The organism is Streptomyces sp. WMMC940 (assembly GCF_027460265.1).
In the GTDB taxonomy this organism is placed as follows: domain Bacteria; phylum Actinomycetota; class Actinomycetes; order Streptomycetales; family Streptomycetaceae; genus Streptomyces.
Genome location: NZ_JAPZBC010000001.1, coordinates 227499 through 285169 on the forward strand (window position 1 = coordinate 227499; position 57671 = coordinate 285169).

Here is a 57671-nt window from a genome sequence, read left to right on the forward strand (position 1 = left end):
CCTCTTCCTGACCATCGGCCCACCGTTTCCGCCGCGTTGAGCTCCGCCGCCGCACGCGCGCCTGCGTGCGGGCTCGCCCCGGTGGCCCGCAGGAACAGCCGGCAGCCGGCCGAGCAGGCGGGCCGGCGATCGTGTGCCATCGAGGATTGACCGATCACGAAGCCCCAAGCCAGGGGGCAGTTCGCGATGAATGGCGCATCGACGAAGTACGGCACCGGCCGGAGCTCGTGACCGACCCCGGGAACTCATCCGGTCAGTTCGGACCGCCACGGCCGCGGCCACTCCCCCGACGGCGGCGGATCTCCCGCGATGCCGAGGTCACGCCGCGCGCGCTCGTAGAAGGCATCACGCGCCGCACTCGCCAACCCATGGGCCCTGGCCCACATCTCGGCGTCGACCTGCCCCTCCCGTACGAGCAGCTCAATGCTCCAGACCGTCTCGTGCCAGCGCCGCGCCGCCGCGATCGTCGCCGCGTCCCCGACGAGCAGGACGGACTCCCACTCGGTCGCACGCCGGGACTCCGCCTCGGCGAGGAGGGGCAGACCGTCGGCCGGCCGCAGCGGATCTGTCACCTCCGCGAATCCGAGGGCGGCACCGATGCGCTGGGCGACCCGAAGCTGCGCCTTGAGAGCATTGGCGTAGCGGCCGTACGTCTCGAAGCGTTTCTCGTCCCACCGCTCTTCCCGCTGCCGCTTCCACCGTCGACGTTCGGTCAGGCTCTGCACGGCATACGAGCCGAGCGAACCCACCACCACGCCTATCAGAGCGGGCAGTTGATCCAAGAGCGCCACAGTCCCTCCCGACCGGTTCCCTGATGCCGCACGCTCAACGCCCCACGACCGGGAACCCATACCCACCTTCGCCGGAGACCACCTCTTCTCGGTGGGACATCGGATGTCCCTGCCGATGGCGGCAGGCCGATCGCCCCCGCCGGCAGGCGCTTTGTGCGGTGCAGCGCAGGGCCGGCGCTCGGCCGGCGTTACTGTGCCAGCACGCCTCGAAGGCCCCGGCGGGGAGCAATTCCCGCCGGACCGACCCGTGTTCGACCCCCGCTGCACGGTGCTGCCGGTACGTCAGACGGCCCGCGTGCGAGCCGCGTGTCCGACGGCTTCACTCAGCCCACTTTCGTAACAGAGCGTGCCATCGCCGAGGCGGAACGTGGCCGAGGGCCTAGTCTGGTCGCTGCCGGGTCGACGAGTGAGGAATTTCTCGGCGGATCGACGGCGGCAAGACCATCTGGTTCGAATGCGGGGTGGAGACCCGCAGGCAATGGGGGGTTACACATGGCCATGGACTGGCTGAACGATGTCCCGGAGCTGGCGGCGTTCTGCGGCACCACGGTGCTCGCGGCGGCGCTGAACCACGGCTACGACGCCGGCGTGCTCCGGTTCACCCGGCTTCTCGGCCGCGGCGACACCGAGCGGCAGAGCGAGGTCGAGGCGAGCTGGGAGGAGACCGTCTCCGCACTGGGCGCGGCCCCGGACGATGACGAGCTGCAGCGGGTACGAGCGGAGCACACGCGAAGGTGGACGGCGGAGTTCGCGGAGATGCTGGAGAGCATGGAACCCGCCGAGCGGGGTCGGGTGGCCGCCGAAGCGCGGGCGCTGGCGCACGAGTTCGCGACCGACGACGGATCCGGAGGGGCGGGCGTGGTCAACAACTTCCACGGTGGTTCCCCCGTGGTCCTGAACGGCGCGCGCAGCCGTGCGGTGGTCAACTTCGGGACGGCCGGGTGATCAACAACTTCTTCAGGCCCGCGGTCGTCCTGAACGGCCATGACAGTCACGCAGAGATCCACCACACGACCGTCACGATCAGCGAGAGCGAGCTGGACCGGTCCGCCAACCAGCTGGCCGACGCCGTGGGCAGACACTGGCACGCGGAGGCGGACAGCCGGGGACTGCTCAAGAGCCAGGTGCCCGTGCACTGGCGGGTGAGCGGACACCGTCTCACGACCAGGATCGCCGCCGCCATGGCCGAGCGGGGCCCGCGGAAGTTCCCGCCGCTGCCCGGGGTCGCCCCGCTGACCGAGAAGAGCCTGCGGGCCGGCGGCGACCTGACCGATCTGCACCGGGTGTACGGCGGCCTGGCCTCGGGGTGCCTGATGATCGTCGGGCCCGCAGCGGCCGGCAAGACATCGGCCGCGGTGATGCTGCTCCGCGCTGCGCTGCACCACCGGGCGGACCCGGCGAGGGCGCCGTACAAGTCGGCGATCCCGGTGCCGGTGCTGATGACGCTGGACGGCTGGGCACCGGACGACGAGAGGAGGGACGTGGTCGACTGGGCGGTCGAGCGGCTGTCCCGTATGCACAAGGGACACAGGCATCTCCGCCGGTTGCTGGAGACGGGCCGGATCGCGTTGTTCCTCGACGGTTTCGACGAGGTCGACGAGGAGGTGCGGGCCCTGGCGGTGGCCGCGTTGGAGTCCGCGCCGTTCCGTGTCGTCCTGATCTCCCGCACCGAGGAGGCCGCGGACACGGCCGAGCGGGAGCTGCTGGCCGGTGCCGTCGCCCTGGAGCTCAAACCGGTGCGGCCCGCCGACGCCGCCGAGTACCTGCTCGACTCGCTGGGCGACCCGGCTCCCGCGGCCTGGCAGAAGCTCGTCCATCAGCTCCTGGAGGAGCCGGACAGCGCGGTGGCCCGGGCCCTGGCCGATCCCCTGACGGTGAGTCTCCTGGCGGAGGTCTACGCGCCCGACGGGCCGGTCGAGGAGCTGTTCGGGCTGGCCGGTCCCGACGCCGTCCGGGACCACCTGCTCGATCACGCGGTCGCCGCGGCCTACACAAGGAAGCCGCGGCCCCATGGATGCCGCCCCTACTCCCCCGAGACGGCCGAACGGACGCTGCGGTACCTCGCCGCTCGGCTCACCGAGGAGGACACCGGGGGACTGCGCTGGTGGCGGATTCCGTCCTGGCCGGGTCGGCGTTCAAGGGCGTGGATCACGGGGACCGCCGTCACCGTGGTGTACGTGACGGTCGTCGTCCTCGCCCTCGCGCCGTGGATCGGAACGCTCTGGGCCGCGGGCGCCGCGCTGATGGGGTGGACCCTGGGCACTCTCGATGCCGGCATCCGCATGTCCCGGCTCCATCATCAGGAGCGGCTGACCAGCGCCGGCTGGCGGGACGTCCTGCCCCTCCTCGCGATCGCGGGGGGTCTGTCCGACTGGATCACGGTGACCGGTCTGACCTGGCTCGCGCTGCGTTTCGCCGGGCATCCGCAGAGCCTGCTGCAGTGCTGCCTGCTGGGGCTGCCGTACGGATTCGGCGGCCTACTGCTGCGGGGACGTGCCGCCGACCTTGTGGCCAGAACCATCGTGGCACCCCTTCCGTTGGCCCGCTTCGCCCGCGACATGATCCCGGAGCTGGAGACCGAGACGAGGGTCCTCGGTCCCAGGGACATCTGGCGTCATCACACGCGAATGCTGTTCCCCCTCGGGATGCTGGCCGGCGGCGCCGTGGGCCTGTACGCCGGGGGGCTGGCGGCGATGTCGAACGGAGCGGGATTCGGTCTCGCCCTCGGCGTGGCCATGGGCAGTGGCCACGCCCTCATGGCCGGCGTTCTCAGCAACGCAGCCGTCGCCACCGCCCTCACCGCCGTACAACTCTCCGTCCGCGAGGGCACGCCCCTACGCCTCATGGCCTTCCTGGACGACGCGCACCGGCGCGGTCTACTGCGGGCGAGCGGGCCCACGTACGAGTTCCGGCATGTCCGGCTCCAGGAGCGGCTGGCCCGTCGGCCGTAGCGATCAGCCGGAAGCCTCGTCCACCACCGGCTCCCGGCCGGTCTCGGCCGCCGCCCGGTGCGCGGGCCCGGTCGGCGACGCGGGCTGTGGGCGGCCCCGGGGCGCCGCCGCGGCCACGGTGTGGCCTTCGTCGAGCAGGTGCCCCGCCGGCCTGCGCGCGGCGTGCCCCGGCAGCTCACTCTCCCCGGTGTGGTACGGCGGGTCGCTCGGCCTCATTTCCTCCGGGAACTGCTGCACGGGCTCGCCCTCCGGGACGTCGGGCCGTTCGCGCGGCGCGGGATCCGGGCCCGATCGCGCCTGTCGCCTCGTCACGGACCTGGGGCGCAAGCGTCCGCCTCCGCGTGCTGTCCAGGCCACCACCGTCCTCCCCACCCGCCTTCGCTCCCCGCACACCGACGTCGCCCCTCACCCTGCCGTGCCATCGCCTCGGAACTCCACTTCCCGCGTGGGCTCGGCCTGCTCCACCTCGAACCGGAGCTGCTCCCCCGTCCCCTCGTCCTGCGCCGCCCCGCCGCAGCTCGCCGAGCGCCTCAGCCGGCGAAACCCCGTGCCCGTGCTCCCCCGCCTCACACCAGACCTACGACTGAGCTCACCGGTCCCTTCCAACCGCCTCACCCTGCGCAGCCGTTCAGCGCACGCAGCCGCGCCTCTGGTTGGTGCCTGTCACGGGTCGGGCTGACGGTCAGGCGTTCGACTCCGGGCGTGATCGGTGGTCGCGCGTACTGATCACCGGAGCCTGCGCAGACGGGGCGGCGAGACGGTACCCGACTCCGCGGACCACCTCGATGAGGGCGGACGTCCGCAGTTTGGAACGCAGTGAAGCCACATGTACCTCGAGAGTGCGCTCCGCGCCCTCCCAACGGCTCTCCCACACCTCGCTGATGATCTGCTCCCTACGGAAGACGACGCCGGGCCGCTGTGCCAGCAGAGCCAGGAGGTCGAACTCCTTGCGGGTCAGATGCACCGCTGTACCGGCCACGCTCACCCGGCGGGCGGTCAGCTCTATTCGTACGGTGCCGAAGCGCAGATCGCTCCTCTTCCTCGCCTCACCGTCACTCGGTGGGGCGGTCCTCCGACTGACGGCATGGATACGTGCGATGAGTTCCCTGGTGTTGTACGGCTTCACGACGTAGTCGTCGGCTCCGCGGTTGAGGCCGTGTATCCGGGACCGAACGTCGGAGCGTGCCGTGACCATGATCACCGGAGTGCTGGACCATCTTCGGATCCTGCCGCACACCTCGTAGCCGTCCTGGTCGGGCAGACCCAGGTCGAGCAGGATGACGTCGAAGGGGGCGACGTCGTTCGACAGCAGTGTCCGCATGGCCTTTTCGCCGGTGGAGGCGTGGACCACCTCGAATCCGTGATGGGTGAGGATCGCGGACACTGCGGTGGCGACATGGTGGTCGTCCTCGACAAGCAGCAGTCTCATCCCGGCTCCCTGGCATTTGTCAGTCGTTCGGCGATGCAGTGGGGCGAATTCACTCCGACTTCGCGTGCCGCGTCAAGGCGTCATCCGAATCGCGGACACTTCTACTGACTGGCCAACAGTTCCGTTCCCATCTACCGAAGGGTAGTTGTCGTGGCCCGGCCGGATGGATGCCGATGGGTCGGCTGACGGTCCTCAAATCCGGCTCAGGTCCATGACGTCGCCCCCGTGGCGTCACCACAGAGATCGAGGGTCGCGTGCGACTCGTTGCGGTCAGGGGTAGTTCTCGAGCGGTGGAGGCTCTCTGTACGAGGAACCCGACCGGCCCAGGGTCGCGAGAAAAGCCTCCTTGATGTCGCCGTTGTCGCGATGGACTTCGAGCGCGTCGTTCACGGCATCCCTCAGAGCCTGGTCACCCTTCTTCATGCCGATCCCGTAGGGTTCCTTCGTGAACGGCGCACCCACGACCCGAATCTTCAGCAGATGCTGAGCGGCATAACCCAAGAGAATCGCATCATCCGTGGTGACCGCATCGACCTTCTCGTCAAGCAGTTGACGCACACACTCGGGATAACTCTGGAGTTCGACCGCCGTGGCACCATAGTTCGGCTTCTTGATCTCCTGGAGGGAAGTGGACCCGCTCACCGAGCAGACCTTCTTGCCCTGGACAGCCTGGGGGCCGTCGATCTGCATCTCCGTCATCCGGACCAGCAGATCCGCGCCTGCCATGTGGTACGGACCCGCGAAGTCCACCTTCTTCATGCGCTCGGCGCTCATGGTGTACGTGCCGACGTAGAGGTCGACGTCGCCTCGGGCGATGGCGCGCTCCCGGGCGTCGGAGCGGACCGTCCTGAACTCGATCTGGTCGGCAGAGAACCCAAGATCGGCTGCAACCATCCTGGCGACCTCGATATCGAATCCGGATCGATTTCCGTCTGCATCCACAGAGGCAAGAAACGGCTGGTCGTCCTTGGAGCCGATGACAATCTTGCCCGCCCTCTTGGCGCGTTCGAAAACGGGAGAATCAATCGTCACTTCCGGAGTGACCGGGTATGCGGGCAGCCCTGACGCATGGCTGCCGGTATCGCCATCAAATCCACACGAAGAGGTAGTCGGCAAGATGCAAAGAATTCCCACAGCAACTGATTTACGATACCGCATATGTACACCCTTCGACCGATTGCTGGACGAGAACGTGCGACCGGGATCGCGTCATCGGCGCTCCCGGTACGGTTATGGCATGGCGTTCGCAGGGGCATTGCCTGCACCGCCCCTCTTCGGATTCTTCTGGGCCATGCGGTGCCGGCCCGGCTTCCCCCCTCGACTCGTTGATGCGGCCTCATGCGTGCAGCACACCCACTTGGCCGGGGAAACGGAATCCCTGCACGTCCGCGGTGGTAGCCGCACGATACTGACGCGAGGCGCAGCACCTCGCACATCTGAGGGAAACTTGAGGATCTCGTCCGCTGCGGTGGTGCAGCTGATCATTGGGCATTTCCAGCGCGGCCGGATCGGGCGCCGCAGGCAACGCAGGTGGGTGGCACGCGCGAACTTCCGTGTGGGTGAAGGAGGAGCCCGGTCCCAACCCGTCGGCATAGGTTCCCGGTCGGGGCCCTGTCGCGCCGCGCTCGCCCCGGAGCATGACCAGGCCGAGTGGGTGACGATGCCCGTCGTCGCTCCGGAAGGGTGCGCCGGGGCGGAGACTTCCGCCCTACTGCGTGCGTTGCTCGCGCGGATGCGACTGCGCACCGCGGTGCCCGGTGTCCGCCTCACCGGGCTGCCGGGCGCCCGCCCCCGGTCGGGTGGCGAGGGGACTTGGACGGGTCCGCGTGTCGAGGTCGCCCTGGGGAACTCCCTTGGGGCTCGGTACCTCCGTCATCCTGCGTCGGACAGTGGTTGTTCGGCCCAGATGACCTTGCCATCGGAGGTGTAGCGGGTCCCCCAGCGCTCCGCGAACTGGGCCACGAGGAACAGCCCGCGGCCGCCCTCGTCCATGGTCGCCGCATGGCGCAGGTGCGGTGCGGTGCTGCTGGAGTCGGCCACCTCGCAGATCAGCGTACGGTCCCGGACGAGCCGCAGTCTGATGGGCCCGGAGGTGTAGCGGATGGCGTTGGTGATGAGCTCGCTGAGGATCAGCTCGGTGGTGAAGACCAGGTCGTCCAATCCCCACGCCCCCAGCTTCTCCGTCACGGCCTCCCGCATCGAGGAGACGGCCGCGGGATCTTCGGGCACGTCCCAGTCGGCGACCCGTTCCCGGTCCAGCACTCTGGTGCGGGCCACGAGCAGTGCTATGTCGTCGCTCGGCCGATCGGGAAGCAGCGCGTCCAGTACCACGCCGCAGGTCCCCTCCGGGGTGGGCGGGGCGGCGGCCAGCGCCTCGCGCAGCATCCTCAGTCCCTCATCGATGTCCCGTTCGCGGTTCTCGATGAGGCCGTCGGTGAACAGCACCAGCCGGCTGCCCTCGGGCAGCAGCCGTTCCGCGGTCTCGAAGGGCAGCCCTCCCAGCCCGAGCGGTGGCGCCGCGGGCAGCTCGGGGAACTCGATACTGCCGTCAGGCTGGACGAGGGCGGGCTCGAGGTGCCCGGCGCGTGCCATCACACATCCCCGGGAGATGGGGTCGTAGATCATGTAGAGGCAGGTGGCACCCGTGATGGCCGGTCGCCCGCTGTCGCCGGACTCCTCGTGGTCGATCCGGGTGACCAGCTCGTCCAGATGCCACAGCAGCTCGTCCGGTGACAGATCGAGGGCGGCGAAGTTGTGGACCGCGGTGCGCAGCCGGCCCATCGTCGCGGCCGCGTGCAGACCATGTCCGACGACATCGCCGACGATCATGGCGACCCGGGCCCCCGAGAGCTGGATGACGTCGAACCAGTCACCGCCGACGCCGCCCATGCCCGCGTGGGCGGGCAGATAGCGGTGGGCGACCTCGACGGCCGAGTGTCCGGGCAGCACGCTGGGCAACAGACTGCGCTGGAGCGTGACGGCCATGGTGTGCTCGCGCGTGTAGCGCCTGGCGTTGTCGATGGCCAGCGCGGCGCGGGCGACGAGCTCCTCGGCGAGGGACACGTCTCCGTCGTCGAACGACTTGGGCTTCCCGGATCGCCAGAACGTGACCACGCCGAGGACCTCGCCCCTGGCCAGCAGCGGGACGCTGATCATGGAATGCAGTCCGTAGTGCACCATCTTGCGGGCTCGCGCCGGATCCTGCTCCTGCCAGCCCGCGAAGGTCGTCATATCGGCCTCGAGGATCGCCCGACCGCTGCGGAAGCCCGTGGCCTGGGGAGTGGCGGGGACGAAATCGATCAAGGAGTCCAGCGGGTAGATCGGGGGATTGCTCCGAACGCCGGAGACGGCGATGCGTCGCATCGGATAGCCGTCCGCACCGGCCCTGACCGGGGCCTCGCCGCGCAGGACCTGGTCCAGCAGGTCCACTGTCGCGAAGTCGGCGAACTGCGGCACCGCGAAGTCCGTCAGCTCCTCGGCGGTCCGTACCACGTCGAGGGTGCTGCCGATCCTCAGGCCGGCGTCGTAGAGGAGCCTGAGGCGCGAGTGCGCCATGTCGGCCCTACCGGAGAGCTCCTGCAGCTCGGTCGTGTCGCGAAGCGTCGCCACGCTGCCGAGCGTCCAGCCGTCCCGGCTCGTCGAGCGCTGGTTGACCGCCAGCATCCGGTCACCGGCCAGGTGCACCTCGTCGGTGGCCGTCCGCCCCGACCTCAGCAGTTCGTCCATGCTGAGCGTGATTCCGAGGTCGGACACCGGCCGTCCCTCGGCGTCCGGGGGCAGGCCCAGCAGCCGGCGCGCCTCGTCATTGGCGAGTACCAGCCGGCGGTTGCCGTCGACGACGATCACCCCTTCGCGCACGGCGTGCAGAACGGCGTCGTGGTGGTCGTACATCCGGGACAGCTCGGTCGGTCCCAGGCCGTGCGTCTGCCGTCGCAGCCGCCTGCTGATCAGGGCCGTGCCGCCGGTGGCGAGGACGAGGGCGGATCCGGCCGCGCCGAGCACCACGGGCAGCTGCTGGTTCGCCGTGCCGCTGACGTTCTCGACGGTGACCCCGGAGGTGACGGTACCGATGACGGTGCCGTCGGTGTCGACGACCGGCACGATCGCCTGCACCAGGGGCCCGATGGTGCCGGTGATCCACTCGATGACCACCGCCCCACCGAGAGCGGGCTGGATGTTGCCGACGAAGCGGTTGCCTATGCGGTCGGGAAGCGGGTGGGTGTAGCGGATCGCGTCCGTGTTCGTCACGACGACGAAGTCGACACCGGTGGCCTTGCGCACGGCCTCCGCACGTGGCTGCAGCAACTCGGTCGGGTCGGGGCTCTTCAGGGCCTGCCGAGTGCCGGGCGACTGAGCAAACGTTTCAGCAACCGCGAGGGACCTGTCACGTGCCGCCGCTTCCGCGTCGCTGCGTGACTGAAGCAGCAGGGCCACGACGGCCGCCACGACGAGAAGCACCACGACGGCTATCTGAAGAACGAACACCTGGCTGGCTACGGTGCGCATGCGTGGAGTGCTGAGCAGCCGTCCACGGGAAGCGCCGACCGCGAGACTCTCGGGCCGGTCGCGATGACCAAACATGTCTTCACCAGCCACTCCCTCATTCTCCACTGATATCGCGCTCAATAGCGAGATACGCGGAAAATCAGGACCGGAGCGTGGCCGGGCACGGCCACTGCCGGGGCTCCAGGGCACGTCTGAAGTGCGGAAACGGGCCTTGCCCTCCCCTGTGCCGCCGTGCCCCGGTCGATCACCGGCCACGCGCTCCGGGCGGCGGCTCCCGGTGCCCCGGCGGCACGGGTCCGGCCGCGCCAGGCGGCCGGGCCGGGTCCGCGATGCCGACTGCACGGTCGTCCAGGCCGCCCGCACCCCGCTTCTGTCCTTCTCGACGGTGATGGGCACCTTCCGTTGTCGACGCACGAGGTGGTCGAGGCTCCACTGCCGAAGTGAAGGTGCCGCGGGCATCGACGAGACCCGGCGGGGCAAGACGACGTGGGAACAGGACCACAAGTCCGGCAAGCGGCACCCGCCCCGGGATCGACGGCGCATCGTACTCGTCGACGCGCTGGGCTACGGCGGACTGCTCGGCCCTTCCCTGCCGTCCAGCTCGCCGACAAGTCGCGCTCCACGGCGAGGCGCCGCGCCACCGCCGAGATCCGCGGCCGACGTGGACGCGCCAGTGGCCCGGAGTGGAAGAAGAGGCGCGCCTGCTGCGCGACCGCGAGGACCTCGCCGACAAGCAGTTCGCGGGCCTGAACAGGTGGCGGAGCGGCCGGCGAGCCGGACAGCGCGGGTCTCGCGACACGACGGATGTTCCGGGGCCGACGGTTGCCGGCCCCGGAACACCGCTGCTCAGCGCCCGGCGGAACCGCCGAGGCGCTTGATCTTCTCGAATGGGTAGGCCCCTACGCTCACCACGACCAGCCCGTAGACCGCGAAGGCCACGAGTCCCCAGGTGGAGACCGACTTGCCACCCCCGCTCAGGATGACGCTGCCGATCGGCACCAGCGCAGCGAAGCTCAGCGCGGCGGCCCCGGTGCACCAGAACGCCACCAAGCCGTCAGCCCGCTTCCGCAGGGCGGGATCGGACTTCACCGCTGCAGGGACCTCGTACCCGTCAGCCCTGTCGCAGACCCTGCCCCGATAACCGACTCGGGCAGCCAGCAGACTGACCACGCCCAGCAGGAGAAAGCAGCCGAAGATGAAGATGTAGGCCATGCCCGCCCCATTCGTCGTGTCCCTAGCGGATGTACTTGATGATGAAGGCGATCGTCATGTTGATGGCCTTGTTCTTGACCCAGCCCGGCAGGAACTTCCAGACGACACCGCCGATCTCACCGCCCAGGCAGCCGATGACGGCGTTCCGGACGTAGGTCTTCTTGCTGGACGCCTTGCCCGCCGCGATGTCGCTGAGCACCGACGTCGGGATACTGGCGAGAGTCCCCTTCGCACACCATGCCGCAGCGCCGATGGCGGCTGCGGCGATCGGGAAGGCGAAGCCCTTGGTCTTCATGCCCTTCTCGATCTCGGCGAGAGCCTCGGGGCCCATCTCCTTCTCGATGAACTCGCGCTGCTCCTGCGTGAGCGCCGGAGCCTTCGAGTCGGACCCGACAGTCACGGCGCCGGCCGTCCCCCGGGCGCCGTCGGCCGCCGTGGCGGCGGGAGCCACCGTGACGAGCAGAGCGCCACTGGTCACAGCCGCGATCCCGGCCAGCGATATACGGCGCATCGTGGTCTTGCGCATCGTTGAATCAATTCCCCATTGGTCGACACCCCGTCCCCAGGTCAAGGAGACGGGCCCGTGACCATCCCCCTCACAGGGAAGATGATCACGAAGCCCGACCCTGACATCCTGCAATGGAACAGTAAAGAACGATCTTGCATGACAAGACTCACGGCTCCCCTCCGGAACCCCCCGGCCTGATTCGGCGTCAGCTCCCCACGGGACACGAGCGAGAAGAGTGGTACCGCCGTCCTCCCCCGGGCACCTCCGGGCAAAGCCGTCGAAGGCGGCGGTTGGCCGGCGCCGGTGGCACGCGGCGGCTGTGGTGGGCTGCGCGAGCGGCCCGGACTCGACCTCGAACAGAGCCTTCGGCGGGGCGGCCCCAGCCGCCGGCGCAGGTACCGTAGTGATCTCTCTTCGGTCCGCATCCGTACGGCCGACTGAGGCCGACGGTGGGCTCGTTCCAGAAACATGGGTGGCCGAGGGCTGGGAACGGCAGGGCCGAGACGAAGTACACCCCGACCCAACGGAGGCCGGTGGCCCACTCCGTGTGCACGACGCGGGGCAGGACCGCCGTCAGGGTGTGGCCACGGCGGCGCTCGCGGCGGCGGGGTTCCGCGGGAAGCACTGACGCACCGCGGCTCAGAGCAGGGCGGTGGCCTCCTCGAGCCCCAGAACGCCGCCCTCGGCGCGCGCCGCCTCGAACGCCGTGTCCCCGAGCACGGCGCGTGCGGACTCCTCCGCCAGCCGCCGGTTCTCCCGCTCGAAGGAACTGAGGAAGTGGCCGGGCGGCAGCAGTCCCTCGTACGCGCCGACCAGCCGGGCCGCGCGTAGCGCCCGGTCCTCGCCGCCGAGCCCGATCAGCGCCCGCGCCGCGGTGAGCAGCTGGGAGGCCGAGAGCTGCGGGCTGACCATCATGGACAGTGGGGTGCAACCGAGCTGCAACGCGCGGCGGCAGCGGGCCAGGGCGTCCTCGAACTCGCCGTCGAGCACGTCCACACAGCCCAGGACACCGTGGGCCAGCCCCTCGAACACGGCGAGCGTCTCGGTGCGGAAGTCGTCCAGCAGCGCATTGAGATGGCCGCGTGCCTCGGCGGTGCGACCGGTCCTGGCCAGCCGGAGCGCCAGGATCAGACGGGCGGCGATCACACCCTCGTAGCCGCTCTCGGGACCCGCGGCGAGCACCTCGCGCAGGATCGTCTCGGCTTCGGCCCCGCGGCCCGTCTCGTCGAGCACGGCGGCGAGCCGCGCCTGCAGCAGCGAGACCTGGCTCTGCGCACCGAGGACGGCCGCACGGTCGATTGCCCGGCGGAAGTCCTCCGCGGCCGCTTCGTAGGCCCCGCTGCGCTCATGGGCCTCGCCGCGGGCGGACAGCGCCTCGGCCGCACCCCAGGCATCGCCGAGCCGTTCGAAGATCTTCAGACTGCGGTCCGCGTCGCGGCGTGCGTCGCCCGCCCACAGGGTGCGGTTGGCCAACGCGTTGGCCCGCACCTGGAGCGCTGCCGCCAACTCCCAGTCGCAGCCCGTCTCCTCCGCCGTGCGGACGGTCGTGTCGAGGACCTCCAGCACGCGTTCGCCGTCACCGGCGATGAGGACGGCGAAGAACCACAGCGAGGCGGGGAAGCGACATGCCTGCGGCAGACCGGGGTGGTAGGCCTCGGTCACGCGATCCAGCCAGCGGCGGCGCTCCGGCGTCATCCACTCCTCGATCGCGTGGTCCATGTTGACCATCCGCACCAGCCGGACCTGTCTGCGCGCCTCCGTGAGCAGCTCCGGCCGCAGCGGCGGAGGGGTGTCCGTGCAGCGCTCCGTCAGCGGCGGGGCGGGGACGACGGGATGCGCGAACGGGTCGGGCCCCAGGGCGGAGACGGCGTCCGTCCAGTGGCGGGCCTCGCCGCGCAGATCCCTCAGCTGCCAGTACCAGGCGAGTGAGAGCACCAGGCTGAGCCCCTCGTGCTCGTCCCGGGCGGCGACCGCGTGCCGCAGCGCGGTCCGCAGGTTCTCGTGTTCCAGCTGCAGCCGGGCAAGAGCGGCGCGCTGACCCGCCCCGCGCAGCCGGGGCTCGAGGTTCCGGGCCAGCTCCCGGTAGTGCACCAGATGTCGGCGCTCGGCGGCTTCCCGCTCCGCGGCATCGTCGAGCCGCTCTCCCGCGTACTCGGCGACGGTCTCCAGCAGCCGGTACCGCATTCCGCCGTCCGCGCCGGGCACGGCGACGACCAGCGACTTGTCCACCAGCGCCCCCAGAAGGGTGGCGACATCCGGTTCCGTGTGACGCTCGCTGGTGGGGTCGGCCGGGTCGGCGCAGACCGATTCCGCCGCGGTGAGGTCGCACTCGCCGGCGAAGACCGAGAGGCGGCGCAGAACGGCGCGTTCCGGGAGGTCGAGGAGGTCCCAGGACCAGTCGACGACCGCGCGAAGGGTCTGCTGGCGCGGCAGCACGGTCCGCGCGCCGGTGTTGAGCAGACGGAACCGGTCGTCGAGGCGGTCGGCGATCTGGGGGGCCGTGAGCATCCGCAGCCGCGCGGCCGCGAGTTCGACGGCGAGCGGAAGCCCGTCGAGACGGCGGCAGATCTCCGCGCATGCCGACGCGGTCGCCTCGTCGGCGTCGATGCGGAAGTCGGGGCGCGCGGCCGCGCCCCGGTCGGCGAGCAGGCGCAGCGCCACCGGGATGGGTAGCGGTCCCACGGGCCGCACCAACTCCCCCGGCACGCCGAGCGGCTCCCGGCTGGTCGCCAGAACCGTGAGCCCGGGGCAGCGCTCCAGCAGCCGCTCGGCGAGTGCGGCCGCCGCCTCCACGACGTGCTCGCAGTTGTCCAGGAGCAGCAGCATGCGCCGCCGCGCGCAGTGCTCGACGAGCCGCACGAAGGCGTCGCCGCTCTGCCGCTCGCCGCCCGCCCGGAGCTCCTCCGCGCCTGCGCCCCGCAGCACGGTCTCGCGTCCTCCGAGCGCGTTGAGCACCGCCTCCGGGACGGACCCCGGGTCCTCCACGGGTGCGAGTTCGGCGAGCCAGACGCCGTCAGGCCAGGGCCGGTCGGGGTCCGCCGCGGCCCGCTCGGCCGCCTCCTGCGACAGCCGCGTCTTGCCGGAGCCGCCCGCTCCCACGAGCGTGACGAGGCGGAACCGGGCCAGATCGTCACGGATGGCCCGCAGATCGGGCTCGCGCCCCACGAAGCTGTTGAGCCTGGCGCGCAGGTTCCCGGGCGGCGGAGTGCCGGGTGATGTGTCGGCCGCCGGGGAGGCCGACGGGGAGGCCGACGGGGAAGTGCCGCCCGCCTCGTACGGGTACGGGCGCAGCAGTTCCTCGTGCAGCGCGCGCAGGCCCGGCCCCGGGTCCGTGCCCAGGCGGTCGGCGAGAACACGGCGCACCTCCTCGTACGCGGCGAGCGCCTGCGCGGTGCGGCCGGCGTCCCGCAGCGCGGTGATCCGCAGCTCCTGGAGCCGTTCGTCGAGCGGATGCGCGGCGCACGACTCCGCGAGCTCCGCGAGGGCCTCCTCCGCCCTGCCGCCGATCGCGAGCACTGCGGTCAGCCGGGTGCGTTGGGCATCGAGCCGTCGCGTCTCCCAGCGGGCGGCCTCCGCGAGGCGCCCCGGCAAATCCGCCAGAACCGGGCCGCGCCACAGCGCGAGCGCCTCGTCGAGGAGCGCTGCCGCCCTGAGGGCGTCGCCGTCGGCCATTGCCCTCGTCCCCTCCCCCGCGAGCCGGTCGAACCTGTGCAGATCCACTTCGTCGCGCTGCGCGCGCAGCTGGTACCCGCGGCCGTCCCCGGCAGCCACCGCGGCCGGCCCCAGGGCCTTGCGCAGCCGTCCGACCAGCGCCTGTACCGCGCCGACCGCGTCCGCGGGTGGGTCACCGTCCCAGATGTCGCCGACCAGGACGCCCACCGGGACCGTGCGCCCGGCCCGCAGCGCCAGCGCCGTCAGCAGCGCCCGCAGCCGGGCGCCGCCGAGCGCGACGGGCGTACCGTCGTCGTGGAATGCCTGAGTCGGGCCGAGTACGCGATATTGCACCCGGCCATTGTGTCCGCCGACCGGCCGTGGGCGCGCGCGGGTATCCGATGCGCCCCGGCGCGGGCGGTCGCCGTGTGCGGCACGGCCGGTACCGTCCGCAGATCGACCGTCGGGGTTGGGGCGGTTCAGCCGGCGGAAGGCGTCGAGACGGGCCTCGCGTACGCCGGACGGCCGAGGACGGCGGCGCGTCCTCGACGCGCCCCGCGGGTACCGGCGCGTCGTTCGGCGCCTTCCGTGGCGAGCTGCGCTTCCCACCACTCCTCCCCGTGCTCGTGGCCGAGGCCAGGATGCAACCGACCGCGTGGCAGCGTCACCGTCGGCCGCCTCGTGGATCCGTGTAGGTGAGGGTGGCGAGCAGGCCCGGTTCCTCCCCGGGGTAGGGGGTCCGCCAGTGCGGGATGGCGTTCCCGGCGAACGCGCGCACACTGCCGTCGGCGGGCGGGGGCTCCAACCGTTCGAAGCCGGCGCATTCGGGCCAGAACCCCTTGTCGGCGACCACCTTGGTCAGGTCGTCGGGCGTTGCGCCGCGCAGCGACGGGGCCCACCACATCGGCGGCATGCGTTCGGTCAGGGCGATACCCACGGTCACGGTCGCCTTGGCCGTGTCGGTGTGCAGGCCTTGGAAGTCGCCGTGGTGGTGGACGACCACCGAGCCGCCCTGCGGCACCAGTTCGGGTATTCCTGTCGCCTCCCGCAGTGCCGTCAGCAACTGCTCGTCGAAGGCGAGTTGTTGGAGCAGTGGCCCGGCCGGCAGGAGGCTGAAGTGTGCCGGGGAGGCGAATGAGCCGTCCCGGTGGCAGCTGACGTCGTCCCGTTCGTAGGTGCTTGCCTTGCCGATCTGCTCGTGCGCCTCGGTGGCCATCGCCTTCACCCGCTCGACGTCCAGGACGCCGGACAGCAGGACACAGCCGTTCCGCTCCCAATCGGCGCGGGCGCTCCTGCGGTCGACTCGCGGGATGGTACGCGCTGCCCCCTGCTTCCTCGATCCGGGTGCCTTCGCGGCGTTCCGCGGGTGTGTGCGGAGGGCGCCGACCATGGCGTCGATGTCGGTGAAGCCGTGGTCGCGCAGCACCGCCGGAATGTCACTCGGCTGCTGGACGCCCCAGCGGAGGAGCACCGACCGGCACACATCGCGCAGGACGGTGGGTTCGTTGACCGGAGGTCCGGTCTCGGCACGTGCGTCGGCGAGTGCCGCGAGCGCCCGGTGGTAGGCGGGGCTCGCCTGCAGACGCTCGATGAGTGGCGTTCTCCGGTCGACCCGGGGGTCACCGAGCCAGAGCCGGACGGCGAGGAGGGGGCCCGCCGTGGGCCACGGCTGGTCACGCTCGGTTTCTCGGAGCAGGGTGAGAGCGTCTCCGGCCTCGCTCGGGGACGACGGCAGGCCGAGGTCCGGGAGGCGGGGGCCCAGGGCCAGGGCCAGGGGCTCCCAGTCCAGGTGGGTCGAGTCGTGATCGGAGACGTCCACGATGCTGCTCAGTGTGCGCCGTTGCTCGGCCACTGAGGCGTCGCTCGACTGCGGCAGGGTCTGCAGCAGCAGGCACTCGGCCGCCGCGCTGCGCTGGAAGGCGGGGTATTCGGGCCAGTCCAGCGCAAGCCGGGTCAGGACCTCGTCGTCCCGCGGCCGCCCCTGTGCCGGCCCTGCGGCTTCGCGCTCGCGGTCCACAGCCGCGGACGGCGTCGGGGTTGGGGTTGGGGTTGGGGTCCAACGACGGAGATGAGTGGTCGTCGCGAGCCGTACCGGGGTTCCCCGGTATCGCAGGCCGGCGGATCGTGTGGAGCAGTGGGCACGTGTGCCGGACGTTGGCGCTTCGGCGGCGGCGAGGGCGAGCACGGTGACGGCGTCGCGATGCTTGACACCGGCGCCCGGGCCCTGTGCCGCGCAGTACGCGCGGAAGGCATCCAGTGCGGGCGCCCGGCAGCCCCGCTGCCGTGCCGCATCGAGAATGGTGAAGTCGTCGCGAGCGGTGAAGGGAAGGCTCTTGGCCGCCTCGACGATGGTGCGGGCGGTCCTCTCGTCGACGGCTCCGTCCCGGGCGGCTCTGCCCGCCGCGTCCCGCAGGTCCACCAGGGCCCAACTCGTCGGCCGGTAGGCGGCCTCGGCGTCGGCATGGGTCAGCGCCACTTCGTCGTCGCCGACCAGGACGCCGTCGCGGTAGCTGCGGAACACCTCCACCACGCCCCGCATGCCGAACGCCTCGAGTTCCGCCGCGCGTAGTGCTCCCATGCTGGAGGCGCCGTACACGGTCACTCCCCGGTCGAGAAGGGCGAGCAGTTCCTTGTGACGGACGGCGCGTGACTGCAGGAAGACTCCGTCGATCACGACCAGGGTGTCCCCGGCGTTCCACTCCCACCGCAGCACCTGGTCCGCGGCGACCGGACCGCGGACCTCTGCCTCAGGCAGCACGCCGCGCACTTCTTCCCTGCTGATGGTGGGCCCGGCGGTGACGACGAGCCTCGATGCGTGCTTCATGCCCATGCTCCAGTGTCGAAGGTGAGTCCCGGCGCGACGACATGCACCACGGGGATGCCGTAGGCGGGTACGGTGAGATCGGCCCGTAGCACGGTGATGCCGTGGTGCGCCGCGACGTCCAGAAGGTTCGCCAGGTCGGCGTCGAGGTCGCGCGGACCGGTCGACGCCGTGCCGTGGGTCCGTGTCAGATCCGCCACCCGGCACACCGCCGCGCCACCGTCCCCCGGCCGCGGAGCAGAGGTCCCGGCCGTGTCGGCGAAGTCGTAGTGGAACACACCGATGTCGTCCCGGGCTCCCGCCACCGCGGTCAGTCGCGACTGTGCGGCCTCGGTGAGAGCCCTGGACAGCGCCACATCGGCGTCGGGGTGAGTGCCGGAACCGGAGAACCACCAGGGCACCGACGGCGACCACACGCGGGCCGCGAAGGTGGGCACCCGCAGGTCGCAGGTGACATCGGCGATCTCGACGACTGCTCCGGCCCAAAGGAGCCGTTCCAGCACCGCGGACGCCGTCCCCGAGCCGTCCGGCTCGGCCCGTACGGCCGACTTCCAGGGGCCACCCGAACGTGCGGTGACGGCCAGGGAGTGCCGCTCCACGACCTCCAGCAGCCCGTGCAGCGTCGCCTCGGTGAGGTTGTTGCCTCCGGCCAGCCCGTTGCTGCTGGTCTGAACGGTCGGCGGTGCCCAGGATGAGCGCATGCGGAGGTCGACGGCGACCGATTCCAGCGGAGCCCAGGTGCCGGTGCGCGCCGTCAGATCCTCGACGGGGCACCAACGGATACGCGTGCCGGAGCGCAGCGCATGCCCTCCGAGCAGCGGCAGTTCGGCCCAGTCGTAAGTGAGCTCCGTGGCCAGCCGGGCCGGGCTGGCCACTGCGGTCTCCAGGGCGGGCTCCTCCGCGCAGTGCAACTCGAAGGATTCCATGGCCGCGGAGACACGGGCCAGTTCATGCGTGACGCCCTTGCCCTGCGAGACCGAAAGGCTCATCGCGTTCGGCCGAATCGCCTGCCAGACCGGCAGGCCGATGTCGTCCAGGAGCGTGACATCCGCGACCCTGGTGATCCCCACCGTGCCCAGCAACGGCTGCAGGCGCTGCCAGGTCTCCTCCGGCGGGACGGTCCGATGGGTGCCTTGCCACACCGCGCTCCAACGGTGCGGTGGCGCGGCGAAGTCGAGCACGGCGGTCATGGTCTCCCTCCTCGGGATGCCTGGACGGCGATGGTGCCGCGGGACAGTCCTGAGCCCGTCCCGCAGCACCGTCAACCCGTCACTCGGCGGAGCAGGCAACGAACGTGCCGGAACCGAGTGCCTTGGCAACGGCCGCATCCAGTTCGTCGAACATGGCGAAGACCTCGTTGTGGTTCATGCTCTCGTCCTTTCTGTGTGTGCGGTGAGCGGGAGGACGTCCCTCCGCCCTGGTGTCCACGTTGCCGCGCGGACGAGGACGGTGTGCTCCCCCAGGAGACGCAAGCACCGGTGGAGGACGGTGTCCGCCGACCGGTGGATGTGGTCCCGGGGCGATGCCCACGCATGCCTGCGTCTCGGGTCCCACCACCGGATCCGTTACGTGCGAAGGCAAAGGGACCGGCGCCGCGGGCCGGGCCCGGCGCGATAGCAGCCCACCCCGATCCATTGCGCCGGCTGCGCCCCGTCCGTCCGGTCGTCTCGCCCCGGTCGAGTCGGGGGCAGGTGTCGAACCGCCGGTGGCGGCCGGAGCGGCTGATCGCCGACTGTGTCTTTCGGTCCGGCGGCCGGCACGGCTGGGGACGCATGACGACCAGAGCGCAACGGGCGCGGGACGCAGACTCCAGGGCCAACCGGCGCGGAAGGCGTCCAACGCCGAGGGCGGCGGCGCAGTCCCCGTCGCGGGCTTGCGACACGGGTCCTGGAAACCCGTTGTGAGCCGGATCGGCGACGGACGGGCGGATCCTCCACCGCGATGAGTGGACACCGGCCATCAGCCGTCGAGGGGGTCGATCGGCCGACAGGGGCAGCCCGCGGCAGTCGGTAGCGTCATCACTGCGGAAGCGACACCACCACTCGCGAATGCGGCCGCCACCCGCACTTCGACGGCGGTTCGCGCCAACCAGCCGGTCGTCAGGGCACGCCCCGCCCCCACCCGCGAGGCGGCGTCGGACCCGGCCGGGTTCCCGCTCCCCCACCCACCCGAACCGGACGTCCGCATACGAAGGCGGTGCCCGTCACCGGACACCCGCCGAGGCAGACACCGCACTCCGCCGCAGGCACCCGGACCCGCCCGAAGGCCACATCATGTCCTCCACCACACTCTCCCGTCCGCAGCACGAGTTCGATGTCCGCCCCGCCGTGGACGCGGTCCCGGCCGCCCGGCGCCTGGTCCGCGCGCTCGCCCGTACGCTCTGCCTGTCACTGGGCGACGGCTCGCTGTCCACGATCGAGTTGCTCACCGGTGAGCTCGTCGCGAACGCCGTAGAGCACACGCACGAGCCGTGCGGGGTCTGCGTGCGTCGGACCGGCGGAGGCCTGCGCGTGGAGATCACGGACACCGCGGACTCGGGCATCCGAGTGCGGCCGGGGACACCTCCCCTGGACGCGGAGAGCGGACGGGGACTCTTTCTCGTCGCGGCGCTGGCCACCGCTTGGGGAACGGACCCGCAGGAACGTGGCAAGAAGATCTGGTTCGAGATCGGCGCCCACACGTCGCGTGAGTGCTGCCGTCCCTGAGGGCTGTGGGGTACGGCCACGTCCCTCGCGGTCCCACGTCCGGGTGGTCGGGAGCCGACCGGGCCCGCCCCGAGTACCGGCGGGGTCGGCCCGACGGAAGCGCGTGCAGGCGACCGCACGACCGGTCGGGAGGTGGTGCCGTCAGTCGCCCCCGGAACGCACGACCGGCTCGAGCGGAATCTCCACGACCACCGCGGTCCCGCTCGGATCACGCGGTTCCAGCCGGAAGCGTCCCCCCACCGTCTCCACCCGGACACGCAGCGATGCGAGGCCGATATGGCCGCTGCGCACGCTCTCGTCCGGTGCCCGCGGCGGCAGCCCCCGCCCGTCGTCGGCCACCAGCAGGCGCAGGAATCCCTCCCGGGCCTCCAGACGGACCTCCACCTCCCTCGCCTCCGCGTGCTTCACCACGTTGACGAGGAGTTCCCGTGCCGCGGCAAACGCGATGGACTCGAAGGGGGAGGGCGGTACGGGGGTGCGGTGGACCCGGACGTCGAACCCGCCGCGCTGCGCGGCGCTCTCGGCGAGGCTCTGCACCGCTTCGGACAGGCCCAGATGCTCGAGGACTGCCGGGTGCAGTTCCCTGACGACCGAGCGCATCCTGCGCGCCGCTTCCCCGAGTGCCCGGTCGGCGCGTTCCAGCGCTTCCCGGCGGTCGGCCCCACGGGCCTCGTCCAGGTCCTGGCGTGCGGCGAGCACGTCCTGCAGGGCTTCGTCATGCAGCGCCTCGGCCAGGTTGCGGCGCTCGCGCTCCTCGGCGTTCATCGCCTGCCCCAGCAGTTCGCGGCTCCGCTCCAGGAGCACCCCCACGCTGCTCACCCGGTCCCGCTGGACCCGGGTGAGTGCGGTGCAGACGGCTCCGAGCAGCAGCAGGCTCAGGACGAGCAGGGCGGTCCGCCCCCATCCGGCACCCGTCCCGACTCCCTGTACGGCGAGCAGGTACGCCAGGGCGGAGGCGCCGGTCATCGCGGCCGTCACCCATGGCGAAGTCTGAAAGGCGGCGAGTACGGGGATGAGGAAGAAGGCGTCGTCGACCAGGGGCCTGATCCCCGGTGGGGTGGCGAATCCCCCCGCCATCGCCAGCATGGCACCGAGGACGAGCAGATCGAACAGCAGAAGGCGCCAGGGCTGCGGCAGCGGACGGCTGCCACCCCAGGCCGCCCACGTCAGGACCACCGCCCACAGCGCGTAGCCCGCGACCAGCGCTCTGCATGCGCCCTCGTTCTCGAGTGGGGGGAACAGCACGAGTTGCACGACCAGCAGAGCGACGATCAGCAGGCGCACGAGACTCTGGGACCGTGCCGCGTCGAGATCCTGCGCGGCCTCCACGGCCCGGGCCGTGGAGGCCGCGCGTTCGTGCGGCCGACGGGACGGGGCACCTGTCGGAACGCTCCGGTTCCCGTGGTCCGCCGAGGGGCCACGGTCACTCCAAGAGGCCACGTCGCATCGCCTCGGCCACCGCGGCGGCCCTGTCACCGACGTCCAGCTTCTCGTAGAGCCGTTGGGTGTGGGTCTTGACGGTGCTGGGGGCCAGGAACAGTTCCTCGGCGATCTGGGGGACACTCTTGCCCTCGGCGAAGCCCTGCAGCACCTGCTGCTCGCGCTCGCTGAGGAGCACCCGGTCCTCGCCGGCGGCGGCCCGGAGCCGGACCTGCTCCATCAGGCCACTGGTGAGGTCCGGCGGAAGCGCCGTCCCACCCCTGGCGACCTTCAGCACGGCGTCGACGATCTCGCGTCGCGTGGCGTCCTTGGCGAGATAGCCCGCGGCGCCCTCCTCGACGGCCCGGAACACCACGGAGTCCTCCGTGTAGGCGGAGAGGACGATCACGCGCACCGGCAGGGCGTCCCGTGCAACGGCATGGACGACGGCGAGGCCGTCCAACTTCGGCAGCTTGTAGTCCACGAGCGCGACGTCGGGCTGGTGGGCCCGGATCTGTTCCAGGGCCTGAGCACCGTCCCCGGCCTCGGCCACGACCTCGATCGTTCCGCTCTGTCCGAGCGCGCGGATGATTCCCTCGCGGTATATCGGGTGGTCGTCGGCGACGACGACACGTACGCGGGTCTCGTGTGTACGCATGCGGCACACCGTCCTGTCCGCCCGTGGCCCGCTCGGAATCACGGGCCTGAGCTCATTGTCCTGCCGCCCCCGGACCGTGGTCCACACCGGGCTGCGGTCGCCCCGGCCCTCCCGGCCGCCGACCGGCCGACCCGTCGTCGACGTGGGGATACGGGGCGGCAGCGGAGGCAGGTGCTCCTGGCCGCTGCCGGTCACCGGGAGTGACCCCGGCGCTTTCCCCACCCGGTATCCGGGTCCTCACCGCCGTGGTTCGGCGAGTGCCGCCGCGTCCTCCCGTCGGCTTCGCCGGTGACGACCGCGACCGCAGCCCACATCCCCGCCGCCACCGGGCCGGGACATCAACCCCAATCGGTCACGGGACGGTACTCGGCCCAGGTCTTCGGGGTCTTCGACACGCGCACGGCGCTGAGTTCGGGGATGCGTGGCGACCACGTCTCGTGAACCCACATCGCTATCTGTTCCGCGGACGGGTTCCGGCCCGGGACGCAGTCGTTCAGATGGCGATGGTCCAGGGCCGAGTCGATCCAGTCCTTGAACTCGGCCAAGTCCCGGTAGTCGCGTACGAATCCGGCATCCGTCAGCTCATCCGGAGCCGACGACAGTTCGATGACGAGGACGTAGTCGTGTCCGTGCATCCGGGCACACGGATGTCCCTCCGGCAGCCGGTCGAGCTGATGGCTCGCGGAGAAGTGGAATTCCTTGGATATGGTCAGCACGGTGTGAACTCCTGCCTGGTACTTGGCGGATCATGGTTCGGGAGCGAAGTACTCCTACGCCGCTCCGCTCCTCGGGGTCGGGGCCGATCCCTTCAGCGCGCGCCGACGGCGGACGAAGACCGCGAGAAGGAAGAGTGCGGTTGCGAGGACGGCCAGACCGAGCGCCGTGAACGTCGTCCGGTAACCCTCGTGCAGGGCCTGGGCCTCGGAGGCGAGAGGGTCGGCCCGGGCGGTCCTGGAAGCGGCCAGGCCGGTCAGCAGCGCAAGGCCGAACACGCCTCCGATCATTCTGGCGGTGGTCACCAGGCCGCTGGCCGGCCCCGAGTCCTGATGCGGTACGCCCGCCGTGGCAGCCTGTGTGAGCTGCACGAACGCGATACCCAGCCCGGCGCCGATCAGGAGTGACGGCGCCATGGCCTCCTGGAGGAAAGTCCCCTCCCCCGGCACTCCTCCGAGCCACAACAGCCCCGCGGCCAGCGCGGCCAGTCCCGTGCCCAGGGCCGTACGCGGACCAGCGCGTCGCGCGAGCCGGGGCGCCAGCGTGCAACCCAGGACGGCGGCCACCGAGAGGGGGATCTGCCACAGAGCGGCGGCCCGGGGGCCGTCGCCGAGGATCTGCTGCTGGTACAGGGAGAGGAAGAAGAACATTCCCGTGATCACCATTCCCAGGACGGTCATGGCGATGTTGGCGGGACCCACGAGTCCTGTGGAGAACACGCGGAAGGGCAGCAGCGGACGGTCCCTGCGCTTCTCGGAAGCGGCGAACGTCGTGAGCAGTACGGTGCCGACGCCCAGGGGCACCAGTACGGCGGGGCGAGTCCAGCCGGAGCGTCCGGCCTCGGTCATCCCGTAGGCGAGGGCGAGCAGCCCGACCAGCATCAGGGCGGCTGCCCTCAGATCGCGGCGGGACGGCCTGCGGCCGTTCCCGGCGTCGGCCGGTACACCCACCGCACATGCCAGGGCGAGGAGCAGAGCGAGGGCGGACGTCGCGCAGAAGATGCCCCGCCAGCCCACGGCCTCGGTGAGCAGCCCGCCCAGCAGCACTCCCGTCGCGCCGCCGAGCGCGGCACCCGCCCCCAGGATTCCGAGGGCCTGGTTCCTGCGAGGCGCGGGGACGAGGGCCATGAGGAGGCAGAGCACCGCGGGCTCCGCCAGAGCGACCCCGGCTCCCTGCAGCGCCCGCGCCGTGATCAGCGTTCCCGCAGCGCCCGCCAGGCCGGCCATGGCGGACGAGGCGCAGAGCACGGCCAGCCCGGTCAGGAGAAGCCTGCGCCGGCCGGTGATGTCCATGGCCGCTCCGGCGGGGAGGAGCAGGGCGGCGATGGCCAGCACGTACACGGTGACGAACCAGGACAGGTCCACGGGCAGCAGGTCCATGGCCTCGCCGATGGCCGGGAGGACGATGTTGATGTTCGACGCACTGAACATCAACAGGAACTGCGCGGCGGTCAGTATCGCCAGCGGCGACGGCAGCGACTTCGGCCCGGACGACGGCGCCCGTCCTCGCCCGGGCCTACGGGCGGGTGGGGCCGTGGGCACGGGGAAGGAGCGGGTGGGCCGATCCATCTGATATCTCCTCGGATTCCGGTACGTGTCGGGGAGCCTCCGGTCGGGACACCGGCTCCATCGGCAGGGGCCGTCGGGGTCCGGCACCTCGTCCCGATCGGCCGGCACACACCCGGGACGTCCGGACCACTGCGCGGCCGCCGGGCGGTCGGACCGAGCGACGGAAGCCGGTGTGTGTCAGCCGTTCACCACGGCGAGGGCGTCGTGGCTGTGGATGCTCTCCAGGTTCCTCACCGTGACCCGGTGGGCGAGGTCGCGGCTGCGGCAGGCGGCGGACACCTCTCGGGCCATGTCCTCGACGAAGACCGGGGGTCGTAGGCCTGCATCGTCAGCACGCGCTCGTCGGGGCGCTTCACCAGCGGGACGACGGGCGCCGAGGAGCAGGCGGTGGCGAGGCCGACGAGCTCGCGTGTCCCTTCGTGGGGTCTGGGCGAGGTGCCGGAACCGGACTGCCGTTCCCCCTCATGCCCAGAGGCTTTGGGTGGGTGCCACTCCAGGCTCACGCTCGGCGCCCGTCCGGCATACCGTCGATCGGCCGCCCCGCCGCCGGAGACGGCCTTCCCCCGGCCGGAGGACACCGGAGCCGCAGGAGCAGGACTCCCACCGGTCCGGGTGGGCCACGGACAGTCCGCGACGGCAGGTCCCGGCGTCACCCCCGCGACCGAGGCCGGCGGGGCGGGAGGCGACGGCGGACGCACAGCCCTGTACATCACACCCTGGAAGTGCTGTCATGCACGCGACACGACCGTGGCACACCGATGCCCCGCTCGACGTGCACCCGGACCCGAGGAGGACGGACATGATCCGGAGATCAGCACACTTACGCCTGCCGATGGCAGGGGCTGCGGCTCTGGCGCTCACGTGCCTGGCCATGAGCCCCGCATCGGCCGCCGGCACCTCCCTCGACATGGCCTGCCAGGCCAGCCCGCCGATCGGCTCCGCACAGACGTTCGACCTCTCCGCCGGTGTCGACGCCAGCGCGCCGGACACCGTCGCGCCCGGCGGTTCCCTCTCCGTCACGCTGGCCCCCGAACAGATGACCGTCCCCGGCTCGGTGAGCGGCTACACGGTCAAATCGATCAAGAACATCACTCTCAAGGCCCCTGTCCCGACCAATGCGACACTGACCGGCACCCGCCTCACCGGCGGTTCCGGAATCGGTTCGGGAACCCCCACCGTCAGCGTCAGCGGCGGGGAGGTCATCATGTCGGTGCCCGGACCGATCGGCGGTGGGCGATCCTTCACCCTGCCGGCGCTGACCATGGACCTGACGGCCGGAACATCCGGCGGTGCCATCGAGACACGACTCGCCGGCTCCAGCTACAGCAGTCCCGGTCTCACGTTCACCGCCGGCGTCCCGATCCTCTTCGTCACCGTCAGCGTGCCGACGTCCTGCTATCCCTCTCCCAACCCGGTGCTCACCTCCACGACCATCGGCTGACCCGGCAGGCCAACGGGAGGCCGAGAGGGTGCCACGGGCCCGGCGGTCACTCCGTGGCTGCTGGCTCCTGGCTCCTGGCCCCTGGCAGGTCAAGCGGCGAGGGGGGGGCCGTTCAGCGGGCCGAGGACCGGCCGTGCCATCGGCGACCCCGGCGCGGGCGGCGGCGACCTTGCCGGCGCCGACCGCACCGGGGGCTGGTCTGCGACGAACCTCTCCACCTCGGCATGGCCCCGCCGGTGGAACGCCTCGCCCAGGACCACGGTCTCGCTCTGAACGACGGCTGCGTCACCGTCCGACTGGACCGGGCGGTCCGCGCACGGCACGGCGTCGGCGGGCTCGAACGACACATCCCCCGGTGTCCCCTCGTGACGCGCCACCGCGGTGGCGATGCAGGACCGGACGGCGCCTGTCGCCGGAGGGCGTCAGGTGGTCTTCCGGCGGGAGCCGGGGAGTCCCGGCCACACGGGAGTGAGCCGGGACAGCGGCGGCAGCTTCCGCATCAGGTGTTCCGTCCCCTTGGCGTAGCCGATACCGAAGAGGAGGGCGGCGACGAGCGACAGGGGCTCGGAGACGTCGTCGAGGATCGGATAGATCTGCCAGTGCGTCAGATAGATGGAGAGCGAACTGGCGGCGAGGAGTCCCGCCACCTGGTTGACACGAGGGTTGCTCGGCAGAGTGGGGAACCACACCAGCAGGACGAAGCCGAAGACGACGAACGCCTCGCGCCAGGGCTCGCCCGGGAAGAAGCCGGGGACCGTGGTGAGCGCGGCGAGGGTGACGAGCAGCCGATGGGGCGTCGCGCGGGCTTTCGCGGCCGCCCATCCGAGGGCGAACAACCAGAAGACGGTGACCGCGTCGGTGATCTGGGAACGGTCGGGGAGGCCGACCAGTTCGTAGCGGGTGAGCAGGCCGATCGCGACGAGGGCGAGGGGCAGCCCGTACGGGAAGCGTCGCTCCGCCCGGTCGACGGCGGGCAGGGCCAGCAGCGCGAGGGTCGCCAGCAGGATGTAGACGAGTGCTTCGACGAACCACAGGTGGATGCCCGGTCCCATGTCCTGCGGGAAGAGCGCGTTGTGCAGCAACAGGACGTTGCTCAGGTCGTAGTCTGCGCCGATCAGCAGCGCGAAGGCGGTCCAGGCCATGCACGGCAGCGCGATGCGCGCGATGCTCCGCCTCGTACGGCGGACGCGTTCGCGACGCTCTGCGGAGGTGAGCAGGAAACGGGCGAAGTTGAACCCGGCCACCGCGAGCAGCAGATGCGCGCCACCCCGGATCTCGAAGAGCCGGATGTGCGAGCCGACGATGCACACGATCGCCACCGCGCGCAGAGCGACGCTGGTCTCCAGGGCCCGGATTCGTGAGGGTGGCTTGGGTTCGGGTGAGCGGAGGGCGCGTATCGGTGTGGTGTGCCAGCTCGCCGGCAGATGGCCGAGGCACTGCTCGAGGCGGAGCGACATCTCGACGTACGACAGGGAGTCGCCGCCGAGCCCGACGAAGGTGCTGTCCGGCGTCACGTCCGGACGGTCCAGGATCCTTGCGTACAGGGCACACAGGTCCTCGCCGTCCGCCTCGTCGACCAGGGTCCGGTCGGCCGTCCGGTCGAGGGAACGGACGGCCTCGTAGTCGGGTTTCCCCGAGGGCAGGCGAGGGAGGTCCGGCAGCGGGTGGACACGGACCGCGCGGGCGGGAAGCCCGCATTCGTCCACCACGCGTCTTCGGATCCGCCGCACGTCCCACTCGGGCCTGACGACGACGGCGAGCACCAGCCGGTCGTCGTCGCCCGCGCAGAGCGCGCTCAACCCGTGCCGTTCGAGCATCGCCTCGACCTGCTGGGGGTCGATCCGCAGGCCGAGGATCTTCAGGAACCGACTGCGCCGGCCGACGATTTCGTACAGGCCCTCCTCGGTGCGCCGTGCCAGGTCGCCGGTGCGCAGGGTGTCCACGGTGCGGCCGAGGGCGAGGTCGTCCGGGGTGGACGCGTAGCCCAGCATGACGTTCGGCCCGTCGTAGACGAGTTCCCCGACACCTTCTTCGGCTGCCTCCTCGACGGGTTCCAGGGAGAAGGAGCCCCCGGGGACCGGCACGCCGATGGCTTCCGGATGTGCGGCGGCGAGCTCCGGCGGCAGGTAGGCCATGCGGGCGGTCGCCTCGGTCTGGCCGTACATGACGACGAGGTCCCAGCCGCGCCGCTGCCCCAGCCCGGCGTAGTGGGCGACCCGTTCGGGGGCGAGACGGCCGCCGGCCTGCGTGACGTACCGCAGATGCGGCAGGTCCATACCGGCGAAGCCGATCCGGTCCAGCAGGTCGAAGGTGTACGGGACGCCCGCGAAGGTCGTGCCACGGGCGGCGCGGAACAGGTCCCAGAAGCAGGTGTCCGCGACCGAGAGTTCGGTGAGGACGAGCCCGGCGCCGCGCAAGAGGTGGCTGTGCACGACGGACAGGCCGTAGCAGTAGTGCATCGGCAGGGTCGTGGCGGCCCGGTCGGTGTCGCGGATCTGGAGGTAGGTGGCGATCGACTCGGCGTTCGCCTGGAGGTTCTCGTACGAGAGGCGGACGAGTTTCGGCGATCCGGTCGAGCCGGACGTACTGAGCAGCATGGCCAGGTCCGGGTGCAGCACATGGGCGGAGCCGGTCCGCCGCTCCTCGATCCGCCACCCGGCGGGGTCCGGACGGACCACGACGTCGGGGTCGTAGGCGACGGTCAGCGCCTCCACGGCTTCCGGATGGTCCCCGGGCACGAGGAGCACGGGATGTCCCGCCGCCAAGGCGGCGAGGAGCACGACGAGCGCTTCGACGGTGTTGGCCCCGGGCAGCAGCACGAGCCGCCGCCCGGTTCCGAGGCGCAGCGCGGTGTCCGCCACTCGCACGGCCAGCTGACCGTAGGAGATCTCACCGTTCGAGGTGATGAGGGCGGTCCTGTCGCCGTGGGCCGCGAGGCCGCGGGCGAGGGGAAGCGTCTTGCCGCTGATGAGCGGTGCTGGGTGGAGCGTCACGGGCGCATCGTAGGTAAGGCTCTCCTTATCGGGAAGGGGGTCTACTCGCGGGGAGCGCGACGGCGGTGCCCCGCTGCCGGCTCAACAGGCATAGGAGGCAGGTGAGTTGGGCGCGAGGAAGCACGGCGGGGAAATGGCGTACCCTGCTCGGCGGGCTCATCTGCGACCAAGCCGTTATACAGCGCACTTGACCCTTAGGTAAGCATTACCTTATTAATGCCTTGTTCAGATTCTCCCCTCGGCACCGTTTTCGCCGCTCGCGGTGGCGCCTCCCCCTGAGCCCTCCGGGTGCCGGGGGCCGCCGGCGCGGTGACGACGTTGAGCACGGCAGGAAGGCATTACCCGTCATGCGACGCCCCTTGGCCCGCAGTCTCACCGCGCTCGCCGCGGCAACCCTGGTCCTCCCCGCCCTCACGAGCTGCAGCGACGAGCCGGCCGGGCTCGTCATCTACTCCGGCCGTAACGAGAACCTCGTCGGGCCGCTCATCGAGAAGCTGGAGAAGCACCTCGGCACCAGCGTCGACGTCCGCTACGGCGACAGCGCCGAACTCTCCGCCCAGCTCCTGGAAGAGGGCGACAAGACCGAGGCCGGGCTCTTCCTGTCCCAGGACGCAGGCGCGCTCGGTGCGCTCTCCAAGGAGGGCCGGCTCGCGCCGCTGCCCCCGAGGACGCTCGACCGGGTCGCACCGACCTACCGCAGCGCCGCAGGGGACTGGGTCGGCGTCAGCGGACGCGTCCGGGTCCTCGCGTACAACCCGGACAAGGCACCCACACCCCCGGACAGCGTCCACGAGCTGGTCAAGCCGGAATGGAAGGGCAAGATCGGCTTCGCCCCGGCCAACGCCTCGTTCCAGGCGTTCGTCACCGGCATGCGCGTCCTCGAGGGCGACGAGGCCGCACGTGCCTGGCTCAAGGGCCTCAAGGCCAACAAGCCGAAGGCGTACGAGAACAACCTCAACGTCCTCGACGCCGTCGACTCCGGCGAGGTGTCCCTCGGCCTGCTCAACCACTACTACTGGTACGAGCAGGCGGCCGAGAAGGGCGCCGACAAGCTCAAGGCCAAGGTGCACTACCTGCCCAAGGGCGACCCGGGCGGCCTTGTCAACGTCGCCGGGGTGGGTCGGATGAAGGGTGCCGACAAACAGCAGAGCGCCTACGCCCAAAAGGCCGCCGACTTCCTGCTGTCCACCGAGTCGCAGCGCTACTTCGCCACGGAGACCAAGGAGTACCCGCTGGCCGCGGGCGTCGAGCAGGCCGAAGGCGTACCGCCGCTGGAGAGCCTCCAGCCGCCGAGGATCGACCTCGGCAGGCTCGACTCGCTCAAGGAGACGCTGGCCATGCTCCAGGAAGCCGGACTGGTCTGACGTGATCTCACCGGATTCCCCCGTCCGGACGCCTCACGACACCCGCCCGGCGAGCGCCCCCGCGCCCGCCGGGCGGCAGCGTGCCGTCGACCCGGGGCGTTCCGGCGGCCGCATCCACCGCGCCGCCGGACCCTCGTGGGTCGTGACCGTGCCCGCATGTGTCGCGGCGGCCCTCGCCGTCCTGCCCCTCGGCTACCTCGCCGTACGCGCCCTCGAACGCGGCCCCGCCTTCGCCTGGAACGTCATCGCGGGCGACAGGAGCGTGCAGTTGCTCCTGCGCAGCCTCGGCCTGAGCGCCACCGTCGTCACCGCCTGCCTGCTCCTGGGCATCGCACTGGCCTGGCTGACCACGCGCACCGCCCTCCCCTGCGCCCGCGCCTGGTCGGTCCTGGTCACGCTGCCCCTGGCCGTGCCCAGCTACGTCACCGCCTTCGCCTGGCTCTCCGCGGCTCCCTCGCTCGCCGGGTTCACGGGTTCCGCCCTCGCGCTGACCCTCGCCAGCTTCCCGTACGTGTACCTGCCGGTCGCCGCCGCCCTGCGCGGCACCGACCCCGGGCACGAGGAGGTCGCCCGCTCCCTCGGCCACGGTCCGCTGCGCACCTTCCTGCGCGTCACCCTGCCCCAGGTGCGGCCGGCCGCCGCGGGCGGCGGGCTGCTCGTCGCGCTGTACGTGCTCTCCGACTTCGGCGCGGTGTCCCTCATGCGCTACGACACCTTCACTCGGGGCATCTACACGTCCTACCGGGCCAGTTTCGACCGCACCCCGGCGGCCGCACTCAGCGCGGTGCTCGTCCTCATGACCGTGGCGCTCGTCACCGCGGAGACCCGCAGCCGCGGCCGGGCCGGATACTCACGCACCGGAGCCGGAACCGCCCGACGGACCGCTCCCGCCGCACTCGGCCGCCTGCGGCTGCCCGCCCTCGCCTGGTGCGGGACCGTCGTCGCGACCGCCGTCGGCTTCCCGCTCGCCACCCTCGGGTACTGGCTGGTGGTCGGCTCCTCCGCCACCTGGGACCCGGCGACCCTCACCACCACCGCGCTCACCACCCTCGCCGTCGCCGCCGCCGGCGCCGCCCTCACCACCGTCCTGGCCCTGCCCGTCGGTGTCATCGCGGCCCGCCACCGCGGCCGGCTCGCCCACCTCCTGGAGCAGGCCGCCTACGCGGGGCATGCCGTACCGGGCATCACCGTCGCACTCGCCCTGGTCTTCTTCGCGGTCCGCTACGTCCGACCGCTGTACCAGGAAACGCCTCTGCTGATCTGCGCCTACGCGGTGCTCTTCCTGCCCGTCGCGGTGGCGGCCACCCGCGCCGCCGTCGTCCAGGCACCACCCGTGCTGGACGACGTCGCCCGCTCCCTCGGGCGCACGCCCTTCGGGGTGCTGCGTGAGGTCACGGTGCCGCTCGCGGCACCGGGCGTCGCCGCCGGCGCGGCACTCACCTTCGTCGTCTGCATGAAGGAACTCCCCGCCACCCTGCTGCTGCGCCCCACCGGCATGGACACGCTGGCAACGCGGCTGTGGACCGAGACCGGCACCGGGTCCTTCGCAGCCGCGGCACCGTACGCCGCCGGCCTCATCCTCCTGGCGGCCGTCCCCTCCTACGTCCTCGGAAGGCACCGCACATGAACGACCTCCAGGTCAGCGGCGTGGTCAAGTCGTACGGTCCCGGCGCCAACGTCCTCGACGGCCTCGACCTCACCGTCCAGGGCGGGCACCTGGCCGCCGTCCTCGGCCCCTCCGGCTGCGGCAAGACCACCCTGCTGCGTGTGATCACCGGCTTCCTGCAGGCCGACGCCGGCGCGGTCACCGTCGCCGGTCGCACGCTCACCGGCCCCGGCGTCCACCTCCCTCCCGAACGCCGACGTATCGGCATCGTCCCCCAGGAAGGCGCCCTCTTCCCGCATCTGAGCGTGGCCCGCAACATCGCCTTCGGACTGACGGGAACGGACCGCCGCGCCCGCGCACGGCGCGTCGACGAGATGCTGGAGCTGGTGGGACTCGGCGGCTACGGGGACCGGATGCCGCACGAACTCTCCGGCGGACAGCAGCAACGCGTCGCCCTGGCCCGTGCCCTCGCCCCCGAGCCCCAGCTCGTCCTCCTGGACGAACCGTTCACCGCCCTCGACAGCGGACTGCGCGGAGCCGTACGAGCGGATGTACGCGCCGCTCTCCGGGCCACTGGCGCCACCGCCGTCCTCGTCACCCACGATCAGCAGGAGGCCCTCTCCACGGCCGACGTCGTCGCTGTCGTCCGCCACGGTCGGGTGGCCCAGTGCGCCGTTCCCGAAGAGCTCTACCAGCGCCCCGCCGACCCGTGGGTGGCCTCCTTCGTCGGCGACGCCGTCTTCATCGCCGGTACGGCGGAGACGAACACGGCAGCCGCCACCGCACTCGGCCGAATCCCCCTCGCCACCGCCCCGGCCGGTCTGCGCGAGGGCCTCGTCCTCCTCCGCCCCGAACAGCTCCACCTGACCGACCCGGACACGGCGACGGCCCGAGGCACCGTTACCGACGTCCGGTTCTTCGGCCACGACTCCATGGTCACCGTCTCCGTGGACGGTGTGAACCAGGCGATCGACGTCCGCGCCCCGGGCCCGCTCCAGGTGCCCCTGGGCGGGACGGTCGGCATCCGCGTCTCGGGCACTGCCACCCTGCACGCGGTCCCGGCTTGATCATCAGGGGCGAGCGTCGCGGTCGGCCACCCGGCCTCGCTGATGGGGCCGCAGGAGCGGGCGTGTGAACCCAGCTCGACCAACGGTCGGACCCGGCACGGGTGCAGGTGAATGCGGCGCACGACGGGCTCGACTGCCTGCGGCCGGTCCTGGTGACGCCCGTTCCCGGTGCGGCGGGGCCGCCGCCCGCATCGCGACATCCGTGTGGGACACGGCTTCTCGCAGTCCCCGCGCCCCCGGATTCAGGAGTGGCGGGCGGCCGTGAGGGTGAGGCCCGGGCGGAGTTGGCCGCAGGGCTCGTTGGGGTTCGTCTTGTACTGGCTGAGCAACCTCGGTACCTCCCGGGCGGCCCATGACCTGGTGGCGGCAAGCCGCTGTGGGTCGGGAACGGCGTCCGCTCGCACCCAGTCGCCGCCGGTGCCCTCGGAGTAGAGGCGAACGTAGCCCGCGGCGGTCAGCCGGGGAACGGTCAGCCCGGGAGTGGTGACCCAGACGCCGTGGGTGTGGATGAAGGTGGGCCGGAGGGTTGCAAAGACATGGTGCCGCAGGGCGGCCATGTTCCGGTCGGCGTAGGCCTCCGCGATGGTGGGCTCGGTCAGGCCCGCGAGGTCTCTGACGGCGAGGCTGCTCGTGAGGAGAGTACCGCCGAGGTCCGGGGCGAGAAGTGTCCCGTTGGTCAGTTTCAGGCGCTCCGCGTACTCGTTGAACACGGCTCCGTAGCGGTGGGCGACATGGCACACGGGCAGGGTGGGATGGGCCTGGAATGAGGCGGCGCGCTCTCGCTGCCCGCTCCAGGACACGAGCAACGCCGTGCAGACGGTGACGCCGGCCACGATTCTGGCGCGCTGTGATCCTCTTTCTGCCTGGTCCGTCAGAGCGATGCCGACGGCAAGTGAGGCCAGCGCCCATACCGGCGTCGCGAACCGGAACATGCGCATCCAGTCCGGATTGAGCACGCCGAAGGCGGCGAGAGTGAGGGCGAGGGGTACGAGCACACCAGGCAGTGCCGTCCGCGCGGGTCCACGGCGCCCCAGGGCCGCTCCCGTCACCAGAGCGCCGGCCAGCACGGCCGTCCAGCCGGCGAACGACAGGAGGGACCCGGTCCCGGAGAACGACTCCCACGTGGGAGCGTCCTGTGCCTTCGCCAGCGCGGTGTTGGGCACGAGACGGTCGAACACGGCGTAGCGCCATCCGAGGAAGGCGGCATAGGGCACGACGAAGGCACCGACGGCACAGGCCGCCGCTCGTGCGGATGCGCCCAGTGTCGCTCGATGCACCCTCAGCAGCAGCACCCCGGGGTAGGCCGCGGCCAGGACTGCCCCGTCCGGGCGGGTCAGGGCGGCCATCAGTGCCAGAAGTCCGGTCACCACAGCGGGCGCTGTCTCGGTGAGCCGGTCCTCCAGCAGAGCACGAACGAGCACGGCGGCCATCAGCACGGCCAGCAGGGCGTACAGCGGATTCTCCAGTCCGGAGAACATCCAGGCCACAAACGACATGTTGCCGGCCAGAAAGACACCGCAGAACAGCACCACGACCCAGGAGTTCGACACCAATCGCCGCGCGACGCGGGAAACGGCGATGAGGATCCCCAGCGTGCACAGGACACCGAGGGCCTTCGGGTACAGGACCTGATCCGGCACACCGAAGTAGGTACGGTGATCGAACAGGCCCAGACGCCTGCCCAGTACCAGCAGAGCGAGCCAGGCCGGGTTGGAGTAGCCCTCGACCGGAGGCGAGCCGGCCTGTTGCACCGGCCCGAGACCCTCGTCGATGCTGCGGGCGTACGCGAAGGTGATCGCGGCGTCGTCGACCACCCAGCGACCGAGCCGTGAGCCCCGCAGTGTGATCAGGACAGTGCCCAGCAGGACGGCGGCAGTGTCGCGAAGGGAGCGACCCGTGAGGCCGGTGCCTCTCGCGGGCCAGGGCCACGCGTCCTGCTGCGCGACGGGGCGGACTTCGCGGACACTGAAAGGAGGCAAGGCGAACCCATCGCTCGACCGGACCGGGCATATGAGAGAGCAACGGCCCACCATGCCCACCGGTTACGCCGGCACACCGCCAGTAGGGCGATCGTGGCGCTCAGGCCGAGACGGATGCATCCGTGATCATCAGCCCTTCCGGGACGGCCTCGCGTCCACCGACGTACCGCGATGCGAAGTCGCCGATGCCGAAGCGCCCTCGCAGAAGCGCCTCCCGGAGCCGGCTGCCCGTGGCAGGACCGGATGGATGCCCCGGGAGCCATCGATCCCGTCGGCGTCCAACCGGACCACGTCTGCGGTCGTGCACCCGCACCGCGAGAATCCCGATGAGCAGGGTGGGCACGCCGACGACGGGCAGCGGGGCTCCGACCACTTCGAGGCGGCCACCGCGCAGCAGAGCAACTGGAGCGGCCACCCGGGGTGGACCCAGAAGCTGCTCCGACTCCGTGGCCGCGGCACCCGCATGGAGCAAATCGGCCTCCACGTCCGGCGAGCGAACCAGGTCCCCGGAGCGTCGCTCCGGGGACCTGGTTCGCGGCTGTTGCCGAATCAGGCGGGGCTGATGTTCTCCGCCTGGGGGCCCTTCTGCCCCTGGGTGATGTCGAAGGTGACGGCCTGGCCTTCCTGGAGCTCACGGAAGCCGGTGGCGTTGATGTTGGAGTAGTGCGCGAAGACGTCGGGGCCGCCGCCGTCCTGTGCGATGAAGCCGAAGCCCTTTTCCGAGTTGAACCACTTGACGGTCCCGCTGGCCATGCCGGTGCCTCTCAGTCGATAGCGGATCCGCACCGCGCGGACCCGGAGGTGATCGCCCTGGTCCTCAGGCACTGCACAGCAAAACGCCCACGCCAGGGCGCGGGCAGGTACTGCGAACCACGACAGCTACAAGTGACGCTACACGGCGACACCGCCCATGACCAGAGAGCAACGGTCGTTCAGTGATCTCACGGAGTAGCAGCCGCACTCCTTTCGGCGGCGTCTCGTCGCGGGACGCAGTACGGCGAAGCACACTGCCGGGCCGCGCCACTGCATACGTCAGCGGTGAGGCACAGGGCTCGCAGCAGGCGGCTACGGCGAGCGCATCCCGATGGCTGTCAGCTGCTCGTCCCGCGCCCGGGAGCACCGCGGCCCGGAAGTCGGGGTCGGACACGTCCACGCACAACGACCTGGTACGGGGCGCCAACCGCCCGTTCGATCGCCTCCGAGAGCGTCGGGGTGAAGCAGCGGCTGCCGAACGGCGGCATGCGGTGTCCTGGAGCTGTGGACGACCTACCACCGAGACTGCCGGCGCAGGGCCGGTCCGGTCGCGCACCTGCTCGCCGGACGATCTTCTGACTCCGTACCGGATTCCCACCCCGGAGGTTGAGTGCCAGGTCTGGGTCCGCGTGGTCCAGGTCTTGGAGGGCGACCTAATCCACCGGCTCGCGCCATGCGCCGACGAGATCGTGGAAGCGCGGGAAACGGGCACCCGGAACCGTCTCGCCAGTGACCGTCTCGCCGTTGAGCCAGCAGATTTCAAACGCGGGGGTCTCGGTGTCGAGCAGGCAGCACACACCACCGGTGGCGGCGGTGAGGTCGGTGAACACCTGCCTGACGGTCGCGGACTGCGCGAACATCCGGCTCATGCCCGAGGTGGCCGCCATGAACTGCAGCGACGCGAAATTCGGGTGCCGTGTGGGCGAGAACGTGACAGTCAGGTAGATGTACCCGACCGACACTCGTCCCTGCTCGTCGACCCTGTCGGAATGCCGGAGGTGGAACTCGCGCACCGCTCCGTCGAGGCCAATCATGATTGAGGTGTCCAGTTCGAGCGTGCCGCCTGCCGAACAGTCGACCGGTTCGCTCTTGAACCTCGAGGTGAACGGTACGATCAACTGCTCGCCACCCGGCAACGTGATCGGAAGCGGCGGCGTGTGGCGGCCTCGTGGGGCGAGCTCGGCCAACCGGGTCAGTGCCCTCGCAACGTTCCGAGGGGGCATGAAGATCTCGTAGCTGTAGTCCAGCCCCATGGCGCTTCGCCTCCCCTTGTCCTGAGCCGGGATCCTTTCACGGTACGGACTGGTCCCCAGTTGATTGTTCCGGGGTGGCCGGCTTCATCCTGGACGGAACGGGCAACCACTCACTGGCGATTTGAAGCGCTCAGTCACAGGCACGCGGTGATACGGCGCGCGCGACGGGGTCAGATGTCGAACTCGACGTAGTCGACGTCGGTGAACTCCACGGCCAAGCCCGCCGCACGGCGGCCACGGTCCTTGAAGTACTCCTCCTGGAGCCCCTCCGCCGCGATGGTCCTCAGCTCCTGGTCGGTGGCTCCCTGCGTCCGGGCTTCGAAGAGGCGGGCCGCGTACACGGGTGGCAGGTGGTGGGTGATCAGCCGGACACGGGCGTCGTCGGTGCTGCCCGGAGCGGCGCTGAATCCGAACCTGGCGCGGGTCTCGATCACGATGCCCGTGGACGTGGCGGCCTGTTTCCTGGCCCGTTCCCGCACCCGCGGCTGCCAGCGCCGTCGCACTTCCGCGGCGAGACGGGCCGCGAGGTCCGGGCGGGGCCGCTTGATCTGGTCCTTCACATAGCGCTCGACCGTGCGCTGGGAGACGCCGAGCAGTTCGGCCACCGGCCTGGTGCCCTTGAGCTGCCTGACCAGGTACCGCATCCGCGCGGGCGCACTCTTCGGCGCCGGCCGGGTGACCTTGCTCGCCAACGCTTCGTCGAGGCTGTCGTCGAACATGCCCATCGCGTCCTACTCCCCCTCGTGGGCGGCGTCGGTGCCCTTGATGTGCTGAGCGGGATTGTGTCCCGCCTCGAGCAGCTGGACCGCCCACATCAGGTCCTGCGTGCCCTCGTGCTTGACCATGCCGGGACTCACCCCGAGGCGGAACGTACCGGGGGCGGGCTTGCCGTCGGGCGTGTACGGCAGGACGTCCAGCGGCGAAGGCCCGTCGGAGAGGTACACCGCGCAGTCCGACAGCAGCGCGACCGGGACGAGTGCGTCGTCCCCGAGGACGAGATGCCCGGTGGGCGCGGGTGCGTGCTGTGTGGCGAGCGCCGTCCTGAGCAGCTTGCGATGCATGTTGACGCGCGCGGTGGAGATGACGGCTGCCCGGATGTCCGGGCGCCAGGTGGGGCGTTCCAATGCGGGCCACCGCTCCCCCGCCCGGTATCCGGCGCCCTGAGGGCGCTCGCGGAGCTTGCCGATCCCGCCCTTGACGGTCGCCTTGATCGCGGACAGGACGGCGGCCGTGCCCGGATCGGCCTGACGGTGCGTCTCCATCGCGGCGAGGAACTCGGCCTCGTCCATCCCCGCCGCCACACCGAGGTCGGCCATCGTCGCCTTGTACGCCTCGCTGAGCCGCTTGTACCAGGGGTCCAGGTAGGGGCCGGACTCCGGCCGCAGCCACGCCTCGACCGGCTCGACGGCAACGGGCAGTGCGTGGTTCGCGACGAGTTCGGCCGCGTAGGCGACGGTCGGGGTCGCGTACCAGGCGGGGCCGTCGGGCCGCGAACCGTCCGGTGTGAAGGGGCTCGGCAGCCGGGGATCGAGCTCGATGCCGGACAGGTCGACGAGCCAGGAACCGGGGACCCTCTTGTCGAAGGCCGGCTTCTTCACGTGGACCGGCGCCGACAGGCCGACGACGAGCCGGTTCGCGGCGGCGAGGAACGCGGTGTTCACGTCGATCCCCACCGCGAACCGGCGGGCGCACTCGGCACCGGTCAGCAGCTCCGGCCCGCGGATCCAGTCGAACGCCTCCTCGTCGAGGACCTGGTCGGGAGTGCGCTGGTGGTGACGCGGGTACAGGCCCGCCACGATCGGGTGCTCGGCCGGCGCCTCAGGCGGTGCCGGGTCCACCGGCTCGGACAGCGAACCGGGCACCGCGCCGGACACCCACTCCCCTGCCGCCTCGTCCCGCACGGCGCGGGTCGGCGGGCGCAGCGCCGTCATCAACTCAAGCCCGCACACGGCCGTCGACCCGCGCGGCGTGATCACGCGGGAGGCGTACATGCCGAGCGCTGCGGCGACGTCCGGTGCGGGAAGCCGGGCGGTGTCGCCCCACGAACGAGTGTCGAGTGCGTCCCACGGCAGGATCGCGAACTGCACGCACTGCCGCCGGTCCCCTGCGGCGGGCCGGTAGACACGCGTCCACGGGCCGAACCCGCGCCTGGTGAGCCTCCAGCCGGCCTTCGCGATCTGCTTCACGACCGGATGGCCCTCCGGCAGCCGCAGGCCTCGCCGGTCCTCCAACACCGGCGGCAGCCCCAGGCGTTCGGCGGCACCCGCCGTGACCACGATGAGCGGATCGGCGTCCCTGCCCGAACGGTGCAGCCGCTCCGCTCCCAGCCGCGCCTCGCCCAGCGCCCACTCCACGACCCCGACGAGATTCCCGGCCGGGCAGTCCAGCACCAGACCGCCCGGGCAGTACACGGTCCCGTCCCCGTCGAGCACACCCAGCGGACCGTGCGCGAAGCGCGCATCGGCCGTGGCAGCGGGTGGAAGCGGAGCGCGCCCGGCGGACGTCCTCGCAGGGGCCGCGCGACGAGGTGCCGCAGCGGGTGTCGCGCCGCTCGCGGAGCTGCGGCGGGTGGGAACGGTCTGCTCGCGCACGGGGTCCGGCGCGGCGGGCGTGGAGGGCTGCTGGGGCGTCGGCGCCGCGTCGACTGCCCCGAGGCGAGCGGCGTCCCGACGCGTCGAGGCGGAGCGCACCGCCTCCGGCGCCGGGTAGCGGACCGCAAGTCCCTCCAGGAGCCGCGCGTAGGCGGCGCGCTTCGGCGCCCGCGGCTCCGTCCGACCGGCCTCCCAGCCACTGACCGCCTCACGGCGGACCTGAAGGACCTTGGCCACCTGCTCCTGACTCAGGCCGGCAGCCTCCCGCAGGCGCTTCCGCTCCGCCGGGTCCGGAAGCGGCTCCCTCGACGCGACTTCGTCCAGCAGAGCGTCGACCGCACCGAACAGCGTCTCCTCATCGCTCGACACGCCACCACCTCCCCGCGGAACGCTACACCAATCACATGGCGTATCGCGCACGGATCGCACGGCTGGGAGGGGTTTGCTCCTGGTCCGTACGGCATCGAGCGCGGTGGGCCGCTTCTGCGCCGCGGCCCAGAAGCGGCCCGGCCGGTCCCCTCCCCGGGAGGCCCGCGGGATCGTCGCCGACGCCCGGGCCCCCGCCGTTACCCGGCAGACCGGCGCACGGGGGCGACCGAGCGGTTCCGGGATCTGCACGGGTGCGGGTGAGGGCCGCATGTCGCCGCGCCTGGAGACCTCACATGGCTCAGAGCCCGGATCACCGCTGCTGCCGGTCCGGGCCTTGTTCTGGGCTCCGGACCTGCGGATCAGAGTACGGCTTGCTCCGATCGGGCCTCGAGCCGAGCGATGGCCCTGCGCGCGGCACCGACGAAGACCGTGAACCTCTCGTTGGTGTGGGTCGGCCTCTCGAGCCGGCTGAAGTGACCCGCGTCGAAGAGGCCTTGACGCAGCTCCGTGGTCATCTCCAACTGGGCGCCCTGGCGGAGCAAGGTCTTGTTGCAGATGTTCTCCGGGTTCTCACCGGCCAGCGCGGGGACGGTGGAGCCGTCGATGGTCCGGAAGCCCGCGGCCTGGAACTCTTCGTGCAGATAGGTCTTGAACGTCGTGTTGAGACCTCCGACGACGACCGCCTCCGGCTCCCCTGCGGGCGTGCCGGCCTGCTCTTTCCTGCAGCCGTGCAGACTCAGCACGTTGAGGCTGCCCGCAGCCATGGACAGGGCGACCCGGTCGTCGTTGTGGGTCGAGGTGACGTGAAGGTCGCCGTTGCCGGACGGGGCGATACCTTCGAACATCCAGTAGTCGTAGGCCGGTCCGCCTGCCGGGGCGGCCGCGAGCGTCGCGGGATGGTAGCCGGCTATCGCGAGGCAGAGTTCGGACGTACCGCCTTCGATGCCGCCGCCGTGGAGGGCCATGATCGTGGTGCGGTTGAACGGGTGTCTCTGGCCGTCGCTGACATCGACCATCTCATGGCGCCTGTAGCGCCGGGCGAACACGCTCCCCTCCTGCCCCGCGAGCTTCGTGTAGAGGTCGGTGTTGGACGTGTACTGATCGGCCGCGTGGGCGGGCGAAGCGGTGAGCGTGTCGAGGACGGTGGCGCTGAGAGCGGCCCCGGCAAGTCCGGCGAGTACCGTGCGGCGGTTGGCGTAGGTCATGCCGTTCATGATCAGGCAATCAGCGCCCCTCACGCGGCCGACCAGCCGTGGGAAGCATCACAACTGCCGATACGGCGTGAGATGCGCGCCTCGAACTGTCCGGACCGGTCGGGACCTGCCGGCGGACTCGGCGAGCATGACGGCGTGTGACGAGGGGCGTCGACCTCGTCACACGCCCTCGTCCCGGCTCTCGTGACGAGAGCCGGGACCCCGGTCACCACTTGTGGGCGACGTCCACGATCAGTTTCCCGTCAAACTGGAGCACCCGGAACGGCAGCCTGGCCCGGACACCGAGGCCGACCTGGGTCTGGCCCTCGAAGCTCGCCCCGAACCTCGTGTCCTTGAACGTGCTGAAGCCGGTGAGGTCAACACCGGGCAGGGGCTTCCCCGCCCGCCCCGCGTAGACCTGACGCATCGTCACGGGGTCGTAGCTGGGCGCGGAGACGAAGATCTGGATTACGGCGCCTCCTCCCACGGGTATCGGATCGCCGGATCCGTCCTGGTGGAACGCGTCGACGTAGCCGACGTGGTGGCCCACCGGGCCCGACGCTCCGCTGACGTCGAAGACCATGCGGTCGAAACACGTGTGCCGTCCCACCCTGATGTCCGTCAGGGGGTTGGCGTTCCCGCCTGTGGCCGACTTGACGCTGCTGCCCCAGGGGGTCGAGCAGGGGTCGGCGGGGGTCGCCGTGCCGACGCGGTGCGGCGTCGCCGCCGACTGTCCTGCCGACGCCGCCAGTCCTGCTCCCGCGAGCAGGAACGCCGCACCGATGGTCAATGAGCGTCGCATGTGCCCTCCTCAGAATCGTTGGTGACGTACCTGTGCACGCGCAGTGAGACGGATGGGCAACCCGCGGGTTGCCCCGCTCCCGGCTTTCAGCCACGGAACGGTCCGAAAATCCCAGGGGGACGCGGACGGACGGTGGATCGCGCACCGCTTGAAGACGTTTCGCATGCCGCACGGCTCGTCCTGGCCAGGAGCCGCGAGGAGTACCGGCCGGCACGCCGCGCACCGGGGGAGGCGCCCGGCCCGTCCCGGCCTGCCCCGTCAGCGGTACGTGCAGAACCGCGCGCGGTCGAGCATGTCCCGTGCCGTCCCATGCTGGCAGCGAGGCGCGCAAGGTGAAGGGGGGCGGTAGGCGGATCGTCAGGAACGAGACAATTTCACACGGAAGGTACACAGTTCAACGGCGTGGATCTTCCCGGAGCGCCTCCGCAGCCACAGGCAACGGACGGAAATCCGGCCTGTCTCGACATCGGCTTCCGCAAGGTCTCCGAGGGCATCACCCGGGAGAGGGCCGGATGGGGAGACCCAACTCGACGGGAATCCAGAGGCACTGGTCGCACCCCTGGGTACCCGGACGGGTTGCCTCGGACCGTGCGGCCGCTCGCGGCCGCCCGACCTCTCGGGCCGACTCGGCCGTGCGTGGAAGCGGGTCCGACTCGCCGACCACACCGGCCTGGAGGCGCTGTACGTCTCGAAACTGGCACGCGCCCCGGAGTCGACCGGTCTGATCGAGCGCACCCGCGACCCCCGCGCCGTGGCCGGCCGCGCCACGGCCGGGCAGCACGAGTGCCCGGGACGAGGTCGAGGCCGGTTCGGCGGGGTCGACGACGGCGGGGCACCGGTGACGGCAAGGGTTCGAAGCCCGAGGTCAGGTCACCGCGCCCCGGACGGCGGAAGTGGCGCGTCCGTACGGGGTTCAGCGGCAGGACGGGCACAGTCCGCGGTAGGTGATCTCGGCTGCGGAGACCGTGAAGCCGAACCGCTCCTCCGCCGGAAGGGCCGCCAGCGGATCGCCGGTCGGATGCACGTCCCGGATGCTGCCGCACCCGGAGCACACCAGGTGCTGGTGCGGGTGGTGTGCGTTGGGGTCATAGCGCTTGGCACGGCCGTCCGTCGAGACCTCCGCGACCTCGCCGAGGGCGACCAGCTCGCCGAGCGTGTTGTAGACGGTCGCCCGGGAGATCTCGGGCAGCCGGTCCACCGCGCGTGCGTGCACCTCGTCGGCCGTGAGATGCACGTGGTCCCCGTCGAGGACCTCCGCGACGACACGCCGCTGGGCGGTCACCCGCCAGCCACGCCCTCGCAGCCGCTCCAGCAGGTCACTCATGTCGGTTCACCTATTCGTACGTGACGGATGGCCGAAGTTTACCGGCGGATGTCCGGATTCTGATCGGATATGGACTAGGCGAGCTTCTTGACCTGGACTGAGTCCATCGTAGGATCGGTTCCGGCGACAGCCAAGGGTGCAGAGGACTCCAGCACGGCAGGAGACGAGGACATGACGGGACCACCGCCGACAAGCCGCACCGCGCCGGCCGGCGGATGACGGTCGGCGAGATGGCGCGCACCGGGACCGCACGGGACGGTGGCCTGCACCGTGCCGGGGCGGTGGCCTCCGGAAACCCCGGTCCCACGGACGGCTGTTCGTCCGGCCGGCGGACGAGGCGCGCCTCATGTCAGCGTGCCGGTCCGTCCCGGTGGGACCGGCCGGCGTCCCGCACGGTCGCCCCGGCCGCAAGGCCGTCCCACGGGGCCCGCACCCCACAGTTCGACAGCCCGCAGTTCCTGAGCACGTGATCCGCCCAGCCCGGAAGGATTCCCATGTCCGAGAACCATGATGCAATCGTCGCCGACGCGAAGGCCGAGGGCGGGGGTGGCTGCCCCGTCGCGCACGGGCGCGCACCGCACCCGACGCAGGGCGGCGGCAACCGGCAGTGGTGGCCGGAGCGGCTCAATCTGAGGATCCTCGCCAAGAACCCCGCCGTGGCCAACCCGCTCGGCGAGGAGTTCGACTACGCCGCGGCGTTCAAGAGCCTCGACCTGCCTGCCGTGAAGCGGGACATCGCCGAGGTGCTGACGACGTCCCAGGACTGGTGGCCGGCCGACTTCGGCCACTACGGTCCGTTCATCATCCGCATGGCGTGGCACAGCGCGGGCACGTACCGCATCAGTGACGGCCGCGGCGGCGCCGGGGCCGGCCAGCAGCGATTCGCTCCGCTCAACAGCTGGCCGGACAACGGCAACCTCGACAAGGCCCGCCGGCTGCTGTGGCCGGTCAAGAAGAAGTACGGCCAGAGCCTCTCGTGGGCCGACCTGATGATCCTGGCCGGCAATGTCGCCCTGGAGTCGATGGGCTTCGAGACCTTCGGCTTCGCCGGCGGCCGTGAGGACGTCTGGGAGCCCGACGAGGACGTCTACTGGGGTCCGGAGACCACCTGGCTGGGCGACGAGCGCTACACCGGCGACCGGGAGCTCGAGAACCCGCTGGGCGCGGTCCAGATGGGCCTCATCTACGTCAACCCCGAGGGCCCCAACGGCAACCCGGACCCGCTGGCCGCCGCTCGCGACATCCGCGAGACGTTCCGCCGCATGGCGATGAACGACGAGGAGACGGTCGCCCTCATCGCCGGCGGCCACACCTTCGGCAAGACCCACGGCGCCGGCCCGGCGGAGGCCGTCGGCCCGGACCCCGAGGCCGCCCCGATCGAGCAGCAGGGCTTCGGCTGGCGGAACAGCCACGGCACCGGCAAGGGAGCCGACGCGATCACCAGCGGTCTCGAGGGCATCTGGACGAACACCCCGATCACCTGGGACAACAGCTTCTTCGAGATCCTGTTCGGCTACGAGTGGGAGCTGTTCAAGAGCCCCGCCGGCGCGCACCAGTGGCGGCCGAAGGACGGTGCCGGCTCGGGCACCGTCCCCGATGCCCACGACCCCTCGAAGAGCCACGCCCCGACGATGCTCACGACCGACCTGTCACTGCGCTTCGACCCGGTCTACGAGCAGATCTCACGGCGGTTCCTCGAGAATCCCGGCGCGTTCGCGGACGCCTTCGCCCGGGCCTGGTACAAGCTGACGCACCGGGACATGGGCCCGATCCAGCGGTACCTCGGGCCGGAGGTCCCGTCCGAGGTGCTGCTGTGGCAGGACCCGCTCCCGGAGGTGACGCACGAGTTGGTCGACGCCGGGGACGTCGCCGCCCTGAAGGCGCAGATCCTCGACTCGGGCCTGTCGGTGTCCGAGCTGGTGTCGACGGCGTGGGCGTCGGCCTCGTCGTTCCGCGGCAGCGACAAGCGCGGCGGCGCCAACGGTGCCCGAATCCGCCTGCAGCCGCAGAGCGGCTGGGAGGTCAACGACCCCGACCGGCTGGCCGGCGTGCTGCGGACCCTCGAGGGGATCCAGCAGTCCTTCAACTCCGCCCAGGGCGGGGGCAAGCGGGTCTCGCTCGCCGACCTGATCGTCCTCGCGGGGGGTGCGGCCGTGGAGAAGGCGGCCGCGGACGCCGGCGTCGCCGTCGAGGTCCCCTTCGTCCCGGGCCGCGCGGACGCCTCGCAGGAGCAGACCGACACGGAGTCGTTCGCCGCGCTCGAGCCCGCCGCCGACGGCTTCCGCAACTACCTCGGCAAGGGCAACCGGCTGCCGGCCGAGTACCTGCTGATCGACCGAGCGAACCTGCTGACCCTGAGCGCGCCCGAGCTGACGGTCCTCGTCGGCGGGCTGCGCGTCCTCGGCGCGAACCACCGGCAGTCGCAGTTGGGCGTTCTCACGGCGACTCCGGGGAAGCTGACGAACGACTTCTTCGTCAACCTGCTCGACCTGGGAACGACGTGGCAGGCGACGTCGGGTGACGCGAACACCTTCGAGGGCCGAGACGACGTCACGGGCGAGGTCAAGTGGACCGGCACCCGGGCCGACCTGGTCTTCGGGTCGAACTCCGAGCTGCGTGCGCTCGCGGAGGTCTACGCGAGCGACGACGCGAAGGAGAAGTTCGTGAGGGACTTCGTCGCGGCATGGGACAAGGTCATGAACCTGGACCGGTTCGACCTGGTGTGATCCCGGCGTCCGGGCCGGCCCGCACCGGCCGGCCCGGACGTTTCTCGCGGCTCCGGGAAGGCGCACCCCCGCATCGCCTCGGGTGCGCCTTCCGCGTCCCGCTGCGCCCGCCGGTTCGCAGACCCGTCCGTCACGTCCGTCTCAGCGCGGCGCTTCGGCCGGCCGCCTTTCCGGCCGCGGTCCCGGCGCGGCACAACCCACTGCTCCCGGGTGACGTGCAGATCCCGCTCGACAACGCCGCGGCCCGCGCCCCGAGGCGCGGTGAGCCCGGGGCCGGCGGGCCGGTCGAGGAGATCCGGCCGGCGGAGGTCGGCAGGAACCGCTGAGCAGTGGGTTTCCCCCTCCGGACAGGGTTCCGCACCCACTCCGACAAGGGGTGGGCCCGCGCGCGGCGGGGCCGGTGTGACCGTGGGACGTGATCAACGCAACGCCGCACGGATGTGCGGATCGCCACGGGACTCTTGACGTTACCGCTGGGTAGGGGCTGGGGTGGCTGAGACCATGGGGTATGTCGCCACCAGGCTGAAGGGATCCAGGATGTTCCGCAAGGTGCTGGTCGCCAACCGCGGCGAGATTGCGATTCGCGCGTTCCGCGCCGGCTACGAACTGGGGGCGCGTACCGTCGCCGTCTTCCCCTACGAGGACCGCAACTCGCTGCACCGGCTGAAGGCCGACGAGGCCTACGAGATCGGTGAGCAGGGGCACCCGGTGCGGGCCTACCTCTCCGTCGAGGAGGTCGTCGGCGCCGCGCGCCGGGCCGGGGCGGACGCCGTCTACCCGGGATACGGGTTCCTGTCCGAGAATCCGGAGCTGGCCCGCGCCTGCGAGGAGGCGGGCATCACCTTCGTCGGGCCGAGCGCCGACACCCTCGAACTGACCGGGAACAAGGCCCGCGCCGTGGCCGCGGCCCGCGCCGCCGGGGTGCCGGTGCTCGGCTCCTCCCAGCCCTCCACCGACGTGGACGAGTTGGTCGGGGCCGCGGAGGACATCGGTTTCCCGGTGTTCGTCAAGGCGGTCGCCGGTGGCGGAGGGCGCGGCATGCGCCGGGTGGACGATCCGTCCGTACTCCGTGAGTCGATCGAGGCGGCGTCCCGCGAGGCGGCGTCCGCGTTCGGCGATCCCACGGTCTTCCTGGAGAAGGCCGTCGTCGATCCGCGCCACATCGAGGTGCAGATCCTCGCCGACGGAAGCGGCGACGTCATCCATCTCTTCGAGCGGGACTGCTCCCTCCAGCGCCGGCACCAGAAGGTGATCGAGCTGGCGCCGGCGCCGAACCTCGACCCGGTGCTGAGGGACCGCATCTGCGCGGACGCGGTGCGCTTCGCCCGCGAGATCGGTTACCGCAACGCCGGCACGGTGGAGTTCCTGCTCGACCGCGACGGCAACCACGTCTTCATCGAGATGAACCCGCGCATCCAGGTCGAGCACACGGTGACGGAGGAGGTCACCGACGTCGACCTGGTCCAGGCGCAGATGCGCATCGCGGCCGGTGAGACGCTGGCGGACCTCGGGCTGGCCCAGGAGACCGTCACGCTGCGCGGTGCCGCTCTGCAGTGCCGTATCACCACCGAGGACCCGGCGAACGGCTTCCGCCCGGACACGGGCCGGATCAGCGCCTACCGCTCGCCGGGCGGCTCGGGAATCCGACTCGACGGCGGCACGACCCACGCGGGCACGGAGATCAGCGCCCACTTCGACTCGATGCTGGTCAAGCTGACCTGCCGGGGCCGGGACTTCAAGGCCGCGGTCGGACGGGCCCGGCGTGCGGTGGCCGAGTTCCGCATCCGCGGCGTGGCCACGAACATCCCGTTCCTCCAGGCCGTGCTGGACGACCCGGACTTCCAGGCGGGACGGGTGACCACCTCGTTCATCGAGGAGCGGCAGCATCTGCTCACCGCGCGTCACTCCGCCGACCGCGGCACGAAGCTGCTCACGTACCTGGCGGACGTGACGGTGAACAAGCCGCACGGAGAACGGCCCGACCTGATCGACCCGGGCACCAAACTGCCGCCCCTGCCCGCCGGAGAGCCGCCCGCCGGTTCCCGGCAGCGGCTCGTCGAACTGGGCCCGGAGGGCTTCGCGCGGTGGCTGCGCGAGTCGCCGACGATCGGCGTCACCGACACCACCTTCCGCGACGCGCACCAGTCGCTGCTCGCCACCCGGGTCCGCACCAAGGACCTGCTCTCCGTCGCGCCGACCGTCGCGCGGACGCTGCCGCAGCTGCTGTCGCTGGAGTGCTGGGGCGGTGCCACCTACGACGTGGCCCTGCGCTTCCTCGCCGAGGACCCCTGGGAGCGTCTGGCGGCACTGCGTGAGGCCGTCCCGAACATCTGTCTGCAGATGCTGCTGCGCGGCCGCAACACCGTGGGCTACACGCCGTACCCGACCGAGGTGACGGACGCCTTCGTCCAGGAGGCGGCGGCCACCGGCATCGACATCTTCCGGATCTTCGACGCGCTCAACGACGTCGGCCAGATGCGGCCCGCGATCGAGGCCGTGCGGGAGACCGGTACGGCCGTGGCGGAGGTCGCCCTGTGCTACACCTCCGACCTCTCCGACCCCTCGGAGCGGCTGTACACGCTGGACTACTACCTCCGCCTCGCGGAGGAGATCGTCGCCGCGGGCGCCCATGTCCTGGCCGTCAAGGACATGGCCGGTCTGCTGCGCGCGCCGGCGGCGGCCACGCTGGTGTCGGCGCTGCGCCGCGAGTTCGACCTGCCGGTGCATCTGCACACCCACGACACCGCGGGCGGCCAGCTCGCCACGTACCTGGCCGCGATCCAGGCGGGGGCGGACGCGGTGGACGGCGCGGTCGCGTCCATGGCGGGCACGACCTCGCAGCCGTCACTGTCGGCCATCGTGGCCGCGACCGACCACTCCCCGCGCCCCACGGGGCTGGACCTCCAGGCCGTCGGCGACCTCGAGCCCTACTGGGAGGGCGTGCGCAGGATCTACGCGCCGTTCGAGGCCGGCCTGGCCTCGCCGACCGGACGCGTCTACCACCACGAGATCCCGGGCGGACAGCTGTCCAATCTGCGCACCCAGGCCGTCGCCCTCGGCCTCGGCGACCGCTTCGAGGACATCGAGGCGATGTACGCGGCCGCCGACCGGATCCTCGGCAGGCTGGTGAAGGTCACTCCGTCCTCGAAGGTGGTCGGCGACCTGGCCCTGCACCTGGTCGGTGCCGGGGTGTCACCGGAGGGGTTCGAGGCCACACCCGACCGGTTCGACATCCCCGACTCCGTCATCGGGTTCCTGCGCGGCGAGCTCGGCACCCCGCCGGGGGGCTGGCCGGAGCCGTTCCGCAGCAAGGCGCTGCAGGGACGTGCCGAGGCGAAGCCGGTGCAGGAACTCACGGCGGAGGACCGTGCGGGGCTCGAGAAGAGCCGCCGTGCCACGCTCAACCGGCTGCTGTTCCCCGGGCCGACGCGCGACTTCGACGCCCACCGCCAGGCGTACGGCGACACGAGTGTGCTGGACAGCAAGGACTTCTTCTACGGGCTGCGGCCGTCGAAGGAGTACGGGGTCGACCTGGAACCCGGCGTCCGGCTCCTCATCGAGTTGCAGGCCGTCGGTGAGGCCGACGAACGCGGCATGCGGACCGTGATGGCCACGCTGAACGGCCAGCTGCGGCCGATCCAGGTGCGTGACGAGGCGGCGGCCTCCGACGTGCCGGTCACCGAGAAGGCCGACCGCTCCGATCCCGGTCATGTCGCCGCACCGTTCGCCGGGGTCGTGACCCTGACCGTCTCCGAGGGGGACCGGGTGGAGGCCGGTGCCACGGTGGCGACCATCGAGGCGATGAAGATGGAGGCCACGATCACCGCCCCGAAGACCGGGCAGGTCGGGCGGCTGGCCATCAACCGGATCCAGCAGGTGGAGGGGGGCGATCTCCTCCTGGAGATCGCGTGATCCTCGCTCGCCCACGGGCCACCGGCGAGGGTGTGCCGGGCGCCGCCGGGACGGCCACCCCCGCTCGTTCACCCGCCACGGGTGGACGGGGCGGGGCGGCCCCCCTGCGGGCTGCCCCACGGCCCCGGCGGCGCCGTCAGGTCCAGGGGCGGGCCAGGGCGGGCGACACCGGGGAGGCGTGGTCGGGGAGGTACCGAGTGGCCCAGCCGGTGGAAGCCGGTGGGAGCCGGTCGGATCGCGTTCCGCGCCGGGAAGCCGCCGCCGCGGCTCGGTGAGTCCGCACGGGGGAGGAACGCGCGTGCGACCGGCATCCTCGCCCGACGCGGAGAAGACGCGTCCTTCCGGCGGCATCCGGGGAGCGGGGTCCGGGCGAAGAGTGGGATGTGGCGGGCAGACCGAGGAGCCCGCCGCCTCCCGGCTCGTCCCAGCAAAGGGGAAACTCATGACCACCGATCGCCTCAGGGGCGCCGCTCTCGCCGCAGCCGGTGCGCTCCTCGTACCGCTTCCGCTCCTCGCGGCCGCCCCCACAGCACAGGCGGGTCCCGCGGCGGAGCCGTTCGGACCCGGCTGCGCCGCGCTGCCGACGAGTGGCGAGGGCAGCCCGGCCGGTATGGCCGACGACCCGGTCGCCACGGCCGCCTCGCACCAGCCGGAGCTGTCCACCCTCGTCAGCGCCGTGCAGAAGGCCGGGCTCGTCGAGACGTTGAACAACGCCGACGGGATCACCCTCTTCGCACCGACGAACGACGCCTTCGCCAAGATCCCCAAGGCTCAGCTCGACGCGGTGCTCAACGACCAGGAGCAGTTGAAGAAGCTCCTGACCTACCACGTCGTCGGCACGGAGGTCACCGCGGACCGGTTGCCCGACGGCAGCTTCAAGACCCTCGAAGGAGCCGAGCTGGCCACGTCCGGTTCCGGGGACTCCTTCAAGGTGAACGGCTCGGCGGCCGTCCTCTGCGGCGACGTGCCCACGAGCAACGCGGTCGTCCACATCATCGACCAGGTGCTCCAGCCACCGTCCTGAGGCGGTCCCGTCCGCGCGGGAGCACGCCCGGGCGCTGAGCCCCGGCCCCGGCGCGGAGAAGGCGCGGTGGCGGACGGCCCGTCGTCGCGCGCGTCGCGGGTCAGGACATGAGTTTCCTGAGTCAACCTCTATGCCGCCATCCGCGTCTCCGCGGTCGTGTTGATCTTGCTGTTGGATTGGTGGATCACGGGGTCATAGCAGGTGCCGTCGCGCCAGCAGGCCCACATCACGCGGAGCCATGCTCGGGCCAGGATGCGGATCGCGTGGGGGTGTCGCTTCTTGCGCGCCCTGGCGTCGTTGTAGATCTTGGCGGCCCAGTCGCTGCCGTGGCGGCTGTTGTCGGCGAAGGTCGTCAGCGCGAGTCGAGCTCTTCGGTTGGTCGCGAAGCGGAAGGAGACCGTGCGGGCCTTGCCCGAGGCCCGGGTGACCGGGACGACGCCAGCTTCGGCGACGAGTTGTTCGCAGGTCTGGGCGCGTTCCAGGATCGGGCCGATCTCGCCGATGATCTGCCCGAGGCTGACCTTGCCGATGCGCGGCATGGTGGCGAAAAGCGGTGCGTAGGGATGGGTTGCGGCTGCTTCGGCGATGGACTTGTCCAAGACACGGATCGTCGCGCGTATGCCCTGCACCAGCTGCACCTGGACTCGGACGAGCTGTCCGGCGACCTGTTCGCTGAGGCGGGAGGCGGCCTTCGGGGCCAAGCGCAGGCGTTCGATCAGGACGCTGCCGGGCTTCTTCCCGGAGTATCCGTGGCGCTTGCACCAGGCTTCGAGGCGTCCGGCGGTGAGCCTGGCGGCGGAGGCCGGGGTGGGGTAGCGCTCCAGGAAGGCCATGGCGATGTCGCTGTCGAGTTCGTAGAAGACGGCCTTGCCCCCGGGCCGGTGCTCGTCCAGCAGGGCGGCGAGCTGGTTGACGGCGGCGACCTTGGCCTCGATGTGGTCGGCACGCTGCCGGGTGAGGGCCTGGAGGTCGAGGGTGGCCTGCTCGGTGGGTTCCAGTCTGGGCAGCATGTGCCCGTCGGTGCGCAGGTAGTCGGCGAGTTTCATGCTGTCGCCGGCGTCGGTCTTGGCCTTGGAGGCGCCCCAGCGTGCCCGCATGGCGTGGAAGGCGTTGGGGTGCACCGGCACGATGGGGTGTCCGGCGGCAAGGAGGCGGTCGACGGCCAGGCCGCGGGTGGTCTCGATCGCTACGGGCAGGTCTGCCGGAGCACCGTGTTTGCGCAGCCTCGCCAGAGTCTTGGTGAACCCCTCCTCGGTGTGGGCGAGTTCCCACCGGTCGATGCGTTTTCCGGCGTCGTCCATGACGGTCACGTCATGGGTCTCGGTCGCCCAGTCCCACCCGATGAACACGAAGGTCGTACTCCTGTGCCTGTGACGGAGCACCTGCCCGGTGATGAGGTCGTCTGCCGGGAGCTCATTAATCGGCCCTCTGCGGGGCGTGTCCCTGAAGCCGATCAGACGGCCTCGGCCCGGCGGGGCTGGCGTAACTCATGTTGGCCGTCGAGCAGCTCGCGACACTGGCCATGCACCCACCGGGACCGAGAGGTCACAACCCTACCGAAGAGGGCTGCAGAAAGGATGGTCCTCTAATGAGCGCTGCCCTGGCCCGCGCTTCCTTCACGGCTGCCCTGAGCCCGTCGACGTCGTACGCGCCGCGGTACCGACGGCCGCCTCGGGACCGGACCGGCGGTTCCGGGATCCGCCGGTCCGGTCGGTCCGGCCGCGCCGCCGCGTCCGCGGCTGGCTCCGAACCCGGCGCCACCCACGGGTGATCCTATTTTGCGTTTACTTTGCCATCCGGGAACCTGGACCCATCCGACGGCGTTGACCGGGTACGGCACGCGCGGACGCGCGGCCGACGACCGGCAACAGACCGACAGCAGAAGCCGAGGTGGCACCAGTGGCGATGTGGGACCGGCTCAAGGAGCAGGCCAAGAACCTCCAGCAGTCCCAGAGCGCTCGGGGAAGTGGCGGGCAGGGGCAGGGGCAAGGCCCCTTCGGGCAGGGCCAGCACGGCGGTCACGGACGGGCTTCGTCCTCCGGCGGCTCCAAGGCGCAGTTGATCGGGTTGTTCAAGTCCCAGCTCGCATCGGTGAAGACCGAGCTCAAGAGCGGTGCCTACCGGGACGCCAGCATGGCGATGTGCGCTCTGGTGGCCGCGGCCGACGGGCATGTCGACCCCACGGAGCGGCAGCGCGTCGAAGAGATGATCGTCTCGAACGAGGTGCTGCAGAACTTCCCCGCGGACCAGCTTCGCCAGCGGTTCAACCAGAACGTGGACCGGCTCATGGCCAACTTCGAGCTGGGCAAGGCGGAAGCGCTGAAGGAGATCGCCAAGGCGGCCAAGAAGCCGCAGGAGGCCCGCGCCGTCGTCCAGACCGGCATGGTCATCGCGGGTGCCGACGGGTCCGTGGAGCCGTCCGAGCAGCAGGCGATCCGCGAGGCCTGCGCCGCGCTCGGCATCTCACCCGCGGAGTTCGGCGTCTGATCGACGCCGCGGCCGCCGGTCCTGCGCTGCACGGAACCGGCGGGCGCGGCGACCGCCGCTCCCGGTCGCGGCGGCCTCACTCGGCGCACGCTCCCGCGCTCAGTGACGGCTGCGGCGCGTGGTGGTCTTGCGGTAGCCGAAGGGGCCCGGCAGGTCCATGGAGGTGGTGCGGCGGCCCGTCGAGGAGTAAGTGCGCCTGGCGCCGTCCCTCTTGGCGAGGGTGATGGACACGGACTTGCGGTTGATGTTGAGGCGGACTCCCGGGAGTATGCGGAAGCTCTTGCGGAAGGTGACGGGCACGATGCGCTCCTTTGGTAGGCCGTCCGTCTTCCCCGAGTTCCCGCCCTTACGCGACGTGGTGCCGTCGGTGGTGCCGAGCCGACGCCCGGACGGGGCCCGCGCGGCCGGCGGCCAGCGTCATGGGCGGACGCCCTGGCGGCACCACGGGCCGGGAAGCCGTGGAGGACGGCCGACGATGGTGTCGGGCACCTGGGGCACATGGCACGTCCAACTGCGCAGACGCGAGCACGGGGCGGGCATGGGAGGCGGTGGCGTCAGGCTGGTGGTGGGGTCAGGATGCAGCCACGCCAGGAGAGTGCGGCGTCGGTGCTCCGCCGCCCGGGACGCTCGCTGCACTCGGCGAGGTCCCCGACCCGGTCTTCGCAGCACGGATGGTGGGCTGGTGAATCGCAGTGGAGCCTTGTGCCGACGCAGGACCCGCGGAACGCACGCGTGAGCGTGGCGCTCGCCCGCTCCTGTTGCCGGACCCGCCCCCGTTGCCCGACCCGCCCCCGTTGCCGGACCCGCCCCCGGGACCCGGCTGGCCCCAGCTGCGAACCTTCCCCCGGACGCGCCCCTTTCCCCCGCCCCGGGCCGGCGTCGGGTCCGGACCGGCCTCGAGCTCCGGACGCGCCCTGTGCGCGGCGCCCTCACGGAGGTCCGTACGAGTCCCGGGGCGCCCGCGCCGCAGTGCGCTGCGGCCGCAGCTGCGCAGCTGCGCCGGACACACCCGCGGACGCTGACCGCCGCCTGCGATGAGCGCGTTGACCGGCGACATGGGGTCGGCGCCCAGGGACTTCGCGACCAGAACCCCCACCATCAGCGGGAGCAGGGCAGCGGCCAGGGCGGAGCCCGTGGTGGTGACCTGCTGCATACGGGGGCGGCGAGACGCTTCGGGGTTCATGACGCCAGTCCAGCAGCGGACGGCCCTGGCGGACATCGGACGCGGTACTCAGCCCGTACGTCCTCATGTACTCAGACCCGCAGGCGTTCGCGGTACTCCCCTCCCTCTGCGGGTCACGGGCGGTCCGTTCGGCGATCGGCTCCGGGATCGGCGCCGCGACGCACGTCGGTCGCCCATGCCGTGACGCGCCTCGGGCCGGGGGCTGTTGCGGCGGGGGGCCCTTCGGTGCCGCTGCTGCGGCCGGCCGGGGATCAGCGGCGGGTGGTGCCGTGGGCGGCCGTATGACCGGCCCTGCGGCCAGGCGCACACCCGTGGTGGGAGCGGCGGGCCGGGCCTGCCGACCGCCCCTCGCGGTCGGGCCGCCGTCGGCACCGCGTACGATCGGCCGGTCGCCCGCCCACAGGAAGTCCCGCTCGTTGACCGCTCTCGTGCCACCGCCCCGAACCGCCGTGGGCCTGCTGCCCGTAGGGCTCCGCATCCGCGTCGAGGACGGCGGGGAACTGCCCGCCTTGCTGTGGGGCGCAGGTCCGGGGTGGCGCATGATCAGCAACGCCGTCCTCGGCGGGGGTGTCGGCGAACGCGCTTGGGTCCTCAACGCCCAGGTCGCCCACGGCTATCGACGCCAGGACCCGGACCGCCATCTCGCCCGGTTGGCGGGTGACTTCGGGCTGCGGGGGCCGGGCGTCGGGCTGATGACGGCGGCCGACGTCTCGCGCAACGGCCAGGCGTGCGACGGGGGTGTCGAGGCCGTCGCGACGGTGGGCATCACGGTACGCGGCTGGGCCGCCGCAGCGGACGAGGGCTGCGTCGCGCTCGCGCCGCCGGGCACGATCAACATCGTCGCCGCGCTCCCGGTGGCCCTCACCGACGCCGCCTTGGTCAACGCGGTGGCCACGGCCACCGAGGCAAAGGTCCAAGCACTGATCGAGGCGGGGTACGACTGCTCGGGCACGCCCACCGACGCCGTGTGCGTCGCCGCGCGCGTCCCCCGTCCCGGCGAGGAGGTCCATCCCTTCGCCGGCCCTCGTTCCCGATGGGGTGCCCGGCTGGCCCGCGCCGTCCACCGGGCGGTGGGAACCGCGACTCCCGCACCATAGGGACGTGTGCAGGCGGACGGGGCGAAACCGCCCGGAGGATCGCCCCTTGTGGCCGCGCACCGTATGCCGTGCATCTCCGACCGGGCTGCCCTCCTCAGCCGGAAGGATGGTGCCGACCGCAACGCGGGAAGACGGAAGGAAAGGGGGGAGCCTAGGCCGTGCTGGTTGTGTCCGGCATCCTCGCGCTCGTCGTGGGAGCATGCGCCTGCGTGGTGTGGGCGGCGCGGGGCGGCCCTCGCCGGGCGCGGATCGTGGCGGCCGGACCCTGGGGGCGGCCGAGTTGGTGAGCCGCTCGGGCCGGACGCGCGCAGGCGGCGACTCCGATGACCGAGGAGCCGTGTCGTCCGGGCGGCCCGGTCAGCCATTGCGCCTGGCCAGGCTGCGGACGAGGACGAGCAGCGCCACCGCCATGACGGTCATGTGCGTCCAGGCGGGGGCGGTCGAGGCGTCCGCCGCGGCCGTCACGATCGAGGTCATCCCGGCCTCCGGGGGGTGAGGTTCCGGGGGCGTCGTGCTCCCCGGAACGAGGCGCCGGATCCGCCGTGGTCACGGCGGGGTGCGGCGCCGAGTCGGTCGGTTGCCCCGCCCCTCGGGGCGGGGGACGTTCGGGTCACGTCCCGCGGGTACCCGCCGACTGCCGGGTGACGCCCCTTCAAGGCGCGGTGGCGGTCCGGGGGTTCGCCTGCGGACGCGATCGGGGGCCGGTGGTCAGCGGCGACGGGTCCGGCCTGGCCGCCAGCCGGCGCCCACGCCGGCGACGTGGCCGGTTCCAGACCCGGGCACCGGAGTACCGCCACGACGACGAAGCGGCCGTACCGGTCCGGCACGCGGGAACGGGCGTTGCCCGGCGAGGTGCGGGACCGCGTCCGGCAGTTGCCCGGGTCCCGCCGGGCCGTGGCGGTACGGACGTCGACCCGGGTCGGGCCGGACTGCGGGGTGCATGTACTCGACGCGGGACTTCCGGCGCGTCCCGGTATCCGGACCGGTCCCGCGGGAGGCCCGCGCCCTCGCCCACCGGGAAATCGGGCGCCCCGCTCGGGTCCCGGTGCTGGGATGGCGAGTGGGACGGCTGAGCCGGTCACACAGCGGTTCGATGTCAATCGAACATCCAGCGAGGGGGAGGGTGGCGACACGCCCCCGGGCCGCCGAATGCCCGGGGACGGCCGCGCCGGTCCGGTGTGATCGTGGCCGACTCGTTTCGTCGAGACCCCTCTAGGAGAGATCATGCGCATGCGCATCGCGTCCACCGTGGCCGCCCTCGCCGTGGCCGGCGTCCTCGCCGGCGCCGGCAGCGCCGTGGCGGACAGTGGGGCGGAGGCCGCGGCCGCGGGCAGCCCGGGTGTGCTGTCGGGCAACGTCATCCAGGTCCCGCTCCACGTGCCGCTGAACCTCTGCGGCAACTCGCTCGGTGTCGTCAGCCTGTTCAACCCGGCCGTCGGCAACGCCTGCCTCAACGGCTGATCGCACCCCGCCGCACCGGGAACCAGGTGCGGCCCGGGCCCTGGGCTGCCGCCCGCCGGCAGTCGTCGGGACCGAACGGGCCGGGCCCCCGTACCGGGGTCCGGCCCTCGCGT

39 protein-coding genes and 1 pseudogene are annotated in these 57671 nt (G+C 71.5%); 14 read left to right on the forward strand and 26 right to left on the reverse strand.

Annotation, left to right across the window (positions count from 1 at the left end; all coding sequences use genetic code 11):
• Window positions 1-245: 245 nt before the first annotated feature.
• Window positions 246-791: a hypothetical protein gene (locus O7595_RS01180; protein WP_269726833.1), complete on the reverse strand. Its 546-nt coding sequence runs from the start codon at window positions 789-791 to the stop codon at window positions 246-248.
• A 492-nt stretch (window positions 792-1283) separates the two neighbouring features.
• On the opposite strand from O7595_RS01180, the gene O7595_RS01185 reads away from it, so the two are divergent.
• On the forward strand, window positions 1284-1736 hold the full coding sequence (locus tag O7595_RS01185) for a hypothetical protein (protein ID WP_269726834.1): 453 nt from the start codon (window positions 1284-1286) through the stop codon (window positions 1734-1736).
• On the forward strand, window positions 1733-3742 hold the full coding sequence (locus tag O7595_RS01190; protein WP_269726835.1) for a hypothetical protein: 2010 nt from the start codon (window positions 1733-1735) through the stop codon (window positions 3740-3742). The genes O7595_RS01185 and O7595_RS01190 overlap by 4 nt, the downstream gene beginning before the upstream one ends.
• A gap of 3 nt (window positions 3743-3745) precedes the next feature.
• Here the strand turns inward: O7595_RS01190 and O7595_RS01195 are convergent, their stop codons facing one another.
• The 9 genes from O7595_RS01195 to O7595_RS01235 all read right to left on the reverse strand — a co-directional run bounded on the left by O7595_RS01195 (window position 3746) and on the right by O7595_RS01235 (window position 19059).
• Window positions 3746-3979 carry a hypothetical protein gene (locus O7595_RS01195; RefSeq protein WP_269726836.1) on the reverse strand — a complete coding sequence of 78 codons (234 nt, stop codon included), beginning with the start codon at window positions 3977-3979 and terminating at the stop codon, window positions 3746-3748.
• Window positions 3980-4424: 445 nt separating this feature from the next.
• Window positions 4425-5171: a response regulator transcription factor gene (locus tag O7595_RS01200; RefSeq protein ID WP_269726837.1), complete on the reverse strand. Its 747-nt coding sequence runs from the start codon at window positions 5169-5171 to the stop codon at window positions 4425-4427.
• Window positions 5172-5441: 270 nt separating this feature from the next.
• A complete protein-coding gene (locus O7595_RS01205) occupies window positions 5442-6329 on the reverse strand; it encodes a glutamate ABC transporter substrate-binding protein (RefSeq protein ID WP_269726838.1) in 888 nt (295 codons plus the stop codon).
• A gap of 714 nt (window positions 6330-7043) precedes the next feature.
• Window positions 7044-9677 (reverse strand): SpoIIE family protein phosphatase/ATP-binding protein, encoded by a 2634-nt coding sequence (locus O7595_RS01210; protein WP_269726839.1) that lies wholly within the window; start codon window positions 9675-9677, stop codon window positions 7044-7046.
• Between the two features lie 846 nt (window positions 9678-10523).
• Complete coding sequence (locus tag O7595_RS01215; RefSeq protein ID WP_269726840.1) at window positions 10524-10889, reverse strand: hypothetical protein; 366 nt, start codon at window positions 10887-10889, stop codon at window positions 10524-10526.
• Between the two features lie 22 nt (window positions 10890-10911).
• Window positions 10912-11415: a hypothetical protein gene (locus tag O7595_RS01220; RefSeq protein WP_269726841.1), complete on the reverse strand. Its 504-nt coding sequence runs from the start codon at window positions 11413-11415 to the stop codon at window positions 10912-10914.
• Window positions 11416-12036: 621 nt separating this feature from the next.
• Entirely contained in the window at window positions 12037-15402 is a 3366-nt protein-coding gene (locus tag O7595_RS01225; protein WP_269726842.1) for an AfsR/SARP family transcriptional regulator, read from the reverse strand.
• Window positions 15403-15712: 310 nt separating this feature from the next.
• Window positions 15713-17872 carry a TfuA-like protein gene (locus tag O7595_RS01230; RefSeq protein ID WP_269726843.1) on the reverse strand — a complete coding sequence of 720 codons (2160 nt, stop codon included), beginning with the start codon at window positions 17870-17872 and terminating at the stop codon, window positions 15713-15715.
• Window positions 17869-19059: a YcaO-like family protein gene (locus tag O7595_RS01235; RefSeq protein WP_269726844.1), complete on the reverse strand. Its 1191-nt coding sequence runs from the start codon at window positions 19057-19059 to the stop codon at window positions 17869-17871. The genes O7595_RS01230 and O7595_RS01235 overlap by 4 nt, the downstream gene beginning before the upstream one ends.
• 1083 nt (window positions 19060-20142) lie before the next feature.
• Here O7595_RS01235 and O7595_RS01240 point away from each other — a divergent pair.
• Window positions 20143-20574 carry an ATP-binding protein gene (locus O7595_RS01240; protein ID WP_269726845.1) on the forward strand — a complete coding sequence of 144 codons (432 nt, stop codon included), beginning with the start codon at window positions 20143-20145 and terminating at the stop codon, window positions 20572-20574.
• A gap of 141 nt (window positions 20575-20715) precedes the next feature.
• Here O7595_RS01240 and O7595_RS01245 read toward each other — a convergent pair whose 3' ends face one another.
• The 5 genes from O7595_RS01245 to O7595_RS33785 all read right to left on the reverse strand — a co-directional run bounded on the left by O7595_RS01245 (window position 20716) and on the right by O7595_RS33785 (window position 25317).
• Window positions 20716-21903 carry a sensor histidine kinase gene (locus O7595_RS01245; protein WP_269726846.1) on the reverse strand — a complete coding sequence of 396 codons (1188 nt, stop codon included), beginning with the start codon at window positions 21901-21903 and terminating at the stop codon, window positions 20716-20718.
• 94 nt (window positions 21904-21997) lie between these two features.
• Window positions 21998-22651 (reverse strand): response regulator transcription factor, encoded by a 654-nt coding sequence (locus O7595_RS01250; RefSeq protein WP_269726847.1) that lies wholly within the window; start codon window positions 22649-22651, stop codon window positions 21998-22000.
• Between the two features lie 338 nt (window positions 22652-22989).
• Window positions 22990-23367 carry a 6-pyruvoyl trahydropterin synthase family protein gene (locus O7595_RS01255; protein WP_269726848.1) on the reverse strand — a complete coding sequence of 126 codons (378 nt, stop codon included), beginning with the start codon at window positions 23365-23367 and terminating at the stop codon, window positions 22990-22992.
• Window positions 23368-23421: 54 nt separating this feature from the next.
• On the reverse strand, window positions 23422-24933 hold the full coding sequence (locus tag O7595_RS01260; RefSeq protein ID WP_269726849.1) for an MFS transporter: 1512 nt from the start codon (window positions 24931-24933) through the stop codon (window positions 23422-23424).
• Window positions 24934-25110: 177 nt separating this feature from the next.
• Window positions 25111-25317, reverse strand: a complete 207-nt coding sequence (locus O7595_RS33785; RefSeq protein ID WP_443071802.1) for a GTP cyclohydrolase, FolE2/MptA family — start codon at window positions 25315-25317, stop codon at window positions 25111-25113.
• 487 nt (window positions 25318-25804) lie between these two features.
• Between O7595_RS33785 and O7595_RS01270 the strand changes: the two genes are divergently transcribed.
• Window positions 25805-26374 (forward strand): cyclase, encoded by a 570-nt coding sequence (locus O7595_RS01270; protein WP_269726851.1) that lies wholly within the window; start codon window positions 25805-25807, stop codon window positions 26372-26374.
• Window positions 26375-26796: 422 nt separating this feature from the next.
• On the opposite strand, the gene O7595_RS01275 is transcribed toward O7595_RS01270, so the two are convergent.
• Window positions 26797-29367, reverse strand: coding sequence for an AMP-binding protein (locus tag O7595_RS01275; RefSeq protein WP_269726852.1), 2571 nt, complete (start codon window positions 29365-29367; stop codon window positions 26797-26799).
• 347 nt (window positions 29368-29714) lie between these two features.
• Between O7595_RS01275 and O7595_RS01280 the strand changes: the two genes are divergently transcribed.
• The 3 genes from O7595_RS01280 (at window position 29715) to O7595_RS01290 (ending at window position 33404) form a co-directional block, all read left to right on the forward strand.
• Window positions 29715-30731, forward strand: coding sequence for an iron ABC transporter substrate-binding protein (locus O7595_RS01280; RefSeq protein ID WP_269726853.1), 1017 nt, complete (start codon window positions 29715-29717; stop codon window positions 30729-30731).
• 142 nt (window positions 30732-30873) lie between these two features.
• On the forward strand, window positions 30874-32358 hold the full coding sequence (locus tag O7595_RS01285) for an ABC transporter permease (RefSeq protein WP_443071547.1): 1485 nt from the start codon (window positions 30874-30876) through the stop codon (window positions 32356-32358).
• Entirely contained in the window at window positions 32355-33404 is a 1050-nt protein-coding gene (locus tag O7595_RS01290; RefSeq protein WP_269726855.1) for an ABC transporter ATP-binding protein, read from the forward strand. The genes O7595_RS01285 and O7595_RS01290 overlap by 4 nt, the downstream gene beginning before the upstream one ends.
• A 242-nt stretch (window positions 33405-33646) precedes the next feature.
• Here the strand turns inward: O7595_RS01290 and O7595_RS01295 are convergent, their stop codons facing one another.
• The 7 genes from O7595_RS01295 to O7595_RS01325 all read right to left on the reverse strand — a co-directional run bounded on the left by O7595_RS01295 (window position 33647) and on the right by O7595_RS01325 (window position 42344).
• Window positions 33647-35218 (reverse strand): hypothetical protein, encoded by a 1572-nt coding sequence (locus tag O7595_RS01295; RefSeq protein ID WP_269726856.1) that lies wholly within the window; start codon window positions 35216-35218, stop codon window positions 33647-33649.
• A 714-nt stretch (window positions 35219-35932) separates the two neighbouring features.
• Window positions 35933-36136: a cold-shock protein gene (locus O7595_RS01300; protein ID WP_269726857.1), complete on the reverse strand. Its 204-nt coding sequence runs from the start codon at window positions 36134-36136 to the stop codon at window positions 35933-35935.
• A gap of 653 nt (window positions 36137-36789) precedes the next feature.
• Window positions 36790-37389 (reverse strand): hypothetical protein, encoded by a 600-nt coding sequence (locus tag O7595_RS01305; RefSeq protein WP_269726858.1) that lies wholly within the window; start codon window positions 37387-37389, stop codon window positions 36790-36792.
• A gap of 170 nt (window positions 37390-37559) precedes the next feature.
• A complete protein-coding gene (gene tpg / locus O7595_RS01310) occupies window positions 37560-38114 on the reverse strand; it encodes a telomere-protecting terminal protein Tpg (protein WP_269726859.1) in 555 nt (184 codons plus the stop codon).
• A gap of 6 nt (window positions 38115-38120) precedes the next feature.
• Window positions 38121-40349, reverse strand: coding sequence for a telomere-associated protein Tap (tap, locus tag O7595_RS01315; protein ID WP_269726860.1), 2229 nt, complete (start codon window positions 40347-40349; stop codon window positions 38121-38123).
• A 359-nt stretch (window positions 40350-40708) separates the two neighbouring features.
• Window positions 40709-41554: a poly-gamma-glutamate hydrolase family protein gene (locus tag O7595_RS01320; RefSeq protein ID WP_269726861.1), complete on the reverse strand. Its 846-nt coding sequence runs from the start codon at window positions 41552-41554 to the stop codon at window positions 40709-40711.
• A gap of 214 nt (window positions 41555-41768) precedes the next feature.
• Entirely contained in the window at window positions 41769-42344 is a 576-nt protein-coding gene (locus O7595_RS01325; RefSeq protein WP_269726862.1) for an AMIN-like domain-containing (lipo)protein, read from the reverse strand.
• 646 nt (window positions 42345-42990) lie between these two features.
• Here O7595_RS01325 and O7595_RS01330 point away from each other — a divergent pair.
• Window positions 42991-43092 (forward strand): annotated as a pseudogene (locus O7595_RS01330) (MarR family transcriptional regulator); the annotation flags it as partial.
• Between the two features lie 165 nt (window positions 43093-43257).
• Here the strand turns inward: O7595_RS01330 and O7595_RS01335 are convergent.
• A complete protein-coding gene (locus O7595_RS01335; RefSeq protein WP_269726863.1) occupies window positions 43258-43668 on the reverse strand; it encodes a Fur family transcriptional regulator in 411 nt (136 codons plus the stop codon).
• 494 nt (window positions 43669-44162) lie between these two features.
• On the opposite strand from O7595_RS01335, the gene katG reads away from it, so the two are divergent.
• The 3 genes from katG (at window position 44163) to O7595_RS01350 (ending at window position 51330) form a co-directional block, all read left to right on the forward strand.
• Window positions 44163-46394, forward strand: coding sequence for a catalase/peroxidase HPI (gene katG / locus O7595_RS01340; protein WP_269726864.1), 2232 nt, complete (start codon window positions 44163-44165; stop codon window positions 46392-46394).
• 537 nt (window positions 46395-46931) lie between these two features.
• Window positions 46932-50306: a pyruvate carboxylase gene (locus O7595_RS01345; protein WP_269732328.1), complete on the forward strand. Its 3375-nt coding sequence runs from the start codon at window positions 46932-46934 to the stop codon at window positions 50304-50306.
• A 442-nt stretch (window positions 50307-50748) separates the two neighbouring features.
• A complete protein-coding gene (locus O7595_RS01350) occupies window positions 50749-51330 on the forward strand; it encodes a fasciclin domain-containing protein (RefSeq protein WP_269726865.1) in 582 nt (193 codons plus the stop codon).
• Between the two features lie 128 nt (window positions 51331-51458).
• Here the strand turns inward: O7595_RS01350 and O7595_RS01355 are convergent, their stop codons facing one another.
• The gene (locus tag O7595_RS01355) at window positions 51459-52679 is read right to left on the reverse strand and encodes an IS110 family transposase (RefSeq protein ID WP_269726866.1); all 1221 of its coding nucleotides are present in this window, start codon (window positions 52677-52679) and stop codon (window positions 51459-51461) included.
• A gap of 550 nt (window positions 52680-53229) precedes the next feature.
• Between O7595_RS01355 and O7595_RS01360 the strand changes: the two genes are divergently transcribed.
• Entirely contained in the window at window positions 53230-53817 is a 588-nt protein-coding gene (locus O7595_RS01360; protein ID WP_269726867.1) for a tellurite resistance TerB family protein, read from the forward strand.
• Between the two features lie 99 nt (window positions 53818-53916).
• Here O7595_RS01360 and O7595_RS01365 read toward each other — a convergent pair whose 3' ends face one another.
• Window positions 53917-54117, reverse strand: coding sequence for a DUF4236 domain-containing protein (locus tag O7595_RS01365; RefSeq protein WP_269726868.1), 201 nt, complete (start codon window positions 54115-54117; stop codon window positions 53917-53919).
• Window positions 54118-55416: 1299 nt separating this feature from the next.
• Here O7595_RS01365 and O7595_RS01375 point away from each other — a divergent pair.
• Complete coding sequence (locus O7595_RS01375) at window positions 55417-56097, forward strand: adenosylcobinamide amidohydrolase (protein WP_269726869.1); 681 nt, start codon at window positions 55417-55419, stop codon at window positions 56095-56097.
• Between the two features lie 1224 nt (window positions 56098-57321).
• A complete protein-coding gene (locus O7595_RS01380; protein ID WP_269726870.1) occupies window positions 57322-57558 on the forward strand; it encodes a chaplin in 237 nt (78 codons plus the stop codon).
• Window positions 57559-57671 lie beyond the last annotated feature (113 nt).

Excerpts from the sequence above, each read along its gene's own strand:
- O7595_RS01230 (WP_269726843.1), bottom strand. The coding sequence starts at position 17,872 with ATGAAGCACGCATCGAGGCTCGTCGTCACCGCCGGGCCCACCATCAGC.
- O7595_RS01200 (WP_269726837.1), bottom strand. The coding sequence starts at position 5,171 with ATGAGACTGCTGCTTGTCGAGGACGACCACCATGTCGCCACCGCAGTG.
- O7595_RS01350 (WP_269726865.1), top strand. The coding sequence starts at position 50,749 with ATGACCACCGATCGCCTCAGGGGCGCCGCTCTCGCCGCAGCCGGTGCG.
- O7595_RS01335 (WP_269726863.1), bottom strand. The coding sequence starts at position 43,668 with ATGAGTGACCTGCTGGAGCGGCTGCGAGGGCGTGGCTGGCGGGTGACC.
- O7595_RS01215 (WP_269726840.1), bottom strand. The coding sequence starts at position 10,889 with ATGGCCTACATCTTCATCTTCGGCTGCTTTCTCCTGCTGGGCGTGGTC.
- O7595_RS01240 (WP_269726845.1), top strand. The coding sequence starts at position 20,143 with ATGTCCTCCACCACACTCTCCCGTCCGCAGCACGAGTTCGATGTCCGC.
- O7595_RS01235 (WP_269726844.1), bottom strand. The coding sequence starts at position 19,059 with ATGACCGCCGTGCTCGACTTCGCCGCGCCACCGCACCGTTGGAGCGCG.
- O7595_RS01250 (WP_269726847.1), bottom strand. The coding sequence starts at position 22,651 with ATGCGTACACACGAGACCCGCGTACGTGTCGTCGTCGCCGACGACCAC.
- O7595_RS01220 (WP_269726841.1), bottom strand. The coding sequence starts at position 11,415 with ATGCGCAAGACCACGATGCGCCGTATATCGCTGGCCGGGATCGCGGCT.
- O7595_RS01205 (WP_269726838.1), bottom strand. The coding sequence starts at position 6,329 with ATGCGGTATCGTAAATCAGTTGCTGTGGGAATTCTTTGCATCTTGCCG.
- tpg (WP_269726859.1), bottom strand. The coding sequence starts at position 38,114 with ATGGGCATGTTCGACGACAGCCTCGACGAAGCGTTGGCGAGCAAGGTC.
- O7595_RS01380 (WP_269726870.1), top strand. The coding sequence starts at position 57,322 with ATGCGCATGCGCATCGCGTCCACCGTGGCCGCCCTCGCCGTGGCCGGC.
- O7595_RS01260 (WP_269726849.1), bottom strand. The coding sequence starts at position 24,933 with ATGGATCGGCCCACCCGCTCCTTCCCCGTGCCCACGGCCCCACCCGCC.
- O7595_RS01325 (WP_269726862.1), bottom strand. The coding sequence starts at position 42,344 with ATGCGACGCTCATTGACCATCGGTGCGGCGTTCCTGCTCGCGGGAGCA.
- katG (WP_269726864.1), top strand. The coding sequence starts at position 44,163 with ATGTCCGAGAACCATGATGCAATCGTCGCCGACGCGAAGGCCGAGGGC.
- O7595_RS01300 (WP_269726857.1), bottom strand. The coding sequence starts at position 36,136 with ATGGCCAGCGGGACCGTCAAGTGGTTCAACTCGGAAAAGGGCTTCGGC.
- O7595_RS01320 (WP_269726861.1), bottom strand. The coding sequence starts at position 41,554 with ATGACCTACGCCAACCGCCGCACGGTACTCGCCGGACTTGCCGGGGCC.
- O7595_RS01270 (WP_269726851.1), top strand. The coding sequence starts at position 25,805 with ATGAGCCCCGCATCGGCCGCCGGCACCTCCCTCGACATGGCCTGCCAG.
- O7595_RS01210 (WP_269726839.1), bottom strand. The coding sequence starts at position 9,677 with ATGCGCACCGTAGCCAGCCAGGTGTTCGTTCTTCAGATAGCCGTCGTG.
- O7595_RS01305 (WP_269726858.1), bottom strand. The coding sequence starts at position 37,389 with ATGGGGCTGGACTACAGCTACGAGATCTTCATGCCCCCTCGGAACGTT.
- O7595_RS01185 (WP_269726834.1), top strand. The coding sequence starts at position 1,284 with ATGGCCATGGACTGGCTGAACGATGTCCCGGAGCTGGCGGCGTTCTGC.
- O7595_RS01345 (WP_269732328.1), top strand. The coding sequence starts at position 46,932 with ATGTTCCGCAAGGTGCTGGTCGCCAACCGCGGCGAGATTGCGATTCGC.
- O7595_RS01290 (WP_269726855.1), top strand. The coding sequence starts at position 32,355 with ATGAACGACCTCCAGGTCAGCGGCGTGGTCAAGTCGTACGGTCCCGGC.
- O7595_RS01280 (WP_269726853.1), top strand. The coding sequence starts at position 29,715 with ATGCGACGCCCCTTGGCCCGCAGTCTCACCGCGCTCGCCGCGGCAACC.